This is a genomic window from Candidatus Eremiobacteraceae bacterium (genome assembly GCA_035710745.1).
Classification (GTDB): Bacteria; Vulcanimicrobiota; Vulcanimicrobiia; order Eremiobacterales; family Eremiobacteraceae; genus JANWLL01.
On the sequence record DASTCX010000016.1, the window covers coordinates 57672 to 115342 of the forward strand.

Annotated in this window: 54 protein-coding genes (2 of these 54 cut by a window edge); 26 read left to right on the forward strand and 28 right to left on the reverse strand. The window is 66.1% G+C overall.

The genetic code is table 11. The annotated features are described in order from the left end of the window. The 5 genes in view from tgt to VFO25_06015 are tightly spaced (at most 48 nt apart) and all read left to right on the forward strand, a layout consistent with a single transcriptional unit that may run on beyond the window. Positions 1-778: the 3' portion of a tRNA guanosine(34) transglycosylase Tgt gene (tgt, locus tag VFO25_05995; protein ID HET9342444.1), read on the forward strand. Its footprint begins 350 nt before the window's first position; 778 of the gene's 1128 nt are visible here — the last part of the coding sequence; the start codon falls outside the window, past its left edge; the stop codon is at positions 776-778. Positions 779-826: 48 nt separating this feature from the next. Continuing rightward, positions 827-1507 carry a YggS family pyridoxal phosphate-dependent enzyme gene (locus tag VFO25_06000; protein ID HET9342445.1) on the forward strand — a complete coding sequence of 227 codons (681 nt, stop codon included), beginning with the start codon at positions 827-829 and terminating at the stop codon, positions 1505-1507. Positions 1508-1516: 9 nt separating this feature from the next. Further along, a complete protein-coding gene (sepF, locus tag VFO25_06005; protein ID HET9342446.1) occupies positions 1517-1915 on the forward strand; it encodes a cell division protein SepF in 399 nt (132 codons plus the stop codon). Between the two features lie 16 nt (positions 1916-1931). Then, positions 1932-2417: a DivIVA domain-containing protein gene (locus VFO25_06010; GenBank protein HET9342447.1), complete on the forward strand. Its 486-nt coding sequence runs from the start codon at positions 1932-1934 to the stop codon at positions 2415-2417. Between the two features lie 26 nt (positions 2418-2443). Continuing rightward, entirely contained in the window at positions 2444-2686 is a 243-nt protein-coding gene (locus VFO25_06015) for a DUF167 domain-containing protein (GenBank protein HET9342448.1), read from the forward strand. Here VFO25_06015 and VFO25_06020 read toward each other — a convergent pair. The 5 genes from VFO25_06020 to VFO25_06040 all read right to left on the reverse strand — a co-directional run bounded on the left by VFO25_06020 (position 2683) and on the right by VFO25_06040 (position 6802). Continuing rightward, the gene (locus VFO25_06020) at positions 2683-3705 is read right to left on the reverse strand and encodes a hypothetical protein (protein HET9342449.1); all 1023 of its coding nucleotides are present in this window, start codon (positions 3703-3705) and stop codon (positions 2683-2685) included. The two genes, VFO25_06015 and VFO25_06020, sit on opposite strands and share 4 nt — an antisense overlap. Positions 3706-4362: 657 nt before the next feature. Next, on the reverse strand, positions 4363-5127 hold the full coding sequence (locus VFO25_06025) for a sigma-70 family RNA polymerase sigma factor (GenBank protein ID HET9342450.1): 765 nt from the start codon (positions 5125-5127) through the stop codon (positions 4363-4365). Continuing rightward, on the reverse strand, positions 5124-5387 hold the full coding sequence (locus tag VFO25_06030) for a hypothetical protein (protein ID HET9342451.1): 264 nt from the start codon (positions 5385-5387) through the stop codon (positions 5124-5126). The genes VFO25_06025 and VFO25_06030 overlap by 4 nt, the downstream gene beginning before the upstream one ends. A gap of 3 nt (positions 5388-5390) precedes the next feature. After that, the gene (locus VFO25_06035) at positions 5391-6125 is read right to left on the reverse strand and encodes a flagellar hook-basal body complex protein (GenBank protein HET9342452.1); all 735 of its coding nucleotides are present in this window, start codon (positions 6123-6125) and stop codon (positions 5391-5393) included. After that, positions 6122-6802, reverse strand: a complete 681-nt coding sequence (locus VFO25_06040) for a flagellar hook basal-body protein (protein ID HET9342453.1) — start codon at positions 6800-6802, stop codon at positions 6122-6124. The genes VFO25_06035 and VFO25_06040 overlap by 4 nt, the downstream gene beginning before the upstream one ends. A gap of 160 nt (positions 6803-6962) precedes the next feature. Between VFO25_06040 and VFO25_06045 the strand changes: the two genes are divergently transcribed. Beyond that, positions 6963-7763, forward strand: a complete 801-nt coding sequence (locus VFO25_06045; protein ID HET9342454.1) for a class I SAM-dependent methyltransferase — start codon at positions 6963-6965, stop codon at positions 7761-7763. A 36-nt stretch (positions 7764-7799) separates the two neighbouring features. Here the strand turns inward: VFO25_06045 and VFO25_06050 are convergent, their stop codons facing one another. The 11 genes from VFO25_06050 to mfd all read right to left on the reverse strand — a co-directional run bounded on the left by VFO25_06050 (position 7800) and on the right by mfd (position 21458). Next, on the reverse strand, positions 7800-8339 hold the full coding sequence (locus VFO25_06050; GenBank protein HET9342455.1) for a hypothetical protein: 540 nt from the start codon (positions 8337-8339) through the stop codon (positions 7800-7802). A 398-nt stretch (positions 8340-8737) separates the two neighbouring features. Further along, entirely contained in the window at positions 8738-10273 is a 1536-nt protein-coding gene (gene gpmI / locus VFO25_06055) for a 2,3-bisphosphoglycerate-independent phosphoglycerate mutase (protein HET9342456.1), read from the reverse strand. Then, positions 10270-11025, reverse strand: a complete 756-nt coding sequence (gene tpiA, locus VFO25_06060) for a triose-phosphate isomerase (GenBank protein HET9342457.1) — start codon at positions 11023-11025, stop codon at positions 10270-10272. The genes gpmI and tpiA overlap by 4 nt, the downstream gene beginning before the upstream one ends. After that, the gene (locus VFO25_06065) at positions 11022-12209 is read right to left on the reverse strand and encodes a phosphoglycerate kinase (GenBank protein ID HET9342458.1); all 1188 of its coding nucleotides are present in this window, start codon (positions 12207-12209) and stop codon (positions 11022-11024) included. The genes tpiA and VFO25_06065 overlap by 4 nt, the downstream gene beginning before the upstream one ends. Beyond that, positions 12206-13240, reverse strand: a complete 1035-nt coding sequence (gene gap / locus VFO25_06070; GenBank protein ID HET9342459.1) for a type I glyceraldehyde-3-phosphate dehydrogenase — start codon at positions 13238-13240, stop codon at positions 12206-12208. Before gap ends, VFO25_06065 begins: the two co-directional genes overlap by 4 nt. Positions 13241-13371: 131 nt before the next feature. Next, the gene (gene whiA / locus VFO25_06075; GenBank protein ID HET9342460.1) at positions 13372-14265 is read right to left on the reverse strand and encodes a DNA-binding protein WhiA; all 894 of its coding nucleotides are present in this window, start codon (positions 14263-14265) and stop codon (positions 13372-13374) included. Between the two features lie 104 nt (positions 14266-14369). Further along, positions 14370-15542 (reverse strand): glycosyltransferase, encoded by a 1173-nt coding sequence (locus VFO25_06080; GenBank protein HET9342461.1) that lies wholly within the window; start codon positions 15540-15542, stop codon positions 14370-14372. Then, a complete protein-coding gene (locus tag VFO25_06085) occupies positions 15539-15811 on the reverse strand; it encodes an RNA-binding S4 domain-containing protein (GenBank protein HET9342462.1) in 273 nt (90 codons plus the stop codon). Before VFO25_06085 ends, VFO25_06080 begins: the two co-directional genes overlap by 4 nt. Continuing rightward, positions 15789-16982: a nucleoside triphosphate pyrophosphohydrolase gene (mazG, locus tag VFO25_06090; protein ID HET9342463.1), complete on the reverse strand. Its 1194-nt coding sequence runs from the start codon at positions 16980-16982 to the stop codon at positions 15789-15791. The genes VFO25_06085 and mazG overlap by 23 nt, the downstream gene beginning before the upstream one ends. A 122-nt stretch (positions 16983-17104) precedes the next feature. Beyond that, on the reverse strand, positions 17105-18043 hold the full coding sequence (locus VFO25_06095; protein ID HET9342464.1) for a peptidylprolyl isomerase: 939 nt from the start codon (positions 18041-18043) through the stop codon (positions 17105-17107). A 34-nt stretch (positions 18044-18077) separates the two neighbouring features. Further along, entirely contained in the window at positions 18078-21458 is a 3381-nt protein-coding gene (gene mfd, locus VFO25_06100) for a transcription-repair coupling factor (protein ID HET9342465.1), read from the reverse strand. A 136-nt stretch (positions 21459-21594) separates the two neighbouring features. Here mfd and VFO25_06105 point away from each other — a divergent pair, with 136 nt between their 5' ends. The 6 genes from VFO25_06105 to VFO25_06130 all read left to right on the forward strand — a co-directional run bounded on the left by VFO25_06105 (position 21595) and on the right by VFO25_06130 (position 27471). Then, complete coding sequence (locus VFO25_06105) at positions 21595-22035, forward strand: hypothetical protein (GenBank protein HET9342466.1); 441 nt, start codon at positions 21595-21597, stop codon at positions 22033-22035. Further along, positions 22032-23195: a phosphopentomutase gene (locus VFO25_06110; protein HET9342467.1), complete on the forward strand. Its 1164-nt coding sequence runs from the start codon at positions 22032-22034 to the stop codon at positions 23193-23195. The genes VFO25_06105 and VFO25_06110 overlap by 4 nt, the downstream gene beginning before the upstream one ends. Continuing rightward, complete coding sequence (locus tag VFO25_06115; GenBank protein ID HET9342468.1) at positions 23192-23899, forward strand: sugar transferase; 708 nt, start codon at positions 23192-23194, stop codon at positions 23897-23899. The genes VFO25_06110 and VFO25_06115 overlap by 4 nt, the downstream gene beginning before the upstream one ends. Further along, complete coding sequence (locus VFO25_06120; GenBank protein HET9342469.1) at positions 23893-25614, forward strand: hypothetical protein; 1722 nt, start codon at positions 23893-23895, stop codon at positions 25612-25614. Before VFO25_06115 ends, VFO25_06120 begins: the two co-directional genes overlap by 7 nt. Further along, entirely contained in the window at positions 25611-26336 is a 726-nt protein-coding gene (locus VFO25_06125; protein ID HET9342470.1) for a hypothetical protein, read from the forward strand. The genes VFO25_06120 and VFO25_06125 overlap by 4 nt, the downstream gene beginning before the upstream one ends. A 109-nt stretch (positions 26337-26445) precedes the next feature. Beyond that, positions 26446-27471 (forward strand): hypothetical protein, encoded by a 1026-nt coding sequence (locus VFO25_06130; GenBank protein HET9342471.1) that lies wholly within the window; start codon positions 26446-26448, stop codon positions 27469-27471. An 18-nt stretch (positions 27472-27489) separates the two neighbouring features. Here VFO25_06130 and VFO25_06135 read toward each other — a convergent pair whose 3' ends face one another. After that, positions 27490-28386 (reverse strand): class I SAM-dependent methyltransferase, encoded by an 897-nt coding sequence (locus VFO25_06135; GenBank protein HET9342472.1) that lies wholly within the window; start codon positions 28384-28386, stop codon positions 27490-27492. A gap of 27 nt (positions 28387-28413) precedes the next feature. Next, positions 28414-30816, reverse strand: coding sequence for a hypothetical protein (locus VFO25_06140; GenBank protein ID HET9342473.1), 2403 nt, complete (start codon positions 30814-30816; stop codon positions 28414-28416). A gap of 51 nt (positions 30817-30867) precedes the next feature. On the opposite strand from VFO25_06140, the gene VFO25_06145 reads away from it, so the two are divergent. Then, the gene (locus VFO25_06145; protein ID HET9342474.1) at positions 30868-31755 is read left to right on the forward strand and encodes a glycosyltransferase; all 888 of its coding nucleotides are present in this window, start codon (positions 30868-30870) and stop codon (positions 31753-31755) included. On the opposite strand, the gene VFO25_06150 is transcribed toward VFO25_06145, so the two are convergent. The 4 genes from VFO25_06150 to metF all read right to left on the reverse strand — a co-directional run bounded on the left by VFO25_06150 (position 31706) and on the right by metF (position 36148). After that, the gene (locus VFO25_06150) at positions 31706-32716 is read right to left on the reverse strand and encodes a glycosyltransferase family 2 protein (protein HET9342475.1); all 1011 of its coding nucleotides are present in this window, start codon (positions 32714-32716) and stop codon (positions 31706-31708) included. The two genes, VFO25_06145 and VFO25_06150, sit on opposite strands and share 50 nt — an antisense overlap. Next, positions 32713-34224, reverse strand: a complete 1512-nt coding sequence (locus VFO25_06155; GenBank protein HET9342476.1) for a PQQ-binding-like beta-propeller repeat protein — start codon at positions 34222-34224, stop codon at positions 32713-32715. The genes VFO25_06150 and VFO25_06155 overlap by 4 nt, the downstream gene beginning before the upstream one ends. A gap of 149 nt (positions 34225-34373) precedes the next feature. Next, positions 34374-35171, reverse strand: coding sequence for a dolichyl-phosphate beta-glucosyltransferase (locus VFO25_06160; GenBank protein HET9342477.1), 798 nt, complete (start codon positions 35169-35171; stop codon positions 34374-34376). A gap of 20 nt (positions 35172-35191) precedes the next feature. Continuing rightward, a complete protein-coding gene (gene metF, locus VFO25_06165) occupies positions 35192-36148 on the reverse strand; it encodes a methylenetetrahydrofolate reductase [NAD(P)H] (GenBank protein ID HET9342478.1) in 957 nt (318 codons plus the stop codon). Positions 36149-36228: 80 nt separating this feature from the next. Between metF and murJ the strand changes: the two genes are divergently transcribed. From murJ to rfbD, 4 genes are all read left to right on the forward strand, one after another. Beyond that, positions 36229-37836 carry a murein biosynthesis integral membrane protein MurJ gene (gene murJ / locus VFO25_06170; GenBank protein ID HET9342479.1) on the forward strand — a complete coding sequence of 536 codons (1608 nt, stop codon included), beginning with the start codon at positions 36229-36231 and terminating at the stop codon, positions 37834-37836. 42 nt (positions 37837-37878) lie between these two features. Beyond that, positions 37879-38709, forward strand: a complete 831-nt coding sequence (locus tag VFO25_06175; protein ID HET9342480.1) for a purine-nucleoside phosphorylase — start codon at positions 37879-37881, stop codon at positions 38707-38709. A gap of 10 nt (positions 38710-38719) precedes the next feature. Beyond that, complete coding sequence (locus tag VFO25_06180; GenBank protein ID HET9342481.1) at positions 38720-40051, forward strand: O-antigen ligase family protein; 1332 nt, start codon at positions 38720-38722, stop codon at positions 40049-40051. Positions 40052-40113: 62 nt separating this feature from the next. Further along, the gene (gene rfbD / locus VFO25_06185; protein HET9342482.1) at positions 40114-40983 is read left to right on the forward strand and encodes a dTDP-4-dehydrorhamnose reductase; all 870 of its coding nucleotides are present in this window, start codon (positions 40114-40116) and stop codon (positions 40981-40983) included. A 111-nt stretch (positions 40984-41094) separates the two neighbouring features. On the opposite strand, the gene VFO25_06190 is transcribed toward rfbD, so the two are convergent. From VFO25_06190 to VFO25_06200, 3 genes are read right to left on the reverse strand one after another with little or no spacing between them, the layout of a single operon-like run. After that, complete coding sequence (locus tag VFO25_06190; protein HET9342483.1) at positions 41095-42153, reverse strand: SDR family oxidoreductase; 1059 nt, start codon at positions 42151-42153, stop codon at positions 41095-41097. Between the two features lie 35 nt (positions 42154-42188). Continuing rightward, entirely contained in the window at positions 42189-43724 is a 1536-nt protein-coding gene (locus tag VFO25_06195) for a hypothetical protein (GenBank protein HET9342484.1), read from the reverse strand. Positions 43725-43780: 56 nt separating this feature from the next. Continuing rightward, positions 43781-45028: a PLP-dependent aminotransferase family protein gene (locus VFO25_06200; GenBank protein HET9342485.1), complete on the reverse strand. Its 1248-nt coding sequence runs from the start codon at positions 45026-45028 to the stop codon at positions 43781-43783. 91 nt (positions 45029-45119) lie between these two features. Here VFO25_06200 and larB point away from each other — a divergent pair, with 91 nt between their 5' ends. From larB to larE, 3 genes are read left to right on the forward strand one after another with little or no spacing between them, the layout of a single operon-like run. Further along, positions 45120-45905, forward strand: a complete 786-nt coding sequence (larB, locus tag VFO25_06205) for a nickel pincer cofactor biosynthesis protein LarB (GenBank protein HET9342486.1) — start codon at positions 45120-45122, stop codon at positions 45903-45905. After that, on the forward strand, positions 45902-47128 hold the full coding sequence (gene larC / locus VFO25_06210) for a nickel pincer cofactor biosynthesis protein LarC (GenBank protein ID HET9342487.1): 1227 nt from the start codon (positions 45902-45904) through the stop codon (positions 47126-47128). Before larB ends, larC begins: the two co-directional genes overlap by 4 nt. Continuing rightward, positions 47125-47913, forward strand: a complete 789-nt coding sequence (gene larE / locus VFO25_06215) for an ATP-dependent sacrificial sulfur transferase LarE (GenBank protein HET9342488.1) — start codon at positions 47125-47127, stop codon at positions 47911-47913. Before larC ends, larE begins: the two co-directional genes overlap by 4 nt. Positions 47914-48045: 132 nt before the next feature. Here the strand turns inward: larE and VFO25_06220 are convergent, their stop codons facing one another. Further along, a complete protein-coding gene (locus VFO25_06220; GenBank protein ID HET9342489.1) occupies positions 48046-48468 on the reverse strand; it encodes a hypothetical protein in 423 nt (140 codons plus the stop codon). Positions 48469-48614: 146 nt separating this feature from the next. Between VFO25_06220 and VFO25_06225 the strand changes: the two genes are divergently transcribed. The 6 genes from VFO25_06225 to VFO25_06250 all read left to right on the forward strand — a co-directional run bounded on the left by VFO25_06225 (position 48615) and on the right by VFO25_06250 (position 56170). Next, complete coding sequence (locus tag VFO25_06225) at positions 48615-49967, forward strand: oligosaccharide flippase family protein (GenBank protein ID HET9342490.1); 1353 nt, start codon at positions 48615-48617, stop codon at positions 49965-49967. After that, positions 49964-51328, forward strand: a complete 1365-nt coding sequence (locus VFO25_06230) for an aspartate aminotransferase family protein (GenBank protein ID HET9342491.1) — start codon at positions 49964-49966, stop codon at positions 51326-51328. The genes VFO25_06225 and VFO25_06230 overlap by 4 nt, the downstream gene beginning before the upstream one ends. Before the next feature lie 33 nt (positions 51329-51361). Next, positions 51362-52948 carry an aldehyde dehydrogenase family protein gene (locus VFO25_06235; GenBank protein ID HET9342492.1) on the forward strand — a complete coding sequence of 529 codons (1587 nt, stop codon included), beginning with the start codon at positions 51362-51364 and terminating at the stop codon, positions 52946-52948. 228 nt (positions 52949-53176) lie between these two features. Next, a complete protein-coding gene (locus VFO25_06240) occupies positions 53177-54478 on the forward strand; it encodes an acetyl ornithine aminotransferase family protein (protein HET9342493.1) in 1302 nt (433 codons plus the stop codon). Further along, entirely contained in the window at positions 54475-55407 is a 933-nt protein-coding gene (locus VFO25_06245; GenBank protein HET9342494.1) for a CoA-transferase, read from the forward strand. The genes VFO25_06240 and VFO25_06245 overlap by 4 nt, the downstream gene beginning before the upstream one ends. Positions 55408-55435: 28 nt before the next feature. Continuing rightward, positions 55436-56170, forward strand: coding sequence for a CoA-transferase (locus tag VFO25_06250; protein HET9342495.1), 735 nt, complete (start codon positions 55436-55438; stop codon positions 56168-56170). Positions 56171-56348: 178 nt separating this feature from the next. Here the strand turns inward: VFO25_06250 and VFO25_06255 are convergent, their stop codons facing one another. Continuing rightward, positions 56349-57329 carry a hypothetical protein gene (locus tag VFO25_06255; protein ID HET9342496.1) on the reverse strand — a complete coding sequence of 327 codons (981 nt, stop codon included), beginning with the start codon at positions 57327-57329 and terminating at the stop codon, positions 56349-56351. Beyond that, positions 57326-57671: the 3' portion of a zf-HC2 domain-containing protein gene (locus tag VFO25_06260; protein ID HET9342497.1), read on the reverse strand. 185 nt of this gene lie beyond the right edge of the window; only the last 346 of its 531 coding nucleotides appear in the window; its start codon lies off the right edge, out of view; its stop codon occupies positions 57326-57328. The genes VFO25_06255 and VFO25_06260 overlap by 4 nt, the downstream gene beginning before the upstream one ends.

Here is a 57671-nt window from a genome sequence, read left to right on the forward strand (position 1 = left end):
TCTCGACGGCTCGCGCCACACGTTCACGCCGGAGTCGGTCGTCGCGCTTCAAGAGGCGCTCGGCTCGGACGTCGCGATGGCGCTCGACGACCTTGCTCCTGGCGGCGTCGACGAGAGCGCGGCGGCAGATGCAGCCGAGCGTACGCTTCGCTGGGCCGAACGGACGCTCGCTGCGAAGACAGATGAAAGCCAAGCGACGTTTGCGATCGTGCAGGGGTCGACGTTCGAGAAGTTGCGTCGCGACAACGCTCGCGCGCTCGTCGCCCTCGACTTCCCCGGCTATGCGATCGGCGGGCTGTGGGTCGGCGAGCCGAAGGCGGACGGGTTGCGCGCCGCCGCGATCGTCTGCAAGGAGCTGCCGGCCGGAAAGCCGCGATATCTCATGGGCGTCGGAACTCCCGAAGATATGCTCGCGGCGATCGCCGTCGGCGTCGACCTGTTCGATTGCGTCTATCCGACGCGCTGCGCGCGTCACGCGCTCGCGCTCACCTCGAGCGGCCGGCTCAATCTTCGAAACGCCCGTCACGCCGACGATCTATCGCCGCTCGACGGGCACTGCGGCTGCGCCGCCTGCACGCAGTTCACCCGCGCGTACCTCGCGCACTTGTTTCGAGCCGGTGAGGCGCTCGGACCGCGCATGGTGAGCGTTCACAACATCGCCTTCATGACGCGCCTGGCAAGAGACGCGCGCCGCGCGGTCATAGAAAAGCGATTCGCGCGATGGCGCGCCGAACGCAAGCGCGACCTCACGCCGGAGGATAAGCGCGCTGCGTACTAAAAACGTATCGAACGTGTGAGCGGTAGCGGCGGCGAACTCGCAGCCGCGGTGGCGCGCAGGCTGGAAGACGTGCGCAAGCGCATCGCGTCGGCGTGCGCGGCTGCCGGTAGGCAGCCGGACGCCGTCCGGATCCTCGCGGTCACCAAAGGTTTCGGGCCCGACGCGATCGAGGCAGCACTGGAGGCCGGGCTGAGCGATATCGGCGAGAACTATCTCCAGGAAGCGCAGGCGAAGTTCGCTGCGACTGCGTGGTCTGGCCGTCCGGTCAAACGCCACTTCATCGGCAGCATCCAACGCAATAAGGCGCGCCGCATCGGCGCGCTCTTCGATGTCGTTCAGACGGTCGACGACCTCGAGACAGCGGCGCTCCTCGACCGATGCGCACGCGACGCCGGCAAGACGCTCGATGTCCTGATTCAAGTGAACGTGATCGGCGACCGGCGCGCCGGCATAGCTCCCGACGACTGCGCACGGTTCGCGCGCGAACTCGTCTCGCGTGACGGCCTTCGGTTGCGCGGCGTCATGTCCGTCGGCCCGGCCGATCCAACCGCCACGCGCGAGGCGTTCGATCGTGCCGCCCAAGCGCTCCGTTCCGTACGAGCGGTCGTGAGCGACGCGGACATGCTCTCGCTCGGGATGACCGACGATCTCGAAGCGGCGGTCGCCGCGGGTTCCACGATGGTCCGGCTCGGGACCGCGCTCTTCGGTGCCAGGCAGGCGAAAGGCTAAGGGAAGGTCATGGGTTTTTGGTCGCGACTCGGCAGCATGCTTTCGGCCGGGGCAACGGACGAAGAGGACTTCGACGACGAGTACGACGACGACGTGAAGCACAACGTCGTCTCGCTCGGCGATGCGAAGACGTCGCGCCGCGTCGGCGTGTCGGTCTTCCACCCGCGCCGCTACGAGGAGGTGACCGAGATGGCTGACGCGCTCAGGTCGCGCCATCTCGTCACGGTGAACCTCATCGGGACCGATCGCGTCATGTCGCAGCGCATCGTCGACTTCCTCAGCGGCGTCATCTACACGCTCGATGGCAAGATGCACCGCATCGCGGAGGGCATCTACCTGTTCGTTCCGAGCAACGTGCAGATCAATGCGAAGGACAGCGACATCGTGAGCGAGGCGTTCGCGGTCTGACGACGAACCGACGGCCATGAAGATCACCCCGCTCGACATCGAGCACCGGGAGTTCAAGAAGGCGCTGCAAGGCTATGCGCGCGAGGACGTCGATCAGTTCCTCGACGAGATCATCGCGTCGATGGAAGAGGACATCGAAACGCGCACCGCGCTCGAATCGAAGGTCGCGGATCTCGAGCAGCGCGTCTCGCATTTCCGGGCGATGGAAGAGAGCCTGCAGAGCACGCTCGTCCTCGCGCAGCGTACAGCCGACGAGCTCAAAGCGGCGGCGCATAAAGAGGTCGAGCTCATCAAGCAGCGAGCGAACCTCGATCTCGACAACGAGCTTCAAGCGATCCGAAGGCAGATCGAGGGAGCGCGCTCCGAACTCCAACGCGTCCTCGATCATCTCGAATCGGTCAAGCACGACTTCCGCACGTTCCTCACTCGCCATCTCGCGCTCGTCGACGAATCGAGGCCGTCGCTCAACGCCGCTGGGTCGGCCAACGAGCACGCGTCCTGACGACGGCGTCGGCCACGATCGAGATCATAGTCAAACCGGGCGCGAAAGCGCCCGGGGTCGTTGTCGCGGTCGACGGCGGAATCGTCATCCGCGTGCGCGAGCGGGCGGTCGAAGGCAAAGCGAATGACGCTGTTCGTCGCGCGATCGCCCGTGCTGTCGGCGTGCCGCCGAGCGCGGTGGCGCTCGTCCGAGGCGCCACAGGCCGCCGCAAGCTCTTCAGGATCGAAGGTTTGACGACGGCCGAGGCGAGGGCGCTGCTGGGCGCCTAGTTCAGCTTGATCCGGCCGATGCGCGCGGGGTCGGTATAGCTCGGATCCGTGAACCACATATTCCCGTCGGGTCCTGCGACGACCGCCGTCGGAATCGAAGCCGAGTCGAGCAGGATGTGCCGCTCGAACGTGCCCGTGGCCGGGTTGAAGCGGCTGATCGAATTGCGCAGTGAGTCCGTGATGTAGAAGATGCCGTCGGAGCCTTGCGCGAGGTCGTCGGGATACGCGCCGGCGGTGGGGATCTTGAATTCGGTCACCTTGCCGTTCACGATGACGCCGATCTTCGCGCTGTGCCTTCCAGTGAACCAGACGTTGTGATCCTGACCGATCGTCAATCCCCACGGGTTGTCGAACCGGTGCAGGTTCAAGCTGCTCATGAACCTGAGCGTCATCGGGTTGAAGCGTGCGATGTCGTCCGACGTCGAGTCTGTGACATACATGATCCCATCGGCGCCGGCGATGATCTCCCAGGGGCTCGAACCGGTAGGAAGCGCAAACTCCCGGATCGCGCCGGCCGTCGTTATGCGGCCGATCTTGTCGCCCTGATATTCGGTGAACCAGAGGTTGCCATCCGGACCGACCGCGATGCCGCGCGGTGACGAGTTCGGCGTGGCGATGTCGAACATCGTGAACGTGCCAGTGGTCGTCATCCGGCCGATCCGGTTGGAGCCCGGCGATGTGAACCAGATGTTCCCGTCAGGTCCTGTGACGAGAGCTTCAACATCGTTGTCGGCCGGCTCTCGGAACTCCGTGATCGTTCCATCCGGCGTTATGCGCGCCAACTGGTTCACGTAGAATTCGGTGAACCACAGATTGCCGTCAGGTCCCATCCGGATATACTCGGGCCACGAGCTCTGTGTCGGGGTGGCATAGTAGTCGACCTGCGGCCGGCCGAGTGCGGCGATGAAATTCATCGTTCCGGCTTGGTCGCCGGGGGCGGCCGGTATCGTGGTTCCGGTGCCCGAGCACGCGGCGATGAACGACGCGACAAAAATGATAAACGCGAAACGGTAGATCATGAGACACCTCACCGAACGGAAGGCGATTTGGGATCAGGCTACCGCGCGCCGCTGAAACCCGACTGAAACGTTCGCTGAAATCCGCGATGAGTACCCGCAGTTAGGAGCTGGGCGTACCTGAGTTCGCGCAATCGGCGTGTCCGCATTCGCACCTCTCCGATGGCGTCTGATGCCCCTGTTCGCTGCAATAGTCGCTGCAATACCCGGACTGCTGGCCGGTGATCACGCACTTGCATGCCGAGTGTCCGCACTTGCCCGCCATGATCGATCTCCTCCGCGTGAAACGCAAGCGCCGAGTCGCGCCCGTCGTTTGACTGATATACCCGTCGGGTCAGTCTTCACACGCGCGAAACGGAACACGAGGTCACTACCGGATGGGTCCGGCGCGGTAGAGGCCTCCGTCGAGTACGATCGATTTCCCGTCCCCGGCATCGACCGTGCGGTGGACGTCACTAAGCTCTGGCATGATGAATGCGCGCGTCCGGGCCGGTTCCGCCAAACGCCTCGCACCGCTCGGACTCAGCGTGATGGCGTCCGAGATCGAAGGAGCGAACCAGGCGTCATCGGTTCCGAGATCGAGATCGTACGTCGGCTCTATCGCCGCCGACGTGCTATGTTCCGGCGCGCGGGTCGCCGGTAGGCTGGAGCGGTCGAGGGTCACTGCTCGTCGTAGCCCGCGAGCGCGGCGCGCAGTCCGACGAGCGCGCGTCCGTGCAGCTGTGAAACGCGTTGCTTGCTGATGCCGAGGTGGTCGCCGATCTGGCGCAGCGAGATATTGCCCGCGTAGAACGACGAAACGATGAGACGCTCGCGCGCGGGAAGCGATGAGACCGCCTTGCCGACCGCGCGGCGAAGGGCGAGCCGCTCGAACGCGGCGGCGGGGTCGACGCCGTTCGACGGAAGCTTGTCGCGCAGCGGCTGCGTGTCGTCGGTATTCGGCGCCGGGATATCGATCGATTGGGGCGTCGACCGTCGCAGCGCGATGCGGATCGCGAGAAGCTGGCGTTGATCGAGACCCGCGTTCTGCGCAGCTGCGTCATCTGATGGAGCGACCCCCGACGTCTGCGTCATCGACCAGCGCGATGCTTCGAGCGTTCTGGCGTCACGCCGCACGCGTTCGGGCACGAAATCCATCCTGCGCAGGCCATTGAAGATCGCGCCGCGCACGATCCGGCCCGCCCAATGCTCGAACGTCGCGCCTTGCACCGGGTCGAATCTGTCGATCGCGCGGAGCAAACCGATCGAGCCGTCGCCGATGAGGTCGTCGATCGTGAAGTAGTTTGGAAGTCGGCGGAGCACACAGCCGGCGATCTTGCGAACGAGCGGAAGCGCGGCTTCACAAAGAGCGTCGCGATCGTCGACCGTCCGCGTGCGCGAGTAGTCGACGGCGAGCGCTTGAAGAACCGCGCAACCCGCGGTCACTGTTTGCGCCCCTCGAGAGCATCCATCAGCGACGACTTTAAGCCGATGCCACCGGCGCGCTCGATCGCGCCGGCGAGCGATTGAACGATGAGCTGCGAGAACGCGTCATCGCCCTCGGGCGATGCCGTCGTGCCGTAGTCCGCAGTGTCATCATCACTCGCCGGAGGCGATTCGTGTCTTCCAATGCCCGCCGTGTGCAGCATCTGTCCGAGGATGACTTGTTCGAATTGCCCGCACGTGGCGTCGAGGCTTTCGCTCACGGCTCAACCCTTTTCGAGATTGTTGGCGAGCCGCAGCATCTCGTCGGCGGCCTGCACGGTCTTCGCATTCGCTTCGTACGCGCGCTGAGCGGCGAGGATCGACATCATCTCGTCGACGACGCTGACGTTCGCGCGCTCGAGATAGCGCTGTTCGAGACGGCCGAAGCCGCCGATGCCCGGACGTCCGGACCGGTCGGCGCCGGCCGACTCGGTCGCGTAATACATGCCGTCATCGCCCTGCCGAAGCGCGTTGACGTCGTCGAACGCGTGCAGGTGGACGTACCCGCACCGGACCAGCCTTGCGTTGCCGGCGACGTGGGCGACGACCGCGCCGTCCGGCGACACGTCCATGCGAGTCGTGCCGGACGGCAGTCGCACGCCATCGAGCGACGCGCCGTTCGGAAGCGAGAGCCGACCGTGCGAATCCGGCGTGAAGTTGCCCGCTCTCGTGTATGCGGTGCGACCATCGCGGCTTTTGACGCGGAATAAGCCCTCGCCGTCGATCGCGAGATCGTGCTCGTCGCCGGTCGACTCGAGGCGTCCGGGGGCGAACAGAGTTCGCGCGGCCACGAAGCCGGTTCCAAGAGCGGCTCCGTCGGCCCCGATGAGCTCTGCGAATTCCGGACGTGTCGCGCGGAAGCCGGGCGTGTCGACATTGGCGAGGTTCGAGGAGATCGTATCGAGGGCGGCCTGCTGCGCAGCCATGCCGGCTGCGCCCTCGACGAGCGCGCGATTCACTGTCGCACCGTCGGAACGTCGGTTACCGCACGACGCAACGTCTCATCTGCACGTTGCGCTGCCTTTTCGTCCGCTTCGTACGCTCGTTGCGCGCCGACAAGCGCCGTCATCTCTGCGATCGGGTCGACAGTCGATTCTTCCAAGTAGCCGCTATGGACGGTAGTCGACGCGGCTTTGAGCGGCACGGAACTCGCGGATGCGTTTGGACCGTCAGCGGCGGCGTCTGTCTGCGAGAGGGCGACGAGCCGCAGCGTGTCGACGACTCGACCATCGACGATGACGCGACCGCTCGGTTCGAGATGCGCTCCGTGCGGGAAGCGGACGGGGCCAAGCGCGCCGAGGAGCTTGTTGCCGCGGATGTCCGCTAGACTCGAGTCGTCGGTCCTCGAAATGCGACCGTCGCGCGTGTAGCGGACTCCGTCCGCTGTCGCGACCGCGAAGTAGCCTGGGCCGACGAGCGCGAGATCGGTCGGCACGCCAGTCCGACGGAGCGCGCCTTGACGAGGTGCGCCTTGGGCGGCCGATCCGAGGGTCGAGGCGAACGTGCGACCCGGCCACAGGCGCTCCCGATAACCGATCGTCGATGCATTCGCGAGGTTCTGCGCGATGAGGTCGAGGCGGTCTGCCTGGAGACGCATGCCGGCCGCCGCGCTCGTCAGGGCATCCGGCGTGTCCATTCGAACGAGCTCCTTCCATTGATATTGCCGTTGGGACCGCCGCACGCGGTCCCGATCGTGCGTCGCTCGCCCGAGCGAGAGTATGGCAAAGAATAGGCAGGGTGCGCGACAGAAGTAAGTCGCAGATGTTGCCGCGTTGTGAACGGGGAGACAAGTGACCATGCAAGGGTCGGACGCGATGTGGGTCGACGCCGATTCGTACGAAGCGTACATCGGCCGTTGGAGCCGAATCGCCGCGATGATGTTCGTCGACTGGTTGGGGCTCGCGCCGCGGTCGGCGTGGCTCGATGTCGGCAGCGGGACCGGCGCCCTGACGCAAGCGATCCTCGATAGCGCTCAGCCGTCGCGTATCCTCGGCGTCGATCGATCGCGCGCGTTCGTCTCGTATGCGAGAACGAAAATAACCGATCCGCGAGTCGCCTTCGAGCAAGCCGATGCCGAGCGACTGCCGATGTCGAGCGACTCATTCGAAGCCGTCGTATCGGGCTTGATGCTTAACGCAGTTCCGGATCAGCCCGCGGCGGTTAGAGAATTCGTGCGTGTCGCGAAACCCGGCGGCGTCGTCGCGACGTACCTATGGGATTTCGACGGCGAGATGCAGGTGTTGCGGTATTTCTGGGATGCGGCGAAAGCGCTGGATCCTCTCGCAGATGCGGCGTCCGACGACGATCAAGCGTTCGCGATCTCCAAACCGGATCGGCTCAAGTCAGTTTTCGAGACGGCCGGGCTGTGCGACGTCGAGGTCCGCGCGCTCGACGTGCCCGCGCATTTCCGCGACTTCGACGACTACTGGGCTCCGCTTCAGCGCGGCCACGCGCCGTCGCAAGAGCACGTCGCGGCCTTATCAGACGTCGACAGATCTCGACTGCGCGATCTTCTTCGTACGACGCTACCGACGAAGCCTGACGGCTCGATCGAGCTCATCGCTCGTGCTTGGGCGGCTAAGGGGAGAAAAGCCTGAGCCGTAGCAGCCGAGTCGGTCCTGACAACTCGGCCATCAGAACTGTCCGCACGTGTCGCTCGCGCGACGAGGTTGTTCGAGCACCGCAATCACAGCCCGGCTTTTGACCACCCCACCCGCGATCAAGTCCATGCCGCTCACAAACGTCGTCACTGAAGCGACTGCGTGGACGTCGAAGATATCGAAGAAGCGAACGCGGCCGGCGCAAACGAGCGGCTGGAGGTCGCCGGGGAAATCTCCGGCATCGTAGGACTCGACCAGCCCGTATTGCTTCGCATACGGCGCGGCGCGCAAACTTTGCTCGATGAGGTCGTGAAGTCTCCTCTTATGCGCGGCATCCGTGAAGAACAGATCGCCGAAAGCGAGGGACTTGCCAGTCGAAGCGTCCAGGTTCTGTGTCCACCGAAAGTCGTTTGGATGCGCGCTCGGAGTCGCAGCATAAAAACCATCACCGACAACGCTGATGAAGGAACGCCCGCGAAAGCCAACGCGGAACATCGTACTGACCAAGACCGACGCATGGCCGAACTGTGTCGGGTAACCGTTGCTCTTGAGCTGCGCGTCAAGCGCCGCCATTCGATGTTCGCACCTCTCCATCGGTGGGTGCACATTCGGCGCTCGGGCGAACGACAGGTCTGGGAAATACGGCGCGGGGAAGTCGAAATAGCGTTTTCTAAATTCTCCGTTGATCTTCGATTCGATCGAGGCCGACGCCAAGCCGGTGACCTGCGGAAACCTTATATCGACGGAACACCAGCCGTGCGGCGATGAGTCGAGGAAGTGTACCGAGCCGACGATCGGCAAAGCGCTAGCAAACACTAGAAGTGATGCGACTATCGTTGTCACGCCCCAACGATTTGACGGCGGGCGCGCCATCCATTTGCCAAGACCGCGGCGGTCGACCATAAAGGTCGACCGCTCCCCATCTACGTGGAAATGTCGCGGCGGTCGAGCTGAAGCTCGACCGCTACGCGTCAGACGAGGAGATTGCGGCCTGTCATCTCCGCAGGCTGCGGCAGATCCATGAGCTTGCACATGGTTGGCGCGACGTCGCAGAGCTTGCCGCCGTCCGCGAGCTTCCCGCTTACAGGTTCGGAGACGAGCACGAGCGGCACGTCGTTGATCGTATGCGCCGTCAACTCGCCGCCGGTGGCGAGGTCGATCTTCTCCTCGGCGTTGCCGTGGTCGGCCGTGATGATCAGCATCGCACCGGTCTCGAGGGCGGCGTCGACGATCTTGCCGACGCAATCGTCGACGACCACGAGCGCCTTGATAATCGCATCCCACTTGCCCGTGTGGCCGACCATGTCGGGATTCGCATAATTCATGACGATGAGCGCGTACTTGCGAGAGCGGATCGCCTCGAGGGCCTTCTCGGTGATCTCAGGCGCGCGCATCTCCGGGAGATGATCGTACGTGCCAACCTCTCGCGCGGAAGGCACGAGGACGCGGTCTTCAAGCGGGAACGGGTCCTCGCGGCCGCCGGAAAAGAAATAGGTGACGTGCGCGTACTTCTCGGTCTCCGCGAGCCGCAGCTGCGGCTGCGACGCCGTCGCGACGACTTCTCCGAGCGTCCATTGTTCGAAGATCTTGCCGAACATGACCGGGTTCTCAAACGTCGCGTCGTAGAGCGTCATGATCGCGAACACGAAATCGTTGAAACGCTTGACCGGGAATTCCGCAAACGACGGATCGGAAAACGCGCGCGTCAGCTGCCGAGCGCGGTCCGGGCGGAAGTTGAAGAAGAGACACGCATCGCCGTCGTGGACGATCGGATCGATGTCGCCGATGATCGTCGGCTTGACGAACTCGTCGTCCTCGCCGGCTGAGTACGCCATCTCGAGGCCGGCGATCGCGCTGTCCGCGTTCAATGCCTTTGCGTTGACGAGGGCCTCGTACGCAAGGCGCGTCCGCTCCCAGCGCTTGTCCCTGTCCATCGCGTAGTAACGGCCGGAGATCATCGAGATCGAGGCGTTGCCGTGCTCGGCGAGCTTGCGCTCGAGCCGTTCGAGGTAGGGACCGGCGCTCCGCGGTGGCACGTCGCGTCCGTCGAGAAACGCGGCGACCTTGACGGGCACGCCCGCCGCCTTCGCGGCATCGATCAAAGCATCGAGGTGTTCGAACGACGAATGGACGCCGCCGTCCGACACGAGTCCGAACAAATGGAACGTTCCGCCCGTCCGCTTCGCGTGCGCGAAGCACTGCTGCAGCGTGGGGTTCGTCGCGAACGTCCCTTCCTTTATAGAGCGATCGATACGGGTGACGCTTTGCAGGACGACGCGGCCCGCGCCGAGATTGAGATGTCCGACTTCGCTGTTGCCCTGTTGGCCGCGCGGGAGCCCCACCGCTTCTTGCGCCGCACCGATAACCGTGTTGGGATACTTCTCGAGCAGCGCGCGATAGCGCGGCATCTGCGCCTGCGCGATCGCATTGCCTCGCGTCTCGTGGGAGACGCCGAAGCCGTCGAGGATGCAAAGAATGACGGGTTTCGATGTCGCGGCATCGCTCACGCGCGCATCTCCGCGCCGCTGGAGACGAGCTTGAGGAACGTCGCGGCGTCGAGACTCGCCGAGCCGACGAGTCCACCGTCGATGTTCGGCTGGGCGCAGAACTGCGCCGCGTTGTCGGCCTTCATCGATCCGCCGTAAAGCACGCGCGCCTCGTCGAGTCCGCCGAGGCATTGACGGATGTAGCCGATCGTGCGGTTCGCCGAATCCGGATCGTCGGCAAGACCGGTGCCGATCGCCCACACCGGTTCGTATGCCACGACGAGGTTCGCGCGTTCGCCGTCTTCGAGGTGTCCGAGACCGTCGGAGACCTGCTGCATAACGCGCTGAAGGGTCAACCCGCCCTTGTACTCGTCGAGCGTCTCGCCGACGCAGACGATCGGCGTGATCCCCTCGGCGAGCAGTGCGGTGATCTTCTTCGAGACCATCTCATCGGTCTCGCCGAACAGCCGTCGACGTTCCGAATGCCCGACGATGCAGTACTCGCACCCGAGCGCGCCGAGCATCGCCGCGCTCACCTCACCGGTGAACGCACCCTGCTGTTCCCAATAGCAGTCTTGCGCGCCGTAGCCGATCGTCGTGCCGTCGAGCGCGGTGCGTACCGTCTCGAGATCGATGAACGGCGGCAAGAGCGCGATGTCGGTCTTCGGGATGAGTTCTTCGGCGCCGGGAAGGAACGCGTCGATGTACGCGCGCGTCTCGTCGGGCGTCTTGAAGCATTTCCAATTGGCTGCGAATAGCGGCCGGTGCGTCACGCTGGCTTCGCGCTCCGCAGCGCGGCTACGCCGGGCAGGTCCTTGCCTTCGATATACTCGAGCGTTGCGCCGCCGCCGGTCGAGATGTGCGTCATCTTGTCGGCGAAGCCGAGCTTGTGCGCCGCTGCAGCCGAGTCGCCGCCGCCCACGACCGATACGGCGCCCGAATCGACGATCGCCTGGCCGACTGCTTCGGTGCCCGCAGCGAAAAGATCGTTCTCGAACACGCCCATCGGCCCGTTCCAGAGCACCGTCTTCGCATCCAGGATGACGCCGCGGTAGTCCATCGCGGTTCCGGCGCCGATGTCGAGGATCATGTCGTCCGGCTTGACGTCGGCGATCTTCACATCTTGCGTGTCGACATCGGGCGCGAGCTGCTTCGCAACGATCGCGTCTTTCGGCACGTGGAGCTTCGCCTTGAACTTGTGATGTTTGATGCCGTCGAGAACGCCGAGCGCCGGGCCGAGATCCTTGTCGCAGAGCGACTTGCCGATCGGCTGCCCTTCGGCGGCGAGCAGCGTGTTCGCCATGCCGCCGCCGACGACGACCGAGTCGCAGATCGACATGAGCCGGTCGATGACCTCGATCTTGTCCGACACCTTCGCGCCGCCGAGCACGGCGACGAACGGGCGCTTCGGATGCTCGAGGATCGAGTCGAGCATCTCGAGCTCTCGCGCCATCAGCGGTCCCATGTACGCAGGTAGATATTTCGCGATGACGCTCGTCGACGCGTGCGCGCGGTGCGCGGTGCCGAACGCGTCGTTGACGTAGATGTCGCCGAGCGACGCAAGGCTCCGAGCGAACGTGTCGTCGCCCGCCTCTTCTTCTTTGTGGAAGCGCAGGTTCTCGAGCAGGAGCACCTCGCCGTCTTTGAGCGCGTCGACCGCCGCCTGAGCCTGCGGCCCGATGCAGTCCGGTGCGGTCTTCACGTCGATACCCAACTCCGCCGATAGCGCACTCGCGACAGGCGCCATCCGGAGCGATTCGACGACGGTGCCGTTCGGCCGTCCGAGGTGCGACATGACGATGACCTTAGCGCCGCGTTCGCTCAAGCTCCGGATCGTCGGCACTGCAGCGTCGATCCGCGTGAGGTCGGTGACCTTGCCGCCGTCGAGCGGCACGTTGAGGTCTTCGCGGACGAGGACGCGCTTGCCCGCGACGTCGATCGACGCGAAGTCGCTCAAGCGCGAGCGCCGGCGGTCACGCGCTCTTTTTCGAGGACGAACGCGGTGAGGTCGGCGAGCCGGCACGAGTAGCCCCACTCGTTGTCGTACCACGCGACGACCTTGAGCAGGTTGCCTCCGACGACCATCGTCGACAACGAGTCGACGATCGACGAACGGCTGTCGCCCTTGAAATCCGTCGAGACGAGCGGCTCGTCGGTGACGCCGAGGATACCCTTCATGCGATCGCTCGATTCGGCTTTTCGGAACAGCGCGTTGAGATCGTCCTTCGTCGTCGGTTTCTCGGTGAGGACGACGAGATCGATGATCGATACCGTCGGCGTCGGCACGCGAAGCGAGAATCCATCGAGCCGGCCCTTCATCTCGGGGATGACGAGGTAGATCGCCTTCGCGGCGCCCGTCGTCGTCGGGATGACGTTGATCGCGGCGGCGCGCGCGCGCCGCAGATCTTCATGCGGGAAGTCGAGGATGCGCTGGTCGTTCGTGTACGAATGCACCGTCGTCATCGTGCCTTTGACGACGGTGAGTGCGTCGTGGACGACCTTGAGCGGCGGCGCGAGGCAGTTGGTCGTGCACGACGCGTTCGAGATGATCTTGTGCTTGCTCGGATCGAAATCGTCTTCGTTGACGCCGAGGACGATCGTCACGTCTTCGTTCTTCGCCGGCGCCGAGATGATGACGCGCCGCGCGCCGGCGTCGATGTGCGCCTTCGCCTTGGTTGCGTCGGTGAAGAAGCCCGTCGATTCGATGACGAGATCGATCTTGAGATCCTTCCAAGGGAGCTTGGCCGGGTCGCGCTCTTGGATCAGCTTGATCGTGCGTCCGTCGATGGTGAACGAGTCGGCGGTGTTCGAGACCGTGCCGGGATAGCGGCCGTAGGTCGAGTCGTACTTGAAGAGGTGCGTCGCGGTCTTCGCGTCGCCCAAGTCGTTGACGGCGACGATCTCGAGCTCGGGGTGGCGCTCCATGAGCGTGCGAAGCGCTTGACGGCCGATGCGGCCGAAGCCGTTGATGGCGATGCGGGATGCCACGACGCTATAGCCCTCCAGGAAATCGGTAGGCCGAACAATACCCTCGGCGTCCCGCCCTGCCCTCCCCAGGCTGCGACGAAGGTCGGCCGACGAGGCGGTTCGATTTGTCCCACCGCCTGCTTCAAAGGCGCTTATTGCCTGTGTTTTGCAGTGCCTCGGCGCGTCCGCGCCGGCTTGCCGATCAGCGCGAGCGCACGCATCCGATAGCCCATCGCCGCTTTGGTCACGCGCGGTCTTGCGCGCTCGGCAAGCTCTGCGAGCGTCAGCTCCGGATGCGCGATACGGAGTTGTGCCGCTTGCGCCAAGGCCGGACCGAGCCGCGACAAGCCGACCGATCGGATCGCTCGCATCGCCGCCTCGCGGTGGCGCGCGCTTGATGACGCAGCCCGAGCGGCGTTGGCGGACTCGCTGTTCACGCGTCTACGAATATCGTTCTTCGTCTGACGCACGGCGCGGACGTTGTCGAGCGCGAAGACCGCTTGTGTCGCGCCCATCTGGCCGAGAAGGTCGGCGATGCTCTCGGCGCCCTTGACGTAAGCGAGCGGTCTGCCGCGGCGTCTGCTGATCCCAGCGTCGACGGATACCGACGCGAGCGCTTCGCACAACGCGCGCGCGTCGTCGTCGCGACGGCAGAAGAACTCGAGATGATAGGACCGCGCCGGATCCGACACCGATCCGCTCGCGAGAAATGCGCCGCGCAGCCAAGCGCGACGGCAGCAGCTGCGTGCGGGCACCGTCGCCGTCGAAAACGGTACCGCCGGACGTACGGTGAACATCGTTCGGTCGGCCAGACGTGCCGTGCGCGTGCGATCCGCAACGGCATCGATGCCGGCGGCTTTCGCCGCGGCGAGGGCGGCGCGTGCGACAGCGCTCCGCTCGGTCGCGACGATGATCTGCGAGCGACCGGCGTTCGAAAATCGCGACGCGCCGCGGACGAACGCGCCGGGGCAGCACGACCGCTCGAAGCGGACGCGTGCGATCTCGTCCTTCGCATCGCCTGAATAGCGGGAAGTCAGTGCCGGCATGTCACGACCGCGGCGGTCGACCGTGAAGGCCGACCGCTCCATCTTCATACCGCGGCGGTCGAGATAGATCTCGACCGCTCCCTTTCAAATCGATCGTTCGCATCCTAAGCATCGGCGGTGTGGGCGGTGCGCTCGTCGATGCAGCGGGCGTAGAGCGATTCCATCTGATCGGTGAGGCGGTCGATGGAATACGGCAATGCCGCTCGTCGCGCGGCAGCGCGCAAACGCGATCGCTCGGCGTCCCCGGCGCGCAGCAGCGACAGGATCGCGTCGGCCAGCGACGACGGATCCTCCGCCGCGAGCGCGCCGGCGTCAGCCGGCACGACTTCCCGCGAAACCGGACAGTCGACGGCAGCGACCGGCAATCCATGCGCCATCGCCTCGACGAGGACGAGCCCCTGCGTCTCCGTCGTCGACGCGAATGCGAAGGCGTCAGCGGCTTGGTAGTAGCTGCCGAGGTCCGGCTTATCGAGCGCTCCGACGAATTCGATGCGAGAAGCGCAATCGAGAGCGGCTGCCTGCGCGCGCAGCTTGCTCTCGTGCGGGCCGACGCCGGCGATGGCGAGACGCGCTTGCGGCAGCGACGCGGCGACGATCGCGAATGCGTCGATGACGAGCGAGACGTTTTTCTCCTTCCCAAGCCGGCCGGCGTAGAGGACGAGCGGTCCGCTCGCCGCCGATCGCAACGCTGCGGCGTCCGGCGAACCGCCCCGGAACGCGTCGAGATCGACGCCGGTCGGGATCACGGTGATCGGGCGGTGCACGCCGTATTCTCGCAAGACGTGTCCGATCTGCTCCGTCGGCGTGACGACCTCGCTGCAGCGATTGCAGAACTCGCGCGAGATCCAGACCGCCTGCGCTTTCGTCACGCCGCTGCTCAGCGGCAGGTAGTGCGCGTATTCCGTCCAGCGCGTGTGGTAGGTGAAGACGAGCGGTATCGACCGGCGCTGCGCCAAGAACGCGCCAAGACAGCCGACGAAGAAGAGCGAGTGCGTGTGGACGAGGTCGAACGGCATCTGAGGCAGCGATAGCATGAGCGCGGCGGGCAGCGGAAACGCCATGCGGATCTGCTGGTAGAACGGGAACGGAACGGAGCGGAAACGGAAGACGTCGGGATCGCGGTCGTCGATGCTGTCGTGCGCCGGGGCGAAGACGACGACGCGGTGTCCTCGGCGACGCAGGCTGTCGACGGTGCCCGCGATCGACGTCACGACGCCGTTGATCTCCGGCCGGTACGAGTCGGTGAACATGCCGATCGTGAGACGGCGAGCGCTCAAAGGCCCGGACCGGCGACGCGTTCGTCAGAAAGGATGTCGTAGAGCGTTTCCGGCTTGACGCGCGCACCCGGTCGATCGGGAACCGCCGTGATGCGCACGCGAACATCTCGCGACGCGTAGTGGATGAGGAGCTCGTCGCCGGCCTTCACCTGATGCGATGGTTTCACGGCGTGGCCGTCAAGCTCGATCCGTCCGGCGTCGAGCGCTTCCTTCGCTGCCGTACGGCGTTTCGCAAGACGCGATACTTTAAGGAACTTGTCCAGCCTCATGATCTTTCGCGCGCTTCCACAAGACGTCGAGGTCCTCGAGGCTTCGCCCGGCGAGCGCGGTCGCGCCGCCGCCCGCCATGCGTTCCATCGAGGCGAACCGCTCGCGGAACTTCGCGTTCGCGGCGCGCAGTGCCGCTTCCGCGTCGACGCCGAGGCGGCGGGCGAGATTGACGATCGTGAAGAGCACGTCGCCGAGCTCCTCGCGGATATGCGCGGTCTCGCCGCTGTCGAGAGCGACGTGCAGTTCGCGGACTTCCTCGTCCAGCTTGTCGACGACGCCTTCGGCGCGGGGCCAGTCGAAGCCGACCGTCGCCGCCTTCTCTTGGATGCGTTGCGATCCGAGGAGCGAGGGCAAGCTCTTCGGGATGCCGTCGAGGAGCGACTCCCGATGTTTGATCGCCGCCTCTTGGGTCTTGATGAGCTCCCACGACCGCATCTGCTCCTGCGACGTCGAGATGCTCGCGTCGCCGAACACGTGCGGGTGACGGCGGATCATCTTGTTCGCGAGCGCGTCGATGACGTCGGCGACCGTGAATTGGCCGCGCTCGGCCGCGATCTGCGAATGGAAGACGATCTGCAAGAGCAAGTCGCCGAGCTCTTCGTACAACTTTTTCGGATCGCGTTCGTCGACGGCCTCGACGACCTCGTGCGCCTCTTCGACGAGGTACGGCAAGAGCGACTCATGCGTCTGTTCGCGATCCCACGGACAGCACGCGCGCAGCCGGGTCATGATCTCGACGAGCTCTTCCCACGTGTGATGGATCGCGACGGGCGGCAGCGGCAAAAGCGGCGCCGATGCCGCGGCCGAGAGAGCCGAGCGCGGCACGCCGGGGACGATATCGACGTCGACGCCGCGTGCGGCGAGCTCGCGCAACAGATGCGGGAGGCCGGGGAAGTCGATGAGGGGATGTCCGGGAACGCCGATTGCGGCATCGCCGGCGGCTGCATACGACGCCGCGGCCGAAACGGCGTCACCGACGCCACGCAATAACGCGGCCGCGTCGAACGGAGCGGCTTCGATCTTGACGCCGCGCGTTTTGAGATACTCGACGAGCGCCGGCGGCGTCGAGCATACGACGACGCGCCGCGCGCGTTCCAAACGCTCGAGTGAACCGAGCGTGAGAAGCGCGGCATCGCTCGGTCCTAGTCCGACGATGGACAGCGTGGGCATCGCCAAATACGTTAGCCGAAAACCGAGCGGTCGACCTTTCGCGACAAAAAATGGAGCGGTCGACCATTACGGTCGACCGCTACGTCTCGCCTGGAGGTGAACGGAACTCGCGGCCTACCCGTTCACTTGCCCGAGGGCTGCGGTGCGCTGGCAGCCGGCGACGGCTGCGGTGAGGGGAACGTATCGGCGAACTGCGGATCTTGAACCGATATGTTCGATCCCTGCATGATCTTGTCCATGAACGCCGGGTACTGGGTCTGCTCTTGCGCCGAGAGCATGTTGTCGAGGATCTTCTGGCGCGAGTTCGCGACCGTCGCGACCATCGCGGGCTTCGTCTCCTCGACCTGGATGATGTGCCAGCCGTACGGGCTGTGCACCGGTGCGCTCGTCTGGCCCGGTTTCATCGCGAACGCCGCGTCGGAGAACTCCTTGACCATCGCGCCTTTCGTGAAGAAACCGAGCTCGCCGCCCTTATCCTTCGTCCCAGGGTCGGTCGAGTATTGCGCCGCGAGCTTCGCGAAATCGCCGCCGCTCTTGAGCTTCGCCTCGATCATCTGGGCGGTCGCAAGCGTTCCGACGAGGATATGACGAGCGCGGACTTGCGCCTGCTGGTCGAGCAGCGAATGGTTTTGCGCGAGGTAGTCGTTCAGCTGCTTGTCGCTGACGTGGATCGTCGCGTCGACGGCCGCTTTGATGATCAGCTGCTGGCGCAGGATATCGCGAAGGTCTTGCTCCGTCATGCCCTGCTGCTGGAGCGCTTGTTGCAGCTGCGTGTCGGAAAGGCGCGCCTTGATGTCGGTGATCTTCGCGTCGACGTCGGCGTCCGTCACCGTGATGTTGTGGTCCTTGGCGTACTGGAAAACGAGGTCTTGCTCGACCATGCCGCGCAGCACTTGGCCTGCGACCGGTTGCTTCTCGAGCTTCGCGTCGAGCTCGCCTTTGGTGACCTTGTAGCCATTGGCGGACACGAGCGTCTTGTCTTCGGCCGAACAAGCGGACGCCACGAGCGACAGTGCGATGCCGGCGGCCGCGAGGGCCAGCGTCGCGAAACGGTACTTCATCATTCCTCCAACGAGATAGTTTTGCAAACCCGGTTCAGAGCGCTGCGACGATCGCGCGAACGGTCGTGAGCCGTCCGTCGCCGCCGTCACCACGCGTCGGCAAGTGCGCCACTATTGCGCCTTGGGTGAATCTGAAGTTGCCCCGGGTGAGGGACGTCAGCGCATCAAGCGCGTTTTCGGATAAGGAAAATCGCCGCCCGACGTCGAGCGTCAGCCGCCGCTGTTCGAGCGCGAGTTTTGTGACTCCTTTCCCGGCGGCCAGGACACGCACGCGCGACAACTCTAGCAGTGCGTCGACTTCTTCAGGAAACGCCCCGAATCGGTCCCGCAATTCATCTGACACCATATCGATCTCTTCGATCGTTCGCGCGGCCGCGAGCCGCTGATAGAACGCGATCTTCTGACTCGCGCCTTGGACGTAATCCGACGGGATGTATGCGCTCACCGGGATGTCGAGCACCGGCGGGGGTTCGTCGTCGGGCATCGGTTGATCGCGAAGCTTCGCGACCGCCTCTTGCAATATCTGGCAATAGCCGTCGAAGCCGACGGCCGCGATGAAGCCATGTTGTTGACGTCCGAGCAGATTGCCCGCTCCGCGTATCTCGAGATCGCGCATCGCAAGCTGCAGACCGGAGCCGAGATGCGAGAACTCGCGGATCGCTTCGAGCCGGGCCGAAGCGGTCTCGGAAAGCGAGCGATGCGGCTGATAGAGGAAGTACGCGTACGCCTGATGCGCGCTTCGTCCGACGCGTCCTCGCAGCTGATAGAGCTGCGCGAGTCCGAACCGATCGGCGTTGTTGATGATGATCGTGTTCACGTTCGGTATGTCGAGCCCGTTCTCGATGATCGTCGTCGACACGAGTACGTCGAAGCGTCCTTCGACGAAGTCGATCATGACCGTCTCGAGTTCGCCTTCGCGCATCTGACCGTGCCCGACGCGGATACGAGCTCGCGGCGCGAGCCGCTGCACGGCCGCCGCGACGCCATGGATCGTCTCGATGCGGTCGTGGACGAAGTATACCTGTCCGCCTCGGTCGAGTTCGGCCCGCAGCGCCTGCGCTATGAGCGCGTCGCTCGTGGGGGTGACGACGGTCTTGATCGCCATGCGGTTGACGGGCGCCGTCCGGATGAGCGATAGGTCGCGCACGCCGAGCATCGACATGTGGAGCGTCCTCGGTATCGGCGTGGCCGAGAGCGTGATGACGTCGACGCTGCGGCGCAATTCCTTGAGGCGCTCTTTATGCATGACGCCGAAGCGCTGCTCTTCGTCGACGACGACGAGACCGAGACGCGAGAAGCCGACGTCCTTCTGCAGGAGGCGGTGCGTGCCGATCGCGATGTCGATCGAGCCGTCGAGCAGGCCGCGGAGCGATTCCTTCTGCTGCTCGCGCGTCCGGAAACGCGATAGGAGCGCACTCTTCACCGGAAAGGCGGAGAAGCGTTCGGTGAAGTTGCGGAAATGCTGCGCGGCGAGCACCGTCGTCGGTGCGAGCACCGCGACCTGGCGCCGATCCATGATCGCCTTGAACGCCGCGCGGATCGCGACTTCAGTCTTTCCGTAGCCGACGTCGCCGCACACGAGTCTGTCCATCGGCCGCGGCTTTTCCATATCTTCCTTGACCGCGTCGATCGCCGCGCGTTGATCCGGCGTCTCGTCGTATGGGAACGACTCTTCGAGCTCGGCTTGCCACGGCGAATCGGCGGCGAACGCGTGACCCTTCGCCATCTCTCGCTCCGCGTAGAGCTGCACGAGCCCCTCGGCGATCTTCTCGACCGTTTCGCGCACGCGCGATTTCGTCCGCGCCCAATCGCTGCCGCCCATGCGCGAAAGCCGGGGCGTGGCGCCGTCGCCCGCGACGTACTTGCGGATGAGATGCATGTGATCGGTCGGGACGTATAAGCGGTCTTCCCCGAGATATTTGAGCATGACGAAGTCGCGGTCGAAGCCGTCGATCGTGATCTTCTCGAGTCCCAAGTATTGTCCGATGCCGTGGTTCGCATGGACGAAGAACTCGCCGACTTTGAGATCGGCCTCGGTGAGCGGCACGCCTTCCTTCGCTGCTCGAAGCTTGTGGCGCCGGGCGGCGTGTCCGAAGAGTTCGAAGTCGCCGATCACGACGATGCCGTGACGAGTGAGCTCGAAGCCCGCATCGAGCGTGCCCTCGACGACGATCACCGCACCATGCTTGTCGCTCGCTCGAGTTTCGGCCGGCACCGGCGATAACGATATATCGTGTTCGGCGAGGACCTCACGCACGCGCCGGTGTGCGACGGAAACGACGGCGACCGTCTCGCCGGCTCCTGACCGGCGGATCACCTCCTTGGCGAACTCTCCCATGCTGCGCCCGAATGCCGGCGCCGGCTGAGAGGCGATGACGACATGGGTGTCCGCAGCTCGCGCGACGCGTACGTCGCCGAGCGTCGTCGCGAACGAAACGACCGGATGCGATGCCGTGAGCGCGACAAGGACTTCGAACGGAATCGCGCGTGGAGCTGGATCGGATTCGTCGCCGGCGCCGAGCTTCGCTCGGCCCTCGGTCGAGATAGATCTCGACCGCTCCCCGGCGTCGACTTCGACCTCGAGATCGGCGGCGAGGACGGTGGCGTCGTCGCGCTCGCGCGCGAGCGCATCTTCGATCGCGCTGATCGCCGCCGGATCGTCGAGGACGACGATGCGCCGCGCCACGTATTCGAGCGCGCAGCGCCCGCTCTCGCTCGCCTCGTCGCGCCACGGTGCGATGGCGAGGGAATCGACCGCACCGGTCGACCGCTGATCGTGCAGCGCGAACGCCCGCATCGACTCGATGCGATCGCCGAAGAACTCGAGGCGGACCGGCGCCTGCGCGGTCGATGCGAAGATGTCGATGATGCCGCCGCGGACCGCGAACTCGCCGACCGCGTCGACGACGTCGACCCGCTCGTAGCCGAGCTCGACGAGCGAGACGAGCAGCGCTTCCCACGCGCGTTCGTCTCCGACACGCAGCGTAAGCGTCGCCGCTCTGAACGCATCTGGATCCCATAACGGCTGTCGCATCGCCGCCTGCGAGATGCAGTATATCCCGGGTGCACCGGCAGCGAGTGCCGCCAGCGTCTCGAGCCGCGCGCTGCGCTCCGCCGGATTTGCGAGCGCATGTGGCTCGTCGTCGCGCGGCCGCAGCACGCGGACGGGCGAACCTTCGTCTTCGAGATAAAAGGAACAGTCGCTCGCGAAGCGATCGGCTGCGTCCGCCGTCGCCGTCCAAGCGAACACGCAGCCGCCAAGCTCGCGCCAAAGGGCGGATACGACGAACGGGTGCGCGCCGCCGAAGACCTCGCGGATGTCGACGCTGGCGCCCTGGCGGCATGCGCGGACGAGCGCCGCGAACGCGTCGGTGTCGCGCAGCGTGCGAGCGAGGTAGCGGGCGATGTGCGCCAAGTCCAAGTCCCCAAAGCGGTATGAGCCGGGTCGCGCCGACCCGGCCTATCGAAGAAAACGCTCGCGAAGGTTCGGCCCGCGGCCGTACGGTAACCTGTCGCGGGTACACGGCAGTCAAAACCGCATGAGGTCATCTGTGCGAAAAACGGCCGCGGCGTGGATCACCGGAGCTTGCCTCGCCATCGTCTGTGCGGGCGGCTCGGCCGCAGCCTTGCCCGGACCTGACAGCGATAAAGCGTCGACCGCGCCGGCCTCGGCATCTGCGCATGCGAGAGCCTTGATCTGCCCGAAGCCTGCCGATCCCATCAAGATCCGAGTGGTGCGCATATCCGAAGATCCGATACGCGTCGGCACGTCGGTCTCGGGAACGGTCATCGCGACGTGCAACGTCGCAGCCGTGACGGCTCAAGTCGGCACTTTCCGCATCGGTGTGCCCAAGCGGTCGCCGGGCGTATTCCAGACGACCGTCGAAGTTCCACGACTCGCATGGCCCGGACATTTCAAACTCATCGTCACCGCCATCCGCACCGACGGTTTTTCGATCCACGAGACCATCCCGATCGTCGTGACCTGGTGAGTCCAGCCGGGCCGCGCGCGGTCGTGCTCGTCGTCGATTCGGGAGGCATCGGCGCCGCACCGGATCACGAGCGCTTCCACGACGCGGCGGATGTCGACACGCTGGGCAACGCATCGCGGGCGGCGGGCCGCCTCGCGCTTCCGACGTTCGAACGTCTCGGACTGGGTAACATAGCGAAGGTGGCAGGTGTGGCGCCTGTTACGGCCCCGCTCGCATCGGTCGGACGTTTGCGCGAGCGCAGCGCAGGCAAAGACACGATCACCGGTCATTGGGAGATGATGGGCATCGTCATCCGCAACGCGTTCCCGACGTACCCGAACGGGTTTTCGCCTGAAGTCGTCGAGCGGTTCGAGAAGATCGCGGGCAGCAAAGTTCTTGGCAATCGGGCCGCGTCCGGCACGCAGATCATCGAAGAACTCGGCGCGGAACACGTGCGAAGCGGCCGGCCGATCCTCTACACGTCGGCGGACTCCGTCTTCCAAGTCGCGGCACACGAAGAAGTGGTGCCGGTCGAGACGCTGTGGGACTGGTGTGCACGCGCGCGAGAGATGCTCGTCGCGCCGGATCGAGTCAACAGAGTCATCGCACGGCCATTCATTGGCGAGCAAGGTCACTACATCAGGACCGCAAATCGCCGCGATTACGCCGTCGAGCCGCCGTCGCCGAGCATGCTGGAAATCCTCGAGGACGCCGGGATTTCGACGTGCGGCATCGGCAAGATCGGCGATATATTCTGCTGCCAGGGTATTGCGGCCGGTCAACGAACAGCCGACAACGACGAGGGCATCGCGCGCACCATCGAGTGGCTCGACGGCGACAGCGGCGGTTTTTGCTTCACGAATCTCAACGACTTCGACTCGAAGTACGGCCATCGCCGCGACGCTGACGGTTACGCGAAAGCCCTGATCGACCTCGACGGCAAACTGCCACGCATCTTGGATCGACTGAGGACAGGTGACCGCTTGATTCTCACGGCAGACCATGGCTGCGACCCGACCGCGTCGGGCACCGATCACACCCGAGAATACTCACCGCTTGTGGACTACCGGCCCGGCGTCACTGGCGCAGTGCTCGGCGACCTCGAGTCGTTCGCGCAAGTAGGCGCGCGCGTGCTCGCGACGTTCGGTGTGCCCGTGCCTGGGGAAGCGATCGTCGTATGACGGTCCCCGCATCCGTCGCCCTCCTCGAGCGACCGGCACCGCCGCCGCCGTCGCTCGCGCAGCGGCGGGCGTTTTGGCGGCAAGCGCGCCGGCAAGTGCCGCGCACGTGGATCGTGGCGAAACGCGCCTTCGACGTCTGTGCAAGTGTGCTGCTGCTCGTCGTGCTAGCCCCGCTCATGGCGATCATCGCGATCGCGGTCATGATCGCATCGCCCGGTCCGGCGTTCTTCTCGCAAGTGCGCATCGGCAAGGATGGCCGGCCATTCCGCTTCTTCAAATTCCGGACGATGATCGACGGCGCCCACCTGCTTCACGAACGTGTGTTGCGCTTCAATGAATGCGACGGCCCAGCTCTCAAGATCGCGAACGATCCGCGCATGCACGCCCTCGGACCGCTGCTCCGGCGCGCCAGCCTCGACGAACTGCCGCAGCTATGGAACGTGTTGCGCGGCGACATGAGCCTTGTCGGACCGAGGCCTGCGCTGCCGGCGGAGGTCGAGGGTTACGAGCCGCACTATTTCGTGCGCCAGTCGGTCATGCCCGGGCTTACCGGCCTCTGGCAAGTGAGCGGCCGTGCGAACGTGCCCTTCCGCCGATGGATGGCGATGGACGTGTGGTACGCTCGGAATTGGAACCCGGTCGTCGATCTAGTGCTGCTCCTCCGCACGGTGCCCGCCGTCGTGCGCCGCGACGGGGCGTGGTAAGGGCGCTCACCCACAAAGGCCTCCTCATCGTCATCGCGGTCGCCTGCGGCGCGACGATGTTCGACCCATGCGCGGTGCGCGCCGTCGAAGAACCGCAGCCTGTCGGTGATGCTCCGATCACCGTCTCCGCGACGCGCGTCGAATACTACAGCGATCTGGCGCTCGTCGTGGCCCGCGGCGACGCGTCCGTCGAACTGCCCGACGGCGCCGCGGTCCACGGGGATGTGTTCCTCATGGATTTGCGCCAGCAGCGGCTCGTCGTCGCCGGTCACGTGACCCTGTCGACGCGCGAGGGCACGTACTCGGGCGCCGCGTTCGCCGACTTCCTCGCATTCAAGCGCTCGTATTTCATCCCGCTCGATCCGGCAGACCGCTGGACCTATCTCGCGAGCGACTACGCGCATCCGCAGCTCGGGCGGCAAATGCCGGGCGACGCGTTCTTCCTCACCGGCGTCGGCGGCCACCACCCGTACGTCGTCGGCAAGAGCGCGATCATCGATCCCAATGCGTACGTCAGCTTCGAACCGGCGATCGTCGACGTGCTCGACGTCCTCCCGACCCCGCCCTTGCCTTCGTTCGTGGACAACTTCTCGTCCGATCCGAGCTTCGGCGAAAACTCGCTGCCGGGCGCGACGCTCGACGCGCCGTACACGTTCTACGGCACGCCGCACTCGCTCGATGCGTTCCACTTGCGCTACGACCAGTCGCTGCCGGTCAAAGGCTACATCGCGTACGAGCATCATTCGGTGTTCGGCGATCGGGGGTACGCGGTGTTCAGCCTCGTCCCGGCGACACAGCCGGACAAACAGTGGAACCTGCTCGCGTACGACCCCGCAGGCCCGGTCGACGCGTTCGCGCTTCAGGCGCAACTGTTCACGACGCAAAGCGGTTTCGCCGCACCGACGAGCGCGCACGGATTCGTCGATCTGCGGCTGCTGCACGTCCTGCGCCAGTCGTCGGTCCAGCTCGACGCGACCGATATGTACGACACGCTCCTCGCGCAAGGACAGCCCGATCATCCATCGATCGTCGGGATCGATTGGTCGTCGTTCGACGAACCGATCTGGCGGACGGGGATCGAGCTCCGTCTACGATCGGGCATCGCGACGATGCACGACGCGTTCGGCGTCGCGGGTTCGTCGAAACAAGACGTGCTGTCCGAGCACATCGGCGCGACGGCGGCCTCGCCGGTCGTGCCGGGGCCGCTCGGCTTCGGGTTCGACGCGACCGCCGGCGCGACGCGCACGTGGCTCTCGTTCCCGAACACGATCGACACGGCGACGGTCGCCGTCAGCGCTGCGAGAGCGCTCGCCCCTCGCGTCTACTCGACCTTGACGTGGTCGGTCGGAACGCTCGACGCATCGAGCCCGACACAGGTAGTCATCTCGCCGAACGTGACGACGGGGCTCACTCCGACGCCGCTATCTCCGAACGGGCTGCCCGTGTTCGGAGTGCCGTCCATCTACAGGCGCACGACGTCGCGCGCGTACGCGCTCATCGGATCGTGGCAGCCGTCGCCGGAGTTCCAGTTCTCGTCGACGCTGCAGAAGACGGCGTACTCGCCCGTGCAGCTGCCCGCGCCGCTCGCGGTCACCGCGACCGCGCGCATGCGTTTGACGAAATCGCTTTACGTGAGCGTCGCCCGCAGCTATTTCTTCAACTTCGAAGGCCAGAGATGGTCGCCGCAATTCGTCCTCCAGGTGACCGGGCAATGAGCGCGCGCCGGATAGCCGCCGCGGCGGGCGCGCTCGTCGCGATCGTCTTCGCCGCGGCTGTCTCTGCCGCGCCCGCCCCGCTCATCGCGTCCGGGCAGGTTGTCGATCTGGAACGTGGCTACATCGTCTTCGCGACCGGCGATGCTTTCAAACTCGATCCTGCGGCGCGCATCGTCGACATCAGCACGCGCATCGCGCCGACATATCCGATCGCACCGGGCATCTTCGCCTCGATCACGATCGATCGGGCGACGGCGCTCGTCACCGACGTGCGGACGTCGCTCGATCCGCTCGCCGAGGGCATGCCCATCGCTCAAGTACCACGTGCTCTCGTCTCGGCCGCGTCACCGCCGAAACGGAACCCCGATCTCGCCCCGCCGCCGAAGACGTTCCACAGCCAGTTGTCGAGCGCGGTGCGCGTCACGATCGACGTCGAAGTGCCGCCCGAAACGCCGCTCGGCGACGACATCTACATCACGACCGATTCGAGCGGCTGGAACGCGCAGGCGATCAAGATGCAGCGCGTCAACGGCCGGCACTTCCGCATCCAAGTCGATCTCGGGGTCGGCACGCAGTTCCGCTATCTTTTCACGCGCGGTTCGTGGCAGTCGGTCGAACGCGCGCGCTCTGGCCTCGAGCGCGACCCGCGCACGCTCGTCGTCGCCAGCGGCGATTCCATGGTGCTCGATGTGACGGTGTATCGCTGGGCGGACATCCAGTGAACCGTCGTCGCGCGATCGAGCATTGAGACGAACGGCCCGTTTGCCCGGACGCGAAAAGCGCTAGCATTATATATCGCGATCCAGCGGATCTTCACAAAAGGAGACCCTCATGCTCCGTCGTCTTCTCGCCGCAACTGCGGTCGTTTTTCTGTCGGCCTGCGCGAGCCGTGGCGTCGTCACGCCTTCGGCGCCTGGCGGGGGCACCGCATCGCTCGGCATTGCTGCGCATCGCGCCTCACCGGACGCTATCGTCGAAAAGCTCGTGCGTTCGAAGAACGCGGGGCCGCTCGGCATCGTCACCGGTCCCGACGGCAATATCTGGTTCACCGAGAATCTGAAGAACAGGATCGGCAAACTCGATTCGACCAACCACATCACCGAGTTCACGATCCCGACGCTCAAGAGCCATCCCAACCATATCATCGTCGGGCCTGACAACGATCTCTGGTTCAGCGAGTCTACGGGCGACAAGGTCGCGAAGATAACCACAGCCGGCACGATCACGGAATACCCGCTGCCGAAGCTCGGCTCCGAACCGGGCGGCTTGGCCGTCGGACCGGACGGCGACGTCTGGTTCTCTGAGACGTTCCACAACAGGATCGCCAAGATCAGCCCGACGACCGGAGCGATCACCGAGATGAAGCTGCCCGAGGCGCGCTCGGAGCCTGCGTTCCTCGCGAAAGCGTCGGACGGGTCGATGTGGTTCACCGAGTTCCTCGGCGATCGCATCGGCGAGGTGAAGACGAACGGCACGATCGTCGAATTCGCGATACCGACCGCGAACGCGGCGCCGGCGGGTATCGCGGCCGGTCCCGACGGAAATCTTTGGTTCGTCGAGGAGGCGGCGAGCAAGATCGGTCGCATCACGAAGACGGGGACGATCACCGAGTTCCCGACGACGACCGCCGCCGCGAAACCCCTCGTCATCACGCCGGGGCCTTCGGGTCAGAACGACCTCTGGTTCACCGAATCCGGCGCGAACAACATCGCGAAGATAACGACGAGCGGCGCCATCACAGAGTTCGGCGTGCCGACGGCCAATAGCGAGCCGCACGATATCTTCGTCGGCGCGGGCAGCGTCGTGTGGTTCACAGAGTTCGCGGCCGACCGGATCGGCTCCGACACGTCGCCGTAACGGCCATAGCAAACGCGTCTAGGACACGCGGCGCAGCCAAAGGCTCCCGCCGACGTGTCCGCGGCCTGATTCGAACGACGGGAACGCCTCGCCGGTCGCATCCGGATGTCGCGAGCTCATGAAGCTGCTGCCCCACAGGACCCGGAACGAGTCGTTGAACGCGAGAAACGCCTGGAGCAGATATTGCTCCGTCCAGAAGAATCTTTCGCGCATCACCAAGTCCTTGGGATACTGCGCCGGCATGAAGATGTCGTGGAAGTGGACGAGGACGCCTACGCGCAATCTCGGCACTATCTCGAGCAGCTCGTAGCAGACGTCGCCGCCGATCCGGACGACATGCGTCGAATCGATGAAGAGTATGTCGCCCGAGCCTAGCCTATCGAAGGTGTCGAGCGGGATGTCTTCCGCACGCGAGACGTTGATCGAGACGCGTTCGCCGGCGATCGGTGCGAGCATCGGCGGCGGCGCGGGGTCGTACGAATCGAGGCGGCCTGGAGATCCGTCGCGCGCGTTGAGGTCGAGCGCCTCCTTGGCGAGAAGCGTCGAGAACCCCGAGCCGATCTCGATGATCCGCTTCGGTCGTTCGCTGCGGATCATACAGTGCAAGATCTCCGCGTCGACGGGACCGAAGAACGGATTCTCCATGTAGAAGCGCGGCGGAGCATCGCGGCTCGGTACGCGCTCTATCGCGCCGTACTCATGCTTGAACCGCGCGGCGAAGGACTCGAGCAGCTTGAGTTGCTCGGATTCTCGCATATCGATGCCGACGAGCTCGGACGGCTCGCTCCAGATGCGAGGCCCGAGCTCGCGCGTGTCCGGAACGGGTTGCGTGTGGTGGACCGGCGTCACGTGGATGCCGAGCCGCTCGAATACCGGAAAGGCCTTCAGATAAAGCGACTTCAAGACCGAGCGCATACGATCACCCGTGCTCCCGCCGCTGCGTTAGTACCTGCCGCCTCCGCGTGCGAGCAGCATGATAAGGAAGGCGAGCGCTATCCACGACGTCGCGAGCATCATCGCATAAGGGGCGCTCGGCGCGAACTCGATCGAAAGCCTCGAGGCGTGCGCCGACGGCGCTAACTGCCAGCCGGCCGCATAGCCGTCAGCGATTCGCGCCGCTCCAAGATCGCGACCGTCGATCGTCGCACGCCAATAAGAAGACCAGCCGGCTCGCAATACGACGAACGAGCTGTCGTGCGCGGGAACGATCGCCTCGAACGATCCGCGCAGACGATCGGACGATAGGCCCTGGAGCGGCCGCTCTTGTGGCACACCGTTTGGTGCGCCATAAGGTATGTTATGTGGTATGCCGAGCGAAGCTCGGCCGAGCTGGGCTTGCGGTAGCGACGCGGAAACGGCGACGATCCCCTTTCCATTGCCCTCGAGAGAATCATCGCCTGCCTTCGTCGCAAGCGCTCGCCATTCAACCGCCGGCGCGACGGCCCGGCCGTTCAAGACCGCGCCGCTCGGTGCATACACCCAGGTGACGCCGGCCGCCGGCTGTTCCCATCGATATACCAACGTCGAGCGCGTGAACAGCACGGGCCAGCGCGGTTCTGCTAGATCCGGATCGAGGAGCGCCCAGCGCTCGCCGCCGATCCAAGCCGTCCGCGGATCGTCCGTGCTCGACGCGGTGTCTTCTCGCGGCACGACCGAAAACGCCGGATCGCATCGCGCGTATGCCGTCAGATCGAGCATCAGTGCGCCGCGAAGGTCGGGTTCGCACGCGGGCGTGCCCGCGGCGAGCGCGATGACCGACGCGACGGGTGGCGACGCGGGTGCGATAGCGGCCCCGACCGTACCTTCGTGAACGCTCGCAGACGTGGCGATCCGCTGGCTGACGAGTCCGCGCCGGACGATCGAATCCGCGACGTCGAGCCGCTCGAGCATCGCTGTCGAAAGAGGCCGCGAGCGATCCGCAAGCGCGTCGACGTACGCGAGCACGCCTGTCGGATGGAATGCGCTCGCGTCCGGATGCGGGCCAAGCGAAAGCTGATACGGATCGGCGCCCCCGATCGAATTCGGCGGACCGAGCGGAGGCGTCGCGGGCAACCACAAAATGCGGTCGTCGCCCGGGATGGGCGGCGCTTGCGCAAGGCCGCTGACGAATGGCACGAGCGATGCGGCGCGGCCGGCTACGGTCGGATAGAGCAGCACGCATGCGAGGCCGAACGCGACGGCGCCCGCGAAAAACCGGAGAACGGAGCGGCGAGCGAGTGCTGCTTCGAGCGCAACAGCTCCTGCCGCCGTCGCGCACGCGACGACGAGCGGCGCGAGGAAAAGCAGGTCGTAGAATTCGCGGAAGACCTGCATAGGCGTGACGCGTTCGAAGAGCCACACCAAGAGAATCCCGATCGGGCCGGCGGTTCCGGTCGCGACCAGCCCTAATCCGAGGGCGAACACCGCGACCCGGCGCATCGCACCGCCGAACGCGAGCGCTGCGACGAATGCGACGACCGACAGCGACGCGAATGAGGCGATCGTGATCGGAAAGGCCGTAGAAGCGAAGTAGTTCGCGAAGTACGCGGTGCCGTCGATCGCGTGCTGCCATGGCACGCTCTTGTCCGAAAGCCAGATAGCGAGTTGCGCTTCCGGTCCGAAGACGCCGGAGCGATACGCGACGATCGTCGAGTACGCCGCCGGCAACCAGGTGAGCGCAGCGACCGCCCACACGGCGAGCCACGCGCGAGCGCGCACGCGTCCCCAGCCCGCGACCGGCAGCAGCAAGAGGAGGATGAGCCCGACCTGCACCTGTGCGAACGCAGAGGCTGCACAGAGCGCGCACGCCGCCCACGCACGGACGCCGCCGCCCTTTGCGACGGCATCGAACGCGATAAGCGCTGCCGGCACGAGCGACGCGCAAGCGATGAAGCCGAGCTGTCCGCTCGCAAGCTTCGTCGCGAGAAAAGGCGACCCGGCGTAGAGCGCGCCGGCGACGAAGCGCCCCCATCCCTTCGAAACGCCGAAGAGTTTTTCGGCCGCGACGTCGGTTGCGAAGGCCGCACCGGTGAACGCGATAAGGATGAAGAGGCGCAGTCCTAGCGCCGGTGAGATCCAGACGAGCGCGCCGAGCAGCAGCCACGGCAGCGAGACCTGCGGCAACACGTGCGCGACGCCGAGATCGGTATCCCACCACGGCGCGACGAGCGACGGAAGATACGTGCCCCGTTGCTGATCGAGGCACGGATACGCCCAGTCGTGCAATCCCATCGGGCATGCACCGACGTGCGTCCAAAACGGCAGCATCCAAAGGACGCCGAGGATCGCGTACGCCGCCGCGCGTACGCCAAGGCCGGACAGGTGTGAACGCGGAGCGCTTGAAATCACGCCGCTCATGGATCGCATCGCGAGCCGCATTTCACGCCGCTGCGCGCACGCGCCTTCACCGGCGTTCGTGTGAACGCATCGGTCGTCGTCCCCGCTTATCAGGAAGAGGCGTCGATCGGCGCGCTGCTCGACACGCTGCGCGAACAGGAGACGCGCACACACGCGATCGGTGAGATACTCGTTTTCGACGACGGCTCGACCGACGCGACGGCCGAGGTCGTGCGTGGGCGCGCACAGCGTGACCGCCGGATCCGTCTGCTCTGCGGCTCGCCGCGAGTCGGACGAGCGGACGCTTGCAACGCCCTCTTCGCTCAAGCCCTCGGTGATGCCACCGTCAAGTTCGACGCGGACGTCATTCCTCGCGCAGGCGCCGTCGACGCGCTGTGCGACGCGCTCGCTCGTGGCGCTTCGATGTCATTCGGCGTCTGCGAGCCGCTATCGCGGCGGCGGTCGTTCGTCGCACGCGGCAGCGCGCACGCGGCGCGCATCGTCCGAATGCTGCAGCGCGGTCCGCGAGGCGCCGACTTCGCGGTCGGACGGATCCTCGCGCTGCGAGGCGATGTCGCGCGCTCGTTCGCCGTGCCCGGCGACGTCACGAACGAGGACCACTGGCTCTCGTTGAAGGTGCGCGCGGGCGGCGGCATCGTGGCGCTGGCGCCGGACGCGTCGTGCCGCTTCTTCGCCCCCGACACGTTCGACGATTATCGCCGCCAGTCGAACCGCGTACGCGAAGGCGAGCGTCAGCTCGAGCGCATCGCAAAGCTCGTACCGATGTCGCTGGGCGATCTCATGCCGGCGATCGCGCGCTGTGCGATCCGCGATCCGATCGGCGCCGCTTGCTGGGCGACCATCTACGCCGCGTCGTTGTTGACGACGTCGCGCGAGCGTCCGGTCGACGAGATTCCGATCAGGTCGTCGAAGGGCGCGACGGAGGAGAACGCCGGCGCGCGCTCGTGAGAAGGCCGCGGATTAGCCCGACCGTATAGGCGAGATGATGGACGACGATGCCGAACGGCAAGGCGAGCCGGACACCGAGCCCGATGCGGCCGGGATGGGCGAGCAGCGCGACCGCGAGGTAGGCGGCGGCGACTCCCGCGAGCGCAGCGGCGCGGTCGATACCAGGCCAGAACGGCACGCATGCGAGCGCGATCGCCGCAGCGATGACGAGCGGCGGTCCGGCGAAAGTCCAGCGTTTCGAACGCGGGTAGCCCGCGCGGATAAAGCACCCGCGCGACCATCCGACGTTCTGGATCTGCCAGAAGTGCTTGGGCACGAGAACGCGTCTATAATGGAAGACAAACGCGCTGGGTTCGTACCAGATCAAGCCGCCGCCGTCGGCGAGGCGGCCGCACAGGTCGGTGTCCTCTCCCCCGTACCAGTCGGTCGCCCAGCCGCCCGCAGCGTCGAGCGCCGCTTTACGGATCGCGAGATTGTACGCAGGAAAGTCGTCGCATTCTCGAGGCGCGTCGCTCCAGAATCGAAAGCGTAGGGGGCCGCTTCCGAGCCGCGTTTCCATGACGGCCGCACTCACCCGTTCCCAAAAGGTTTGGTCGTCAGGCATGAGCCCCGGTCCGCCGACGCCCGCCGTCCGGGGATGCGCGCGGAGCGCAGCGGCCACGCGGTCGAGCCAGTCAGGCGGCGGATAGGCGTCGTCGTCGAGATAGACGTACGCGTCGACGCCGGGCAGCGCGGCGGCCGCGATGTCGCGCTTTTCGGCCGGGCTCGTCAAGCGGTTCGCGCGCGTCACGAGGTTGATGAAATGTGCGTCTGCGGGCAGCTCGACCGTCTCGTCGGTGACGACCGCGATCGTGCGCGGCTCGTATGCGAGAGCGACACACGCGCGAAAGCAACGCTGCGTGCGGCCGTCCGGATGCGCGACGGGTACGATCACCGCCAGCCGAAGGGGCGCTTCGCTCACGGCAGTGTGAAGACGAAAAGCCTGCCCGGCCGTGAGATCCCCGCGAGCCGCTGGGCGAGCGGGCCCTGGCGCGCAACGCCGCCATCCCAGCCCGCGAATACCGCGACGTACTGTTTGCCGCCCACTATGTAGATGACCGGTACGCCCGCCACCGCGGCGCCGAGATCGTGTTGCCAAAGCACGGCACCCGTGCGCTCGTCGAACGCGCGGAAGACGCCGTCGGCGCCGCCGCTGAACACGAGTCCGGACGCGGTCGCGACCGCGCCGTCGTACCACGGCAGCTCCGAGGGGAATGACCACCGGACTCGACGCGCGCGTACGTCCCAGGCGATGAACGCGCCGTAGCCGCGCGCGCCCGGCTCGGGATACTGCGCCGCATCTTCGCCGTTATCGGCCTGGGGGTCCACCAGCATCCTCGTGCACGCGTGCACGATCCCGAAAAACGCGAGGCCCGTCGCCGGGTCGAACGCCGACGGCGGCCAGTTCTTGCCGCCGACCGTGCCCGGGCACGACAGCCGGGCATCGCGCTCTGCAGGCCGCTCCGATCCGTCGGCGTCGTAACCGTCGATCGTCGTCGAGGGCACGAAGGGCGTCGCGGAGATGAAACGCCCGCCGGCTCGATCCAGGAGGAAGAAAAAGCCGTTGCGGTTCGCTTGGTAGATCGCAGGCTCGACGCGCTTGCCGGCGTGAAGGTCGACGAGCACCGGTTCGTTCGTGCCGTCGTAATCCCAGAGGTCGTGCGGCGTGAACTGGAAGTGCCACTTCATGCGTCCGGTCGCCGGGTCAAGCGCGAGGAGGCTGTCGGTGTAGAGGTTCGCGCCCTGGCGTCTGTCGCCACGCCACGGCATCGGATTGCCGACGCCCCAGTAGAGCGTGTCGCTCTGCGCGTCGTACGAACCCGTCTGCCACGCCGCGCCGCCCCACCGCGCTCCGCGGCGAGGCCATGTGTCGCCGCCGGGTTCGCTTGGCGCGGCGATCGTCTCGTGGCGCCAGCGCAACGCGCCCGTCGCCGGATCGAGCGCTGCGATAAACCCGCGTGTCGGGTACTCGCCGCCGGCGCTGCCGACGATGACGCGATCGTCGACGACGAGCGGCGCCCCCGTGAACGAGTAGCCCCGACCCGCCGGAGCGAGCGATCGCGACCAGACGACGCCGCCGTCCCTCGCGTCGAGCGCGACGACGCGACAGTCGATCGTCGCGATGAAGACGTCGCCGCCGAACGCCGCAGCACCGCGATTGACGGCGCCGCAGCAGATGTGGTCGGTCGCACCCGGGGTCATCTGATGGTGGTACGTCCATAAGGTGCGACCGTCGGTTGCGTCGAGCGCGACGACGCCGTCGTCAGGCAGCGTCGCGATGAGGAAGCGGCCGTTGACGATCGGCGCTGTTTCGTGGCTTGCCAGCGACGGATCATCGAACGTGAAAGCGACGCGCAAGCGCGCGACGTTGGAGGCGTCGACGCGAGTGAACGGGACGCGAGCGTGACCATCGTACGTGCGGCGGTACATGAGCCAGCCGTCGTCGCTCTCCGCCGCAAGCAGTCGCGCCGCAGTTACGGGTTCCCATCGAGGTGCCGGCGCGTGGGCCGTATCGCGAGAACATCCAAACGAGAGACACGCGAAAGCGATGGCCGCAGCCGCACCAGCGATTCGCAGAGTCAAGCGGCGGAATCGGGCAGCGGAGCGCGCGGCCGTCGCGTGCGGAAGAGCCTGTCGAATGCGGGTACGGCTGAGGCGAAGCGTGAGTGACGGAGCCGCAGCCGAATGACCGCGACGAGCATTCTCGCCGCGCCGCCGGCAAGGTCGACCTTCGAGCCGCCGACGTGACGCCACCGCACCGGTACCTCGGTGATGTCGCAGCCTCGTCGAGCGAGCGCGACGAGCAGATCGACGTCAAAAGCGAAGTCGGCGGTCTCGATCTCGACGAGGGTCGGCGCCAGCGCGTCGGCCCTGAAGGCCTTTGCACCGCACTGTGTGTCGGAGACGCGCAAGCCGAAGAGCGTGCGCACGATCCTGTTGAAGACGCGACTCGCGGCTCGGCGCAACAAGGGCTGGGGGACGACGACGTCGGCTCCCGGCAGCCAGCGCGATCCGACGACCGCGTCACGCGTGCGAGCCATCTCGCATAGGCGGCGCATCTCCTCGGGTTCGGTGGCCCCATCAGCGTCGGTGAAGGCTACGACGTCGGCGGTCGCGTGCGCCATGCCGGTGACGATCGCGCCGCCTTTGCCGGCGCGGCCGGCCGTCTCGATGGCGCGGACGCAGCGATTGGTCGCGGACAGCGCGTGCACGAACTCCGCCGTGCGATCGGTGCAGCCGTCGAGAACGACGATGATCTCCGAGTCGGCGAAGACCGGCGCGTAGGCGAGAAGCGTCCTCACGATGCGCTTCTCTTCGTTGTACGCTGGGATGACGATGGAGAAAACCGGCTTCACGCCGACGACCGTTCCACGCATGCGTCGCGCCGGTCCTTCGGTCACGTGGCGTGCGGGTCGAGCGACAGAGCAGCTTCGACGATCGCGTCGGCGTTTTCGACGTAGCGGAGACCACGCGCCGGTTCCCATGGCCGCGCCGCGAGAAGCGCCGAGACGACGGCACGCGTCGCCGGCGATTTGTTGAGCGTGTAGAAGTGGATGCCCGGCGCGCCGCGCGACAGAAGATCGACGCACTGAAGCGTCGCATATGCCACGCCGAGATCGACGATCGCTTCCGGCTCGTCGCACCTCGCCTGCATCTCCGCCATGAGACGCGGCGGGATCGTCGCGCCGCACTGACGCGTGAAACGCTCGATCTGCTCGCGGTTCGTGATCGGCATGATGCCCGGGATGATCGGCACGTCGATGCCCGCGCGCCTCGCGCGGCCGACGAAACCGAAATACGCCTCGTCGTCGAAGAAGAGCTGGCTGATGAGGAACTGCGCGCCCGCGTCGACCTTCAGCGCGAGGGCACGCATGTCGGACGCCGCGTCGCGCGCCTCGGGGTGCTTCTCAGGATAGCATGCGCCGCCGACGCAAAACCGGAATTCCTCGCGGATCATGCCCACGAGCTCCGATGCGCGCGCGAAGCCGCCGGCCGCGGGCGAGAAACTCGTCTCGCCGCGCGGCGGATCGCCGCGCAGAGCGAGGACGTTGTCGATTCCCGATCGCGCCACATCGTCGAGCACGCCGCGCAGCTCGTCGACCGTCGCTGCGACGCACGTGACGTGCGCCATCGCTTCGATGCCGAGGTCGCGTTTGATCGACTTCGTCACGTCGATCGTCCGCGCGCGCGTGCTGCCGCCTGCGCCGTACGTCACCGAGACGAATGCCGGCTCGAGCGGTTTGAGCGCCTCGACCGTCGCGAGGAGCGCGGCGCCGCCGGCTTCGTCCTTCGGCGGGAAGAACTCGAAGGAAAACGCCGGCCGCCGCTCCCGCAGGATGTCGGAGATCTTCACGTGCGACAATGTACGGGGCGTCCGCGTCGCTTTCCCATGACGGGTGCGCGCGCGCGACGGCTCGAACCCAAGAGCCCTGCATGGCCCTGCCTGAGAGGCCGCCTTCGGCTCCGGCGGCAAGCGCCTATCACCGTTTGATTGCCGGCTCCACGATAGCCGTCATGATCGGCACGCTCGCGAGCATGATCCTCGGGTTCGCGCGCGAGGTCGTCAACGCGCAGTACTTCGGGGAGCATTGGGAGCTCGACGCGTTCTTGGTCGCGGCGATCGTCCCGACGCTCGTCTTCGGCGTGTTCAACGGGTCGCTCGTCACCGCGCTCGTGCCCGTGTTCAGCGGCTATTTCGCTCGCAACGAACCCGAAGAGGCGTGGCGTCTTTCGAGCACCGTCATCAACGCGCTCGTCATCGTGCTCTCGCTCTGCGCGCTCGTCGGCTGGTTCGCCGCGCCGTTCATCGTGCGCGTAGTGGCGGCCGGCTTTCCGCCGAACGAGGTCGACGTCACCGCGCACATGACGCGCATAATGATGCCGACGATCATCGCGACGTCGATAGCGGGCGTGCTCCAAGCGCTGCTCAACGCGCAGCAGCGTTACCGCGCTGCGTCGCTCCAAGGCGTCGCCCTCAATATCTGCGCGATCGCCGGCGTCCTCGTGCTCTTCAAGACGTACGGGATCTTCGGACTCGTCTTCGGCACGGCGATCGGTTCGGTCGCGCAGCTCGTCGTCCAGCTGCCGAGCTACGTGCGGCGCTGCCGCTACCGTTTCGTGCTCGACCTGCACCACCCCGGCTTCACGCATCTCTTCGCGATCCTCGGCCCGATCGTCATCGGATCCGCGGTCGGTCAGGTCAACCTGCTCTTCGACAAATACTTCGCTTCGACGCTCGAACCCGGGAACATCGCCGCGATGCAATACGCGACGAAGGTCGTCGGATTTCCGCAGCAGCTCTTCGCGGCGGCGATCGCGACCGTCATATTCCCGATCCTCTCCGCTCACTACGCGAGCAACGACGAGCGCAGCCTGCGCGGCATGGCGTCGAGCGGCCTGCGCATGACCGCGCTCATCACGATCCCGGCGGCGCTCGGCCTCATCGTTCTCGCGCAGCCGATCATCAGCGTGCTGTTCGAGCGCGGCGCGTTCAACTACGGCGACTTGACGCGAACGGCCGGTGCGATGCAGTTCTATGCGGTCGGACTGCTCGGCCTCGCCGCGAACATGGTGCTGACGCGCTGCTTCTTCGCGACCCGCGACTCGCGCACGCCGGTCCTCGTCGCCAGCGTCGTCATGGTCGAGAACGTCGCTTGTTCGGCGCTGCTCGTCCATCCGTTCGGTATCAACGGACTAGCGACCGCGAACTCGCTCTCGTCGCTCACTGAAGCAGCGGTCCTGATCGCGCTCTTGCAGAGGCGGATCGGCGCGGTCGAGGGAGGGATCTTCGGCGCGTCCGTATGGCGCATCACGGTAGCCGCGGCTGCGATGGGCTTGGCCGCCTACCTCACCAACGCGATCCTCTGGCACGACGCGGGCACCATCTGGCAGCATACGGCGACGCTCGCGGTCGATCTGCTTGCGGGAGGAGCGGTGTTCTTCGGGGTGGGAACGCTCTTGCGCGTCCGCGAACTCGCGACGCTGCTCGCGATGGCGGCGGAGTACGTCGGACGACGCGCTGCGCGTGCCGCGCGCCCCTGAAACCCGCCTTTTCGCACCTAGCCTCGCGTACGGAGCTCGCGCGTGCCCGCTCTTCGGCATCACCTGACCCTGACGACGAACTTCCTCGCGAAACACACGAAGCTGCGGCCCAAGGTCGCGCTCATCCTCGGCTCGGGCCTCGGAGCGCTCGCCGGCGCGCTGACGGACGCCGTCGATCTCGCGTATCGCGATCTGCCGAGTTTTCCGGTCACGACCGTGCAAGGACATCGCGGGCGCGTCATCGTCGGCCGCCTGCGCGGTGTGCCGGTCGTCGCGTTCGACGGCCGGATGCATCTATACGAAGGGCTTCCGATGTGGCAGGTCGCGTACCCGGTGTACGTCGCGCAGCGGATGGGCGCATCGACGCTCATCGTGACGAACGCCGCCGGAGCGTTGACGCCGTCGCTGCGTGCGGGCGACGTCATGCTCATACGCGACCACCTCAACCTCACCGGCGATTCGCCGCTGCGCGGCGAGAACGACCCTGACGTCGGCGAGCGCTTTCCGGATATGCGCGACGCGTACGACAAGCAGCTGCTCGCGATCGGGCAAGAAGTCGCGCGCGAACGGGGGTTTCCCGTGGCGATCGGCGTCTATGCGGCAGTTCTCGGACCGAGTTACGAGACGGGTGCCGAGGCGAAGATGCTCCGGATCCTCGGAGCGGATGCCGTCGGGATGTCGACGGTGCCCGAAGTGATCGCGGCACGCCACGCCGGCATTCGAGTGGCCGGGATTTCCGTCATAGCGAACGAGGCGAATCCCGTGTCCGACGGCGCTCCGACGACGCACGAGGCCGTACAAGCCACGGTGAACTCCGCGTCCGATCGCGTGCGCTCGCTCGTCGAAGGGCTCGTCGAGCGGGCGACGACGTGAAGCGTTCCGCTTGACCGAAGCGCCTTCGCTCACCCTCGGCGCGGCCGTCGTATTCGTCGCGATCGCGGCCATCACGGCATGGGCTGCGTCGCGCCGCGCATGGCTCGCACCGGCCGCGGTCGTCGTCACGGCGCCGTTCGCATGGTATCACGCCATCGGACCGACCGACGTGACCATCTCAAAGGCGGCGTTTGCAGGCGCCGTGATCGGCATCGCGGTTCGCCTGACGCGATCGGCCGAGCTGCGGACGCGCGCACTCGAAGCGTTGAAGTCGCACCGTGCGCTCGTGCCGCTCGCAGCATTCGCCGTCTGGGCGGCGCTAAGCGCGGCGTGGAGCATCTCGCCGCTCGATTCGGCGCGCGATGCGCTCAAATGGATATGGTACGCCGGCGCGTACGCCTTGACGGTCGTCTCTCTCGAAGAGCCGGGCGACGCGATGCGCCTCCTGACCGCGATGTTCGCCACGGCCGCCGTGACCGGAGTCGACGGGCTTTGGCAAAGCGTGACCTCGCCGCCCGCCGGATTCGTCGCGCCGAACGGCGAGGTCGTCGGGCGCATCGCGGCGACGCTCGAAGGTCCGAATCAGTTCGGCGCCTATCTCGAAACGGTGATCGCGCCGCTCGTCGCTATCCTAGCATTCATGCGCCTGTCGTGGGGCGTCGCGCTCGCCGGCGGCCTGCTCCTCGGCCTGCTCGCGTCCGATCTGCTGCTCACCTATTCTCGCGGCGCGCTGCTCGCATGTTCGGCCGCGCTGCTCTTCATCGCGATCACGGCCGCGTTCGAGCGCGGCCGCCTCGCCGGAGCGGCGAAGCAGGCGCTCATGGTCGCGTTCGTGAGCGCACTCGCGGTCGTCGTGCCGGTGGCCGCGACTTCGATCGGCGCATCCGGATGGCAGCACGAGTTCGCGGCGGTCGGCGGCGGCACCGCGCCATCCGAGCAGCGTCGTGTGCAGCTCTGGACCTGCGCGTTCGAGGTGTTCGCGCGCCGCCCGCTCGGCGGCGTCGGTGCGGCCGGGTTCGCGGACGCGAAGCAAGAATGCGGCCCGACGTTGGCGGGCCAAGAACACTTCAACGCGAACGAATGGTACTTGGAGACGGCCGCGGATCTCGGCGTCGTCGGGATCACGCTGCTCGCCGCGTTCATCGCAGCGCTTCTCTATGCGTGGCGCGATGAGCGCCTTTGGACGAGCGCCGTCGCCATCGGCGCATACGCCACCGTCGTCGCATTCGTCCTCCACGGTTTCGTCGACGACGTCCTGACGTACCCGAAGGCGTCGCTCTCGTTTTTCGTCATCGCGGCGCTGTTGCCGTCACGAGCTTGGAATTTCCGAGCTCCTAAGTGATTGGAGCGGTCGACCTTTACGGTCGACCGTAGGCCGAGCGAAGCTCGGCGGGGGAATCGACCATGCGCGTTGCCGTGATCGGCGCGAACGGACAGGTCGGCACGGATCTCGTCGCCGCGGCGCAGGCCGCCGGTCTCGACGTGCTATCCCTCACGCACGCCGATTGCGACGTCACGGATCGTCCATCGCTCGACGCCGCATTTCGCGGGCTTGGCGAAGGCGATTTCGTGGCGAACACCGCGGCGTTCCACCGCACCGATGCCTGCGAAGACGATCCGGAGCGAGCGATGGCGGTCAACGCGCTCGGGGCGTTCAACGCAGCGGCCGCGGCGAACGAGCGCGGAGCCGGCCTCGTGTTCGTCAGCACCGACTTCGTCTTCGACGGTTCGAAAGACTCAGCATACTTCGAGAGCGACGCGCCGAGGCCCATCAACGCGTATGGAGTCTCGAAGTTCGCGGGCGAGATGCTCGCCGCACATGCGAATCCGTCGCACTACGTCGTGCGCCTCTCGAGCGTGTTCGGCGTCGCCGGCGCGAGCGGCAAGGGCGGCAACTTCGTCGAGACGATCATCTCGAAGGCGCGCGGCGGCGCGCCGATCGATGTCGTGGACGATATCGTCATGGCGCCGACGTACGCAGCCGACGCGGCGCAGCTCGTCGTCGCACTGCTGTCGACGCGCGCACCGTTCGGCGTGTATCATCTCGCCAACGCGGGCGAGTGTTCGTGGTTCGAGTTCGCCGATGCGATCCTCGCCGACTCGGGATCCGAAGCGCGCGCTCGACCGATATCGTCGGCGGACGTGCCGGGCAAAGCGCGCCGCCCGCGCCGCTCGACGCTGGCGAGCGAGAAGCTCGCGCGGCTCGGACTGAGCGCTCGTCCATGGCGCGCCGCCCTCGACGCGTACTTGATCGAGAAGGGCTACCGCAAATAGACGCTCGATCGCCGCGTTCTTTCGCGAGATAAAGGGAGCGGTCGAGATTCATCTCGACCGCCGCGTTCTTTCAACAACAAGCTCGTCTCCGGTCGAGCTAAAGCTCGACCGCTACAAGGCGGGAGACTCGCTTGGCTCGCGACGGCGAGCCGACCATACGTCGGCGAACGCGCCGTGCGTGCCGATGACCTCGTCGATCATCGTCATCCACGCGATGTTGTAGTAGCGCGGATGTGCGAGCTCGATCGGATCGTCGATCGGCAGGAAGCTCAGGATGCGCTCGATCGATTCGAGCACGGTGACGCGGGGCGTGAAGCCGATCGCATCTTGCAGCTTGCGGTTCTCGCAGCGATAATTGCGATTGATGCTCGGAACCGGCGCGCTTTCGAGACGGACATGGCGGTGATGGAGCGACAGCGATCCGGCGACGAGCATCGCGAGCTGGCGGATCTGATGGTTCTCGTGCACGACGTTGAAGATCTGACCGCCGACCGCGCTCGCCGGCGCCTCGAGGCAGCGCAAGTGCGCTTCGGCGACGTCGGTGACGTCGACGAGCGGTCGCCACATCCACCCGCCGCCGTGCAGATACAACCGTTCGCGCAGGAGCGCATCCTTGATGAACGTGTTGACGACAAGGTCGAGGCGCATCCGCGGGCTGTAGCCGTAGACCGTGCCTTGGCGCAAGATGACGGGAGCGAAGCGGCCGTCCGCCGCGCGCATCAGATGCTGCTCGGCTCCGAACTTCGAGCGCGAATACGCGCCCCGCGGCGAGACCTTCGTCGTCTCGTCGAATAGCCCGTCGCCTAGGCCGTCGTAGATCGACGCACTCGATCCGAACGTGAGCCGGCCGACACCGCAGCGCTTGCACGCCGCGGCGAGCGTCTCCGTCGCGACGGCGTTCATCTCCCAGTTCGCCGACGGATTGTACTCCGCAGTCGGGTCGTTCGAGAGGCCTGCGAGATGGACGACGCCGTCGACCCCATCGAGCGCCCGATCGTCGAAATCGCGGACGTCGGCGTGGATGAGCTCGATTCGGTCGGCGATGTGCTCGATCGGCTTTGTGCCCCAATAGAGCCTATCGAGGACGCGCACTTGATGACCGGCTTCGAGCAACCGCTCGCAAAGCACGACGCCGATATATCCGGCGCCGCCCGTGACCAGCACTTTCATGACCGTCTAGGTTTCGTCTGGCGCGAAGCTTCTCCTCATGGCAGTATCTGGAATCCGATGCTGCCGAGACGCTGACCGAGATAGCCGAAACTGTAGGACCTGCTCACGTCGAACGCGAGCGATCGGCTGACGCGGAAGCGGACGTCCAAAGAAGCGAACCACGGTTGGACCTCGATGCCCGGCGGCGCGGACAGCGCCGCTTCGTGCGTCAGTCCGAAGCCGAACGAGAACGGCTCGCCGTTGTTGTAGTCGATCGTCGCGACTTGCGCGCTGACGTACGTGCGCGTTCCCGTGTCGAACGACGGATAGACGTCGACGACCGGGTTCTCGATGTCGGCGAGCTTCGTCGTCATGTATGTATCCCACCGGTGTGTGAACGTCGCCGAGTAGATGGCGGCGAACTGACGGTGCGGCTGATCGTCGAAGAGCTGGCGCCAGTCCGCTTGCAGCGACAGGGATGACGACGGATCGAGCACGAGCGCCGGCGCTTGGATCGCCGTGTCGAAAGCGGTGTCGTAGATCGGCGTCACGACGGAACCGTACGATTGCGACCGGCCGTACTCGGTGGCGACGTGATAGTCGAAGAGATCGCCGAGCCAGCCGGCGCCGAGCGGCTCGTATGCTCCTTGCCAGACCAGCGTCTCGAAATCGCCGCCGAGCGAGTCGGACGCGGACAAGCTGAGGAACGAGCGATGGAGGCTGTCGATCGCGCCGTACCGCCACAACGAGCCGATGCCGCTTGCGGTCAAGCCGTCGAGCGTCTGCGACGCGTGGCCGTTCACTTGTTCGTGCCAGGTGAACTCCGCGTCTTTCACGGGGCCGTACAGCGGAGAAATCGAGAACAGGTCGTACGCCTTATCGCCGTCGACGATGCGGTGATCGAGGCCGACGCCGACCTTCGTCTGCGCGTTGTACGTGAAGTGCGCTCCGGTTATCGAGTCGCGCGTGCTGCCGAAGTAGATCGGTATATCTTCAGAGCTGCCCGCGACATTGCTCTGCGAATATCCGACTTCGGACGAGAACGTGTAGACGTACGACGGCAGATAGACGTCTTTGCCGCCCGGCACGATGACGCGTGCGGCGCCGAGGCGGACGTCCGCGCCGAGATGCGCGGTGGCGACCGCGGCGCTTGCGAAGGGCGTCTCACCTTCGAGATCGACGAGCGCGAGCGGCTCGGGACCCGGCGTCGTGTCTGCCGCGGGCGTCGGCGACGATAAAGGTGGGGGCGATGGTGAGGCCTCGACCGGCGTCACGAGCGAGCCGGTGACCGAATAGGTCGCCGGCGACGGAGCGATCGAGACGAGCGTGCCGTCGTGCGATGCGAGATCGATGCCGAGCGCGACGCCGCTTTGGATCTGCGCCGCGCCGGTCGCGGCGCCGGCGATGTGGACGTCGCCTGCAGCGACGTAGCGGTCGTGGTTCAAGTCGACGATGATACGATCGGCGCTGACGTGGAGCACGCCGTCATCGAGCGTCGCACCACCACGCGCATCGAGCACGAGATGACCGGCGAAGAACTCGACGTCCGCGCCTTTGAGCGTCACCGCAGGATGCAACGTGGCGGCGTCCACGGCGGCCGCACAGAAAAAACTAGAGCAGATGCTAGCCGAAACGACGGCGCCCCGAATCAGCGAGCGCGTGCGAGATAACCCTCGACGAGGTCGCCGAGCCGGCGAACGCCCTCGACGATCATGTCCTCGGTCGCGTTGCTGAAATTGAGCCGCATCGTGTTGCGAACGTCACGATTCACCCAGAAAGGCGCTCCGGGTACGAACGCGACCTTCGACGACGTCGCCATCGAGAGCAGTTCTTGCGTGTCGACGCGATCGGGCGTGCGCGCCCAGAGGAAAAGGCCGCCATCCGGATGCGTCCACGTGCACCCGTCGGGCATGAGATCGGCGAGCGCTTTGAGCATGACGTCGCGGCGTTTCGCGTAGACGGGAAGCATCTGCTTGACGTGCGCGTCGAGGACCCCGGGCTTGCGAGCGTACGCGTACACCGCGCGTTGCGTGAAGCTCGAGGTATGCAGGTCTGCGGCTTGCTTCGCAGGGAGCACGCGCTCGTAGAGCCCGCGGTCTCGGATGACGAGCCACGCGACGCGCATGCCTGGGGCGATCGTCTTGCTCACCGTGCTCATGTATATACAGTTGCGTCCCTCGGCGAGCGCGGCGAGCGAAGGCAGATGTTCGCCGGAATAGCGCAAGCGGCCGTACGGGTCGTCTTCGAAGATCGGCACGCCGAAGCGGTCGCAGATGGCGATGACTTCTTGGCGCCTGGAAAGCGAGAGCGTGATGCCGCTCGGGTTCTGGAAGTTCGGAACGAGATAGAGCAGCTTCGGCCGCTGCGGCGCCTGCGCGAGGACCCGCACGAGGTCGTCGGTGAGGATCCCGTCGTCGTCGGTCGCGACGTTGAGATAGCGCGCCTGATACGCGTCGAACGCTTGGATCGCGCCGAGATACGCCGGATTTTCGATGACGACGTAGTCGCCTGGATCGAGCAGCACCTTGCCGATGAGGTCGAGCCCTTGCTGCGATCCGCTGATGATCAGGACGTCGTCGGCGTCGCAACGCAGGTGGATCGTCTCGAGCAGATTCGCCGCGACCCAGCGGCGCAAGGGAAGGTAGCCTTCGGTGACGCTGTACTGCATCGCCGCCGGCCCGTCTTCTGCGAGCACCTCTTGGCACGCGCGCGCGAACTGCTCGACGGGGAAGAGCTCGGGCGCCGGGAGGCCGCCGGCGAAGGAGATGACGTCGGGCATCTCCGTGACTTTGAGGATCTCGCGGATGGCGCTGGCCTTGAGGCCGCTCATCCGCGCGGCGAATCGAAACGCGGATGGTTCGTCTTCGCCGGAAGCGCCACGGGCGGCAATCGACATGTTCGAGCCTTACGGAGGTCGTGCGACGGATTCCCCTCGGATGCGGTCGTCCGCGCGGGGTGGCGCAAGCGGCGCGCCGAAATGCGACGCCGTGCTCGACGTCAACACCCTGCGAAGCATCCTCGACGCTGTCCGATCAGGTTCGATGTCCGTCGACGAAGCGCTCTCCTACTGCGGAAAGCGCGCGCCGGATGAACCCGAGTTGACATATGCGACCCTCGATCATCTCCGACCGGAGCGCACCGGCTTCCCGGAGGTCGTCTATTGCCCGGGAAAGACGGATGAACAAGTCGCGTCGATCGTCGACCGGCTCGCGCGCCGGACCGGCATCGTCATGGCGACCCGCGCGACTCGCGCGCAATTCGAGGCAGTCAAGAGCATCGTCGGCGATGCGGCGTTCGAGTCCGACGCGCGTATCATCTCGGTCGAACGAAAGCAGATCCGGCGCGTAGGTCTCGTCGCGGTGGTGTCCGCCGGCACGGCCGATCATCCGGTGGCCGCCGAGGCCGCCGTCGCGCTCGATCTCATGGGAAACACGGTCGCGCGGATCGAGGACGTCGGTGTCGCCGGCCTCCATCGAGTGCTCGGTCACGTCGGCGCCCTGCGGAGCGCGAACTGCGTCGTCGTCGTCGCCGGCATGGAGGGGGCGCTGCCGTCGGTCGTCGCCGGTCTCACCGATCGACCGATCGTCGCGGTGCCGACGAGCGTCGGGTACGGAGCTTCATTCGGCGGACTCGCGGCGCTCCTCGCGATGCTCAACTCGTGCGCGAGCGGTGTGACCGTGGCGAACATCGACGGGGGATTCGTCGGCGCGTGCGCGGCATCGCGGATCAATCATCTCGCGGCGGCGCGGCCGGAGCCGTGCCCTCGCACATGAGGATAGCGCGCTTCGACTGTTTTTCCGGCGCCAGCGGCAACATGATACTTGGGGCGCTCGTCGATGCCGGCCTCAGCCTCGACGCGCTTGAGCGCGACCTGCGTAAGCTTCCGGTCGAAGGATGGTGGATCGAAGCGCGCCGCGTCGATAAGCGTGGCTTGTCGGCGCTCTACCTTGACGTCCGCGTCCCCGGCGAGGACCACGATCGAGGCCATCGCGATCATCACGACCACGGCCATCGCACGCTTGCCGATGTCTTGTCGATCTTGCGCCGCGCCGGGTTTCCCGCAGCGGTCGAGAAGGCTGCGAGCGCGATCTACCATCGATTGGCCGATGCTGAGGCGAAAGTCCATGGGGTCGCGGTCGAAGAGATCGCGTTCCACGAAGTCGGTCAGATCGATGCGATCGTCGACATCGCCGGCGCCGCGCTCGGCCTTTACTTGATGGGCATCGAACGCGTCTACTGTTCGTCGATGCCGTGCGGACGCGGCTTCATCGATGCGAGCCACGGCCGCATGCCGTCGCCGGCGCCTGCGACGCTCGAGTTGCTGCGCGGCGCGCCGACGTACGACGTCGACGTCGACGGCGAACTCGTCACGCCGACCGGCGCCGCGATCCTCTCGACGATCGCATCGTTCGAGCCGCGTCCGCCGATGGTCGTCGACGGCATCGGCTACGGCGCGGGCAGATCGGAATTCCCATTTCCGAACGTCCTGCGCGTGCTCGTCGGCGAGACCGTGCAGTCGCATGCCGGGGTTGACGGCGGATCGGGCAGCGACGTCACCGTGCTCGAGACCAACATCGACGACATGAGCCCGCAGCTCTACGAGCACGCGATAGAGCGGATATTCGCCGCCGGCGCGCTCGACGCGTGGACCCATCCGGTGCAGATGAAGAAAGGTAGGCCGGGCACGCAGCTCTGCGTCATCGCGCCGCCCGAGCGTGCCGATGCGGTGTCGAGCGCGATGCTCGCGGAGACGACGACGATCGGCGTGCGGCGGTGGAACGTCGCCCGCGACACGCTCGCGCGCGAAGAGCACGTCGTGACGACCGCGCTCGGGCCGGTTCGCGTCAAACTCGTGCGAGCGCCGTCGGGGCCGCGCGCCCGCCCGGAGTTCGACGACTGTCTCGCCATCGCGCAGAAGAACGGCACGACGCTCGCCGAGATAATGCGGCGCGTCGAAGCCGACGTCGACGAATGGCTCGCGAGCCGCTCACCATGACGGAACGACAGCTCGAAGCGGCGATCGCGCCGCTGCGACGCGTCATCGTCGCGTACTCCGGCGGCGTCGACAGCGCCGTCGTCCTGGCCGCCGCGTCGCGCGCACTCCGCGAAGACGTGCTTGCAGTGACGGCCTCGTCGGCGTCGGTCGCGCAGGGTGAGGTGGAGAGCGCGGCGTCTCTTGCGCGCGAGCTCGGCGTCACGCACGAGATCATCGAGACGCGCGAATTCGACGACCCCCGTTATCGGGCGAACGCGCCGGACCGGTGCTACCACTGCAAATCGGAGTTGTACTCCGCGCTATCGCTCGTCGCGTCGCAGCGAGGGTACGAAGCCGTCCTCGATGGCACGAACGCCGATGACGGGAAAGCGGCGCTCGATCTGCGTCCTGGTCAAGCCGCCGCGCGGAAGTTCGGCGTACGCAGTCCGCTCGCCCAGCTGGGCATCGGAAAAGCGGAAGTGCGCGCGATCGCAGCGCGCTACGGTCTACGCGTGGCGGACAAGCCGGCGACGCCGTGCCTGTCGTCACGCGTGCCGCACGGCACCCGCATCGAGATCGACGACCTCCGTCGCATCGACCTAGCCGAGCGCTACTTGCGCGCGAACGGATTCTCGACCGTGCGCGTCCGCCATTTCGGCGCGACCGCGCGCGTCGAAGTCCCTCTCGAGGACGTCGAACGGATGCGCGGCCTAAAGGAGCGAGCCGGGCGCGCATTCGCCGCCGTCGGCTACGTGAATATCGACATCGATGAGCGGGGCTACCGTACCGGCAGCCTCAACGAGTGACTTAGTCGGTGGAACGTAGCGGTCGAGCTTTAGCTCGACCGGAGACGACCTCGCACTGGTTAAACCGCGACGGTCGACGTAAACGTCGACCGCTCCAACAATCGCGTTGGAAATCGTTCGATCGAGTATTGATCAGAACTCGTCGATCGAGTCCGCTCCGGCCGACGTGAACAGCTGCCGTAGCGCGGTCGAGTCGGAGTACGAAGGATAGCCGACGATCATGCGTCCGTCCTCGACGGCTTTCGCATAGTCGTCGGTGCGGCCGTCTGGGACGCCGAGTTCGGAGAGCGACTCGAGCAGCTCGTCGCCGTGCACTTCGTTCGGCGAGCGGTTAGTCGAGGTGGGCAGCCCGGTGCCGCCGGTGCCGAGCGTCGGGCCTTCGACGCCGCGCTCGACGTCGCCGATCCACACGAACTGGACACCGCTGGTCGCGAGCTCCGTCGGCACTTCGTCGGTCGTCAGCGCACGGAGGCGTTCCGGATCGGCGCCGCTCTCGCGCAGGCCGTCGATGATCGATTTCAGTGCGCCGCTATTAGAAAATATGCCAACCACCATGCTCACGGGTCGGTTCCTCACTCGTGCGGTCCGACACGGTGCGCATCAAACGTCGTGCGACCGAAGCCGGGGCCGACCCATTCTGGTCCAACCCATATGCGCCCTCTCCGAAAGGCGCCCGAGTCGGCGCTCCCAAAGGGCCCTGCATGGACCCGTCTGGTCAAAGACCGGTCGCAAACGATGACGCGATAGCGACGAAGCGAGGCGGATTCCACTGGCCGACGTTCGCCGCCGACGCACTGCTCGTCTGGGGCGGCGGCTTGCTGGCCAACATCCTCAACTACGTCTACCATTTCGTCTTGTCGCGCGCGCTCGGGCCGGACGCGTACGGTTCGCTCGCGACGCTGCTCGCGATCACGATGATCGTCGGCGTGCTCGGGTCGTCGGTCGGCACCCTGGCGATGCAAGAGACCGCGCGGTTGTGGGTCACGCACCGCGACGGCGCGATCGCGGCGTTCGGTCGAACCGTGCTCCGTTCGGCCGTGCTCATCGGGGGCGTCGTCGGCATCATCATGGCACTCGTCGCGATACCGCTGTCCGCCTATCTCCATGTGACCGACCGCCTCGCGTGGGCGTTCCTCATTGTCTCGCTCGTCGCCGGCATCGTCGCGGGCGCGGCGCGGGGATCGATCCAGGGGGCTCACCGTTTCGTCGGATATTCGTCCTCGCTCGTCGCCGAATGCGCGGTCAAGCTGATCTTCGGCGTCGTCTTGGTCCGCGCCGGTTTGTCGGTCGGCGGTGCGATGGGCGGCGTCGCCGGCGGACTCTTGGCCGGCATCGCGGTCGCGCTCGCGTCGCTCTTCTCGACGCGCAAGCAGTCCGAAGACGACTATCGCTCCGAACCCTACGGCGCGCCGGCGTTCGCGCTGCTGACGATCAACGCCGCATCGATGGCGCTGCTCTACGTCGATACGGTGTTCGCGAAACACGCGCTTTCGGGGGTCGCGGCCGGCGAGTACACGGCGGCAGGTCTTGTCGCGCGGATCATACCCTTCGGGATCGGGCTCGTCGTGCCGCTCGTCATGCCGAAAGCCGCGGCGGCGCGTCACGTCGATCGCGCCGCTCTCGGACGTTTGCTCGCGGTCGCGTTCGGTATCGGCGTGGGCGGTATACTCGTCGTGCTCGCGATCGTCGAGATATGGCCGACGTCGATCGTCCACGTCACGTTCGGCGCGGCATACTCGCAAGCCGCACTCATACTGCGGCTGTATGCGATCGACGGCGCGCTGCTCGCGCTGGGGATGCTCGGATCGTCGTACCTCGTCGCCGTCGGAGATTATCGCATCGGCAAATGGATGGTGGGTTCTCTAGCGCTGCAAGCCGCCGCCATGGCGTTATATGGCACGACGCCGGAGTCGCTCATCGCGATCGCCGCAGGCGGCAACGCGCTCATCGTTCCCGTCGTTGCCGTATTGGTCGCAAGCAGCCTTCGCGGCACGCCGCAGGCGCCTGCACCCCGGCGCGCCGAAACCAAGCATTCCCGACCGGAGCGCGTATGAGCGACGTCTTCTATAGGAAGCTGCACAAGCAGCTCCCGGTGATCGTCAAAGGTGAAGGCGTTTGGCTGACGGACGCCGCCGGCAAGCGTTATCTCGACGCAAGCGGCGGCGCGATGGTGTGCAACGTCGGACACGGCGTCGCCGACATCGCAGACGCGATCGCGGCGCAAGCCCGCAAGATTGCCTACGTAAACGGAACCCAATTCACGAACGAGCCGGTCGAAGAGCTCGCGACGATGCTCGCTGCGCGAGCGCCATGGGCGGCGTTTAAATCGTATTTCCTCTCGAGCGGGTCCGAGGCCGTCGAAGCAGCGCTCAAGCTCGCGCGCCAATACCATGTCGAGCGCGGCGATCTCGCGCGCAAGACGATCATCGCACGCACGCCCGGTTATCATGGCAACACGCTGCTCGCGCTCTCGGCGTCGGCGCGCGAACATTATCGCCGCGTGTACGCGCCGTGGCTTCTCGACGTCGTCATGATCGACGCGCCGTATCCATACCGCGCAGGTCCACTCGGCGAAGCATCGCCGGCGATGACCGGCGACGCGCTCGAGACCGCGATCCTCTCAGCCGGACCCGGCAACGTCGCGGCGTTCATCGCCGAGCCGATCGGCGGCTCGTCGACCGGCGCGTCGGTGCCGCCGGCGGGCTACTACGCGCGCGTCCGCGAGATCTGCGACCGCTTCGGCGTGCTCTTCATCGCCGATGAAGTGCTCACCGGCGCCGGACGCACCGGCAAGTTCTTCGCGCTCGAACACTTCCGGACGCGCGACGGCAAGCCGGTCGTGCCGGACATCATCACGCTCGGCAAAGGACTGAACGGCGGATACGCAGCGCTGTCGGCGGTCATGGCGACATCCGCGGTCGTCGAGACGATCGCGAAAAGCGGCGGCGATTTCCAGCATGCGCAGACGTATTCGCACCACCCCGTCGCCGCCGCCGCCGGCGTCGCGACGCTCGGATATATCGAGCGGAACGACCTGGTCGAGCGCGCGGCGACGATGGGCACCCGCTTGCTGCAGCGGCTTCGCGATGCCACGTCGTCGAGCGATGGGGCCGAGCTCGTCGGGGACGTCCGCGGCGTCGGGATGCTCGCGGCGGTCGAGCTCGTCGCCGATACGCAGACGAAGCGACCATTTCCACGCGACATGAAGGTGGCTGAGACGCTCGTGGCAAGCGCCCTCGAACGCGGGCTCGTGCTTTGGCCGAACGTCGGGCACGCCGACGGCCACGACGGAGACCTCATCATGATCGCCCCCGCGTTCACGCTGACGGCGAGCGAGCTCGACGAGCTTTGCGCCAGGTTGAGCGACGCGCTTGCGGCATGCGCGTCCAAACTGCGCAAAAACGTAACTATGTAGCGGTCGAGCTTTAGCTCGACCGGAGAGGACGATATGGCGACCCAGACTCCTGAGAAAAAATTCAAGATCACATATTCCGCGATCGGCGGCGATCTCGATCAGATCCATCGGGATTTCGACGAGGCGCTCGATTCGGTTCGCGGCCGCTTCGGCTCGCAGAAGCACCCGTTCATCGATGGTGCGACCCAAAAAGGCGGCGGATCGGTCGTCGAGGTCCGCTCGCCGATCGATCGCGACGTCCTCATCGGCACGTTCGCGAGCGCCGACGCCGGGCAGGTCGACAAGGCAGTGCAAAGCGCCAAGGCCGGGCAGAAGCGCTGGGCGGCGTTGCCCTGGCACGAGCGCGTCGCTACGATGCGGCGCGCCGCCGAGGCGATTCGCGAACGGCGGTACGAGATCGCGGCGCTCATGAGCATCGAAGTCGGCAAGAACCGGATGGAGTCGCTCGGCGACGCGGAAGAGTCGGCCGATCTCATCGACTACTACGCGCAAAACGTCGAAGACAACCACGGTTTCATGCAGCCGCTCGGAAAGCTCGCCGACAACGAGAACACGATGGAAGTGCTCCGGCCGTTCGGCGTGTTCGCGGTCATCTCGCCGTTCAATTTCCCGCTCGCGCTCGCGACCGGCATGTCGAGCGCGGCGCTCGTCGCCGGCAACGCCGTCGTTCTCAAACCATCAGTGCTGTCGACGTTCACCGCGTCGTTCCTCGCAGACGCGTACGCGAAAGCGGGCGTTCCGGCCGGCGCCTTCAATCTCGTGCCCGGATCCGGCGGCAGCGTCGGGGAGACGCTCATCAAGCATGCGGGCATCGACGGCATCGCCTTCACCGGCTCGCACAGCGTCGGCATGCGGCTGCTGCGCGAGTTCGGTGCGGGCGGCGCGTTCGCCAAGCCGTGCCTCGGCGAACTCGGCGGCAAGAACGCGACCATCGTGACGGCCTCCGCCGACGTCGAAGCGGCCGCGGAAGGCGTCATGCGATCGGCGTTCGGATACGGCGGGCAGAAGTGCAGCGCGTGCTCTCGCGTCTACGTCGAGCGCGGCGTCGCCGACAAGTTCGTCGACCTGCTGCTCGAGAAGACCGCCAAGCTCACGATCGGCGACCCGACGAAACGCGACGTCTACCTCGGCCCGGTGATATCGGCCGATGCCGCGACGCAGTTCCAACACGCGGCCGCGAAAGCGCGTAAGGACGGGAGCGTGCTCGCCGGCGGCGAGCGGCTCGGCGGCGATCCGTTCGACCGCGGCAATTTCGTCGAGCCGACGATCGCCGAGCTGCCGCTCGATCACGAGATCTTCCGAAACGAATTGTTCTTGCCGTTCTTGGTGCTCGCGCGCGTCGACTCGTTCGACCAGGCGTTGGCGGAGAGCAACCGCGTGCCGCTCGGCCTCACCGGCGGACTGTTCTCGAAAGACGACGCGCAGATCGATCGCTTCTTCGACGAGATGCAGGCGGGCGTTCTCTACGTGAATCGACGCACCGGCGCGACGACCGGCGCCTGGCCGGGCGTTCAATCGTTCTGCGGCTGGAAAGGCTCGGGCATCACGGGCAAAGGCGGCTGCGGTCCGTTCTACGTGCAGCAATACATGCGCGAACAATCTCGAACCAGGATGACGTAGACGCGGAGCAACGCTCCGCGAAACGATTCAGGGAGCGGTCGAGATTCATCTCGACCGGAAAATCGCCGAAAAAACCGTCAACGCGACGCGCGCGCCGATAGGCGCGCGCACGCTTCGTTCGGAGCGTGCCAAAGGGTAGCCGCAAACGCAGCCGGAAACAGACAAGACGACCTTTTTGCCCACTCGCTTGGAAGAAAGCGCCGCCACAGCGCGTCGCCGCATGAGAACATGAAGAACTATCCGCACATCGTCGTCACGCCGCCCGGACCGAAGGCGCGCACGATCATCGAACAAGACACGCGCTACGCGTCGACGTCGTACATCAAAGAGTATCCGCTGGTCGCCGCTCGCGGCGAGGGCGCGATGGTCGAAGATGTCGACGGCAATCGGTACCTCGACTGCATGGCAGGCATCGCCGTGTCGTCGACGGGCTACGCGCATCCGTCAGTCGTCGCCGCTGCGAAAGCGCAGCTCGACAAGTTCTCGCACATGTGCGCGACGGACTTCTACTATCCCGTGTTCGCGCAGCTGTGCGAGCGGCTGTCGAAGCTGGCGCCCGGCCCCGAGCCGAAGCGCGTCTTCTTGACGAACTCCGGCACCGAAGCGGTCGAGGGCGCGATCAAGCTCGCGCGCAGCCACACGAAGCGGCAGAATATCATCGCGTTCGAAGGGGCTTTCCACGGGCGAAGCATGGGCGCGATCTCGCTCGGCTCGAGCAAGGTGAAGTACCGCCGCCACTTCGGTCCGCTGCTCCCCGGCGTCTATCATCTGCCGTACGGCAATCCGTATCGCGACGTCGACTACGTCACGCCGGCGAAGAACTTGTTCCGCGAGCGCGTCGGCGAGGACGAGATCGCAGCCGTCATCGTCGAGCCGATACTCGGCGAAGGCGGATACGTCGTCCCGCCGCGCGCCTTCTTGCAATATTGGCGCGACTTCTGCGACGAACACGGCGCCGTGCTCGTCTACGATGAAGTGCAATCCGGCGTCGGCCGTACGGGCAACATGTTCGCCGCGCAAACGCTCGGCGTTCTCCCGGACGTCTATTTGCTCGCGAAGGGGCTCGGGTCGGGCTTGCCGATCGGCGCGATCATCGCCAAAGAATCGGTCATGTCGTGGGGGCACGGCAGCCACGGCAGCACGTTCGGGGGCAATCCCGTGGCGTGCGCCGCGGCGCTCGCGACGCTCGACCTCGTCGAGAACGGACTCATGCAGAACGCCGCGCGCGTCGGTGCGGTCTTGCTCGACGGGCTGCGCGGGCTCGCCCGCAAGCATGACATCATCGGCGATGTCCGCGGCGTCGGGCTCATGATCGGCGTCGAGTTCGTCTCCGACCGCGCGACGAAAGAACACCTGCACGGCATCGTGCCGCAGATCGAGCTCGCGGCGTTCCGCAAAGGGCTGCTGCTCCTCGGCTGCGGTCAGAGCACGATCCGCATCGCGCCGCCGCTCGTCGTCGACGAAGAAGATGCGGCGATCGCGTTGCGCATCCTCGACGAGGTCCTCGCGGAGCTCCGAGTGCCCGCTTGAAGTCCGCCGGCTCGAAGGTCGCCACCTCGAAGGTCGTCACGATGAAGGACGCCGTCGCGCGCCTCGTGTGCGACGGCGACGTCGTCGTCATCGAGGGCTTCACGCACCTCATCTGCTTCGCGGCGGCGCACGAGATCATCCGTCAGCGCCGCAAAGACCTGACGCTCTGCCGCCTGACGCCCGACCTCGTCTACGACCAGCTCATCGCCGCCGGCTGCGCGCGCAAACTCGTCTTCTCGTGGGCGGGAAATCCGGGCGTCGGCTCGCTGCACGCCTTGCGTCGCGCGATCGAAAAGGGCGTGCCGGTGCCGCTCGAGATCGAGGAGTACTCGCACTTCGGCATGGTCGCGCGCTTCAGCGCCGGCGCTGCGAAGTTGCCGTTCTGGCCGCTGTCCGATTACCGCGGCAGCGATCTGCCCGCCGCCAATCCGCTCATCAGGACCGTACGGTGCCCGTACACCGATGTCGAACTCGCGACGGTGCCCGCGCTCAATCCCGACGTGACGATCATCCATGCCCAACGGGCCGACGCCGACGGCAACGCGCAGATCTGGGGGCTGTACGGCGTGCAAAAGGAAGCAGCGTTCGCCGCGAAACGCGTCATCATGGTCGTCGAAGAGATCGTCGAGCCGTCGGTCGTACGTGCCGATCCGAACAGGACGCTCATCCCGGGCTTCATCGTCGACGCGGTCGTCTGCGAACCGTGGGGCGCGCACCCGTCGTACGCGCAGGGCTACTACGATCGCGACAACGATTTCTACGTCGCCTGGGATGAAGTGTCGCGCGACGAAGCGCGGCTCGGTTCCTGGCTTGACGAGTTCGTCCATGGGGCCGCAGATCGCGCCGCCTACATGGACAAGATGCCTGGGTTGCGCGAGCGGCTCGAGGCGAAGCCGCGCTTCTGCGAAGGAGTCAACTACGGCTTCTGAAGCGCCCGAGTACACGAACTCCGAACTCATGGCTGTGCGAGCAAGCAAGGAGCTCCACGACGGCGACGTCGTGTTCGTCGGCATAGGGCTGCCGAATCTCGCGTGCAATCTCGCGCGCGCGACGCATGCGCCCGATCTCGTGCTCATCTACGAGTCCGGTGCGATCGGCGCGGTACCGGACAGACTGCCCGTCTCGATCGGCGACCCGGCGCTCGTCACCGATTCGCTCGGCGTCGCGTCGATGGCCGACATCTTCCAATTCTACTTGCAGGGCGGCCGCATCCAGGTCGGATTCTTGGGCGGCGCGCAAGTCGACCGGTACGGCAACATCAATTCGACGGTCATCGGGCCGTACGCTAAGCCGAAAGTGCGGTTGCCGGGCAGCGGCGGGGCGTGCGAGATCGCGATCCACGCGGAGCGCGTCATCGTCGTCGCTCCGCTATCCGCGCGTTCGTTCCCAGCGGCCGTCGACTTCGTGACGTCGCCCGGCCACGCCGGGAAGTACGGAACGCGCAAACAGCTCGGACTTCCAGGCGGCGGCCCGCAGCGCATCGTCACCGACGTCGGCGTTCTCGAGCCGTCGACCGATGACGGCGAGCTCGAGCTCGTCGGCATCTATCCGAACGCGAAGATCGACGAGGTCAAGGCAAAGGTCGGCTGGCCGTTGCGCGTCCGTGCCGACCTCGAGAAATATCCGCCGCCGACCGCCGACGAATTGCGTCTCCTGCGCGAAGTCCTCGACCCCACGCATCTCTACATCTAAGGCGGACGATCTTTGGAGCGGTCGACCTTCATCGTCGACCGCAGATGACCTCGCAATTCGAAAATCGCGCCGGTCGAGCTAAAGCTCGACCGCTACACGTTCTGCGCGTACATAGCCGCGGCGGTCGACCGTAAAGGTCGACCGCTCCATTTTTCTCTCGCGTGATCGCGGCTGTGAGTTACTGCGGGACCGCGGGCGGACCCGAAGGCGGCGGCGGCGACGGAGGCGTGAAGACCGGCGTCGGCGGCGGGGCGTAACCCGCCGGAGAGAACGATGCCACTTGACGCGGATGGAGGAGCGGCAGCATCGCCGCGCCGAGCGCGACGCAGCTGACGCACGCTTCGAGCACGATGCCCATCCACAGCGGCAGCAGCGCTTCGACGGCGGTGATGATCACGAGGCCGACCGCTGCGGTCGCAAGCGGCGAGGGTTCGACCGCGTTCGCGACGTCGAAGAGCCGGCGTCCGAGGAGCTGCGCGACGGTGGCGCGGCCGACGAGATACGCGACGACGACCGCGACGACGACGGCGGGCATGAGCACGATGCCGATGACGGTGATCGTCAGCGCGATCATGACGACGACGAGGATGAACGGCCAGCTGAACCCGACGACCGTGCCGAGGACCGGACGGCGCACGAGCTCGTCGCGCAGCATGCGGACGGTGCCAGGCGCGATCGCGAATGCGAGCAGGCTCAAGATCCCGAGGACCGCGAGGAGCGTGTACCACGCCGTCGGTGGTCCGTTGTCGTTGTTGATGTTGTCGGTGTTGTCGGGCACCGGCGGAACAGGCGGGACCGGCACCGGGGGTACCGCGTACGCGCCCGGGTGATGACGTCCGCTGCCGGTATTCGCGTTGGCCGATTGATTGTCGACGGAACCGCCGAACGCGACGGTGCTGCCGTCGACTTCGCCGGAAGGATAGATGGTGAGATCGCCACCCATGACGGCTGCGTCTCCGTCGACGTGCCCGTACACCTTGGCGTTGCCGCCGAAGACGACGAGATCGCCCGTCACCTCTTGACCTTCGCGGACGACGACGTCGTTGCCGAACGACACGAGGTCCTTGCCTTGCTTCGCATCGGCCGGGCTCGTCGCCGCCACAAGCAGTGCGAGCGCAGCGGGCGCGAGCATCACGAAGAAGCGAGACGTACGTTTCATGAGAGAACTCCAGAGAGCGTCGCGCGGACCCGCGACAGATATTTGCGGCCGGCGACGACCATGACCGCGAGGAAAGCGATTTCGATGGCGACACCGAGCGCGACGATCGGGACCGCGTGGAAGTCGATGGCGACGCCGTAGAGCGTCGTCGCGGCGACGCCGAGCTTCGCGCCGAACGCGGCCGCCCCAGCTGCGATGGCCTTCCAGCGGATCGCGCCGAATGCGGTGAGCGCGCCGATCGCGATCCAGAGCGCGACGTCGGCGATGACGAGCCACCAGAGGCGCGTCGGTTGACGTTCCGGCACCGGCATCGCGGCGATGCCCGCCATGACGGCGATCGTG

Excerpts from the sequence above, each read along its gene's own strand:
- VFO25_06255 (HET9342496.1), bottom strand. The coding sequence starts at position 57,329 with ATGAAACGTACGTCTCGCTTCTTCGTGATGCTCGCGCCCGCTGCGCTC.
- VFO25_06050 (HET9342455.1), bottom strand. The coding sequence starts at position 8,339 with ATGGCGGCGCTTGACGCGCAGCTCAAGAGCAACGGTTACCCGACACAG.
- VFO25_06085 (HET9342462.1), bottom strand. The coding sequence starts at position 15,811 with ATGAGGCTGGACAAGTTCCTTAAAGTATCGCGTCTTGCGAAACGCCGT.
- VFO25_06230 (HET9342491.1), top strand. The coding sequence starts at position 49,964 with ATGAGCGACGTCTTCTATAGGAAGCTGCACAAGCAGCTCCCGGTGATC.
- VFO25_06135 (HET9342472.1), bottom strand. The coding sequence starts at position 28,386 with ATGCGCTCGGTCTTGAAGTCGCTTTATCTGAAGGCCTTTCCGGTATTC.
- VFO25_06160 (HET9342477.1), bottom strand. The coding sequence starts at position 35,171 with ATGCGTGGAACGGTCGTCGGCGTGAAGCCGGTTTTCTCCATCGTCATC.
- VFO25_06155 (HET9342476.1), bottom strand. The coding sequence starts at position 34,224 with ATGTACCGCCGCACGTACGATGGTCACGCTCGCGTCCCGTTCACTCGC.
- VFO25_06130 (HET9342471.1), top strand. The coding sequence starts at position 26,446 with ATGCTCCGTCGTCTTCTCGCCGCAACTGCGGTCGTTTTTCTGTCGGCC.
- VFO25_06225 (HET9342490.1), top strand. The coding sequence starts at position 48,615 with ATGGACCCGTCTGGTCAAAGACCGGTCGCAAACGATGACGCGATAGCG.
- larE (HET9342488.1), top strand. The coding sequence starts at position 47,125 with ATGACGGAACGACAGCTCGAAGCGGCGATCGCGCCGCTGCGACGCGTC.
- rfbD (HET9342482.1), top strand. The coding sequence starts at position 40,114 with ATGCGCGTTGCCGTGATCGGCGCGAACGGACAGGTCGGCACGGATCTC.
- VFO25_06045 (HET9342454.1), top strand. The coding sequence starts at position 6,963 with ATGCAAGGGTCGGACGCGATGTGGGTCGACGCCGATTCGTACGAAGCG.
- VFO25_06140 (HET9342473.1), bottom strand. The coding sequence starts at position 30,816 with ATGCGATCCATGAGCGGCGTGATTTCAAGCGCTCCGCGTTCACACCTG.
- VFO25_06020 (HET9342449.1), bottom strand. The coding sequence starts at position 3,705 with ATGATCTACCGTTTCGCGTTTATCATTTTTGTCGCGTCGTTCATCGCC.
- murJ (HET9342479.1), top strand. The coding sequence starts at position 36,229 with ATGGCCCTGCCTGAGAGGCCGCCTTCGGCTCCGGCGGCAAGCGCCTAT.
- VFO25_06200 (HET9342485.1), bottom strand. The coding sequence starts at position 45,028 with ATGTCGATTGCCGCCCGTGGCGCTTCCGGCGAAGACGAACCATCCGCG.
- whiA (HET9342460.1), bottom strand. The coding sequence starts at position 14,265 with ATGCCGGCACTGACTTCCCGCTATTCAGGCGATGCGAAGGACGAGATC.
- VFO25_06250 (HET9342495.1), top strand. The coding sequence starts at position 55,436 with ATGGCTGTGCGAGCAAGCAAGGAGCTCCACGACGGCGACGTCGTGTTC.
- VFO25_06095 (HET9342464.1), bottom strand. The coding sequence starts at position 18,043 with ATGAAGTACCGTTTCGCGACGCTGGCCCTCGCGGCCGCCGGCATCGCA.
- VFO25_06235 (HET9342492.1), top strand. The coding sequence starts at position 51,362 with ATGGCGACCCAGACTCCTGAGAAAAAATTCAAGATCACATATTCCGCG.
- larC (HET9342487.1), top strand. The coding sequence starts at position 45,902 with ATGAGGATAGCGCGCTTCGACTGTTTTTCCGGCGCCAGCGGCAACATG.
- mazG (HET9342463.1), bottom strand. The coding sequence starts at position 16,982 with ATGCCCACGCTGTCCATCGTCGGACTAGGACCGAGCGATGCCGCGCTT.
- VFO25_06220 (HET9342489.1), bottom strand. The coding sequence starts at position 48,468 with ATGGTGGTTGGCATATTTTCTAATAGCGGCGCACTGAAATCGATCATC.
- VFO25_06125 (HET9342470.1), top strand. The coding sequence starts at position 25,611 with ATGAGCGCGCGCCGGATAGCCGCCGCGGCGGGCGCGCTCGTCGCGATC.
- sepF (HET9342446.1), top strand. The coding sequence starts at position 1,517 with ATGGGTTTTTGGTCGCGACTCGGCAGCATGCTTTCGGCCGGGGCAACG.
- VFO25_06240 (HET9342493.1), top strand. The coding sequence starts at position 53,177 with ATGAAGAACTATCCGCACATCGTCGTCACGCCGCCCGGACCGAAGGCG.
- VFO25_06115 (HET9342468.1), top strand. The coding sequence starts at position 23,192 with ATGACGGTCCCCGCATCCGTCGCCCTCCTCGAGCGACCGGCACCGCCG.
- VFO25_06190 (HET9342483.1), bottom strand. The coding sequence starts at position 42,153 with ATGAAAGTGCTGGTCACGGGCGGCGCCGGATATATCGGCGTCGTGCTT.
- VFO25_06040 (HET9342453.1), bottom strand. The coding sequence starts at position 6,802 with ATGGACACGCCGGATGCCCTGACGAGCGCGGCGGCCGGCATGCGTCTC.
- VFO25_06010 (HET9342447.1), top strand. The coding sequence starts at position 1,932 with ATGAAGATCACCCCGCTCGACATCGAGCACCGGGAGTTCAAGAAGGCG.